Source organism: Sphingobacterium sp. UBA6645, from assembly GCF_002455685.1.
GTDB lineage: Bacteria > Bacteroidota > Bacteroidia > Sphingobacteriales > Sphingobacteriaceae > Sphingobacterium > Sphingobacterium hotanense.
The window spans coordinates 1-49,650 of sequence record NZ_DKLH01000050.1 but is presented as its reverse complement, the minus strand read 5'-3'; the positions used below and the strand labels follow the sequence as shown (position 1 = coordinate 49,650).

The following is a 49,650-nucleotide window of genomic DNA, read 5'->3' as shown; positions in this document are numbered from 1 at the left end:
CTTACACCCTAAAGTTATTGCCCATGCTGGGCACACAAAACAAAGAGGCGGTTTTTCAACCGCCTCTCCTGTAAATAAAGCCTAATTTACTTACAATCTCTTTACTCTAATATTTTTGAAGAATACCTCAGTACCGTGACCTAAGAAGCCGATGTGCCCTGATTTATTTTCCAATCCCGGATGGCTCTTCTTGTCGGCAGTGCCATTTTTTGTAGCCTCCTTAAGGTCGCCGTCAACAATCACTTTACCATTTACAGTAACCTTGATTTTGTTGCCTTGAACACGAATTTCCTCCGTATTCCATTCGCCAACAGGTTTCAATGAACCGCGTTTCGCAGCAATAATACCGTAAACAGAACCATGGTATTGGTATTCTTTCAAGTCTTTGTAAACCTCTGCGCCATCATCCAACACTTGGATTTCCATACCGGCATATGCAGCATCGCCATCGATCGGCGTGCGGATTCCAATACCGTTATTTGCTCCAGGCGTCAATTTGAACTCAAAGCGGTAAACAAAGTCACCATATTGATCTTTCGTATAGATGTTCTTTCCGAACTTAGCAACCGGATTCGAACGAATATATCCTTCTTTCGTAATCTCGTATGCTGCAGAGCTTGTCCACTTATCCATGTTCGTACCGTCGAACAACATTTCGAAACCTTCTTTCTTCTCCGCATCGCTCAATCTAGAAACTTCCAAACGTGGAATCTCTTTCACGTAGATATCACGATACCATACGCGCGAGCCATGCGCTTGAAGCTCAATTTGCTCCGTTGGGAAAATTGACTGATTGCGATCCCAGTAGTTTTCTAACGTAACATTATCAACAACCAGCTCGCCGTTCAACCAAACAGAAACCTTCTCTCCGACCATTTTGATCTTGAATGTATTCCATTCACCTAAAGCGTTATCCGCAACTTTCAACGGATCTTTCGGGTTTTTCGTATTGTTGTATAAACCTCCAGAACCTACTTGAGCACCTACGTTGGTACGCGAGATATCCCAAATCTGAACCTGTGGAGTTCCTCTCAAGTAAACACCTGCATCAGGCTCTTTACCCTGAGGATCTAATTTCCAGTCTACCAACATCTCAAAATCGCCGTATTGTTTTACTGTAGCGATGTTATCACCATGTCCGCTGAACACTAAATCACCATCGATGGCTTTCCAGTTCTCACGCATCTTCTGATCAGCAACAGCTTGCTTTTTCTCCAATTCCGCTTTAGACATCGCCGCACGCTTGATCGGGTTCTCTACCAAACCTTTCCATCCCGTTAGGTCTTTACCGTTAAAGATCGATACAAAACCTTGCTCTGCCGGCATTTCTGATAAATGGCGAACGATCGCTTCTCTTAGGTAAGAACTTTCGCTACCTGAAAGATTATCGGCTGCTTGCTGTAAGATACCGCGAACGTCAGAACCAACATATTCTTTGTTGTCCATCGCAATGTTCATCGCCACGTTTGAAGCCGTTCCTTTCAATTCCGGATCGTTCATATAGCGGCTAGCGAACATCATTGCTTGGTAAGTGTTCGTCGCTTGCATGCTGCTCAATGCAGATTGCTTTTGTTTTGCAGTTTGCGCTAATGCAAATGCATCGCGTAAAGTCAATGTCTTTTGTTCAGCTGATTGCTTGCTAGCATTTAATTGCTTGATTAAACCTGTAAAAATTGTATTGAACAAAGCAGGGTCTTTTTCCGTTCTCGCCAATTTGATCAAGGCCGGAAGAGCCTCCTCATTATTCCATTTAGACAATGCTTCAATCGACGAAGCTTTCAAGCCTGGGTTATTAACGTAGTTTTCTACTGCTTTTAAGGCATCAGCACCACCCACTCCCGCAAAAACCGGGAAGTATTTCGCTGCTGAAGGCGCCGAAGAACGAGAAATATTAGCCGCTAGGCGTTGAATCTTCGCGTCTTTATCTGCACTTGCTTGCAAAGCCAAGATAGCCGCTTGCTGTGCGCTCGCTAAGTCTGCTCCCTCTGCATCGTTTACCAAAGCAATAACAGATTCAAAATCCGAATTGTTAACCACATTAGGTAATGCATTGAATGCTGCAGTGCGAACTGCTGCATCGGTTGACTTCGTCAATGGCAATACCACAGCTGCCGAACTAGGGTTCATGCGTTGTGCCAAGACTTCCAATAAAAGCACCTGTGTCTTCGCGTCAGCATTCGGAAGCGCAGCATTCACTGAATCAATCGTGCCTGCATCTTTCGCCGTCAACAACATCGTTTTAATGGTCTTCACTTCATTATCAGACGCACCAGGGATTTGCTTTATTAAGAATGGAACGTTTGATCCTTTCGATAATACAGAAAGCGCATTATAAGCTGCGATTCTTGCTTCCTCATCTTTCAATTTTGGAAATCCTTTCTCGATCAATGCTACAGAACCTGCAGCATCTTTTGTCGCTAGGAAGTTCAACACACTTTCCTGTGCATCCCCATCTAGCTTGCGCATAGAGCTAGCTAATTTCAATAAGTCAGAAGCAGATGCATTGTCTGCTAGTAAACCTAAAGCTACATTGCGCAATACTTTATCATCGCTTGAAGCAAGCTTCAACAATTGTTTCTTCTGTTTTTGAGGGTTGATGTCGGTCAACACCTCTAATGCACCAACCTGAACAGCCGAGCCCTTCGCCTTACCTGCATTATTGAATAAGGTGGTCGCGAACTTGCTCGCCGCAGCTTCATCCGTTTTCGCCAATTGCTTTGCATAGTCAATCGCCAAACTCGAAGCATTTGTTTTATCGTATTGGTAATTTAACGCCTTTGCCTTATCTAAGAATAAAGCTGAAGATTGCGAACCACCAATTTTACTTAAAGCAGTTAGACCGTTCCATTGGAAATTCTCCGATGGATATTTACCGATCAATTCGATGATCTTTGCTTCCGCTTCGTTAGATTTTAAATCGCCCAAGGCAGCGATAATTGCTGTAGCCGTCTTCTCCGTAGCAGATGATGCCAATGCCGTATTCAAAGCAGCTACAGCCTCCTGCGTACGGATAGCATTTAGCACGCGCGCAGCTTTCTCTGCTAAATACTCGTCAGCAAGATAAGGTGCTACTTTAGCAATCGCATCGTTCTTTGCGCAGAACTTCAATAATTCCAAGACATAGCCCTTGTTATTGGCATCTTGTAGATTATCAAGTGCCGAAAGCAATCCCTGTACATATGTAGCGCGCTGATTTTCAAATCCTGGTTGCATCACATAGAATGCGTAAGAATTTGTCGCATATTCGATAGGTGCATTATTGCCACCCTGTGGTTTTAAGCCTAATAATAGTTTGGAAACATCATCTGCCGTGAATCCTTCAAGTTCTTTCATTGCTAAAATAAACTTAGACTGCTCCTCGGCAGGCTGTTGAGCTAAAACATCGGCAATCTTGGTTGCTGACGTTCTATTTGCAGGTTGTTGCGCATATGCAGCAACTTGTATAAATAGTAAAGCGGTTATCGTATTAAATACTTTCTTCATGATTTTTCTAGGGAATTAAAATGTCCAAGGACCTCTCATTGGTTGATTGATTAATCTGTTTGCTGCATCGTCGTTCACAAATTCTTGCTTATCCGAATCGAATTTCAAGTTTCTGTTCAAACGCAACGCCGCAAGACCTAAGTTCACTAGCGTACATGAGTAATAACCGTTTTGCTCGTTCAAAGCAAATTTCTGACGCGTACGAACTGCTTCAACAAAATCTGTAACCTGTGGAGCGGGCTCTGGGTATTGAGCTAATTTGCGCTCCAAATCTGGAATATCGGAAACGAATCCACGGTACAACTTACCGTTCGGTCCTTCGATATAAGCCTTACCCTCTTCCGTACCGGCACCATCTAAGATAATCTGGCAACCGTCAGCATAGGTATAGGTAATCTTACGCCAAGTACCTACAGCATCTGAATGCTGCTGAGGCGCATCTACCTCGATAGAAACAGGGCTCTCATTATCCTTGCCCAAGAAATATTGTACAGGATCCAGATAATGTTGTCCCATGTCTCCAAGACCGCCACCATCATAATCCCAATAACCTCTAAAGGTCAAGTGCGTACGGTGTGCGCTATATGGCTTATATGGTGCAGGACCTAACCACATCTCATAATCCAATTCTTTAGGAACCTGTTGAACTGGCAAGTTTTCCTTTCCAACCCAATAGAACTTCCAGTCAAAACCTGTATGTTTTGAAATCGTAACTTTCAATGGCCAGCCTAACATACCGGTATCTACTAATTTTTTGATCTTCTTCACCGGAACGTTCATCCCGTAGAAGTTCGCATCAAAACGGAACCAAGTATTTAGTCTAAAAATATTACCATGCTGAGCAACAGCTTCTTTTACTTTCTTACCTTCACCGATCGTTCTAGTCATCGGCTTCTCACACCAAATATCTTTTCCAGAGCGAGCAGCTTCAACTGCCATCAAACCGTGCCAGTGTGGTGGCGTAGCGATATGTACAATATCCACCTCCGGATTATTGATCAAATCTCTAAAATCATGATGCTCTTTCACACCGCCCCCAAGAGCCTTCTGTGCTAATGCTAAGTGGCGCGTGTCCACATCACAAATCGCAACGGTCTTTGTACCCGCATAGTTGAAGTGTCCACGACCCATTGATCCAACACCAATAACACCCTTTGTTAAATGGTCACTAGGGGCTAAATATCCCTTTCCAAGTACAAATCTAGGTACAATGGTAAAAGCAGCTGCCCCGATCAACGATTTCTTGATAAAATCGCGTCTAGAAGAATTATTGTTTTCTTTCATAATGTTTATGGTTCCATAGCTTAAATCGCTATTTCCCTAAAAAAGACAAGTGTATAGGTAGATTTATCATTTAGGTTAATAGCCATCCAATCATAAAAACTTTATAAATAGATTAAGTTACAAGATTATAAAATCTTTTCAGTTTTGACTTATTCAAACATGCCAAAACAATATTATTTTAAGACATGTAAAGGTGATTGATGACAAATTTAATAAAACAATCGGTTGCGTAAATAAAATATTACGAATAAACAAACCGATTTATTAAATATTTGATAACTGATGCAGCGTACCTTCGATATATATGTGGCTTTTTATTCCCATTCTACTCCCAAATCACTCCCCTTCTGAAGCGGGTCTGATTGGGTTATGAAAGGGCTTTGATTGGGTTATGAAAGGGTTATGAGTCAATTAATACCCTTCATTTTTAGGAAGCGCCAATGCAATTCATTTTGAAAATGCTTACATTTAGATAAAAATCAATCTCATGCAATTCGAAACTGCAAGAAAAAACCAACTTGAAAAGATAAAACAGACAACATTATGGGATCTCGTCATCATTGGCGGCGGAGCTACCGGACTTGGTACTGCAGTTGATGCAGCGAGCCGTGGATTCAAGGTCTTATTAATCGAGAAATACGACTTCGCGAAAGGAACCTCCAGCAAGAGCACGAAATTGGTGCATGGCGGTGTTAGGTATCTGGCAAATGGTGATATTAAGCTGGTCATTGGTGCGTTGAAAGAGCGAGGACTCATTTTTAAGAATGCGCCTCATGTTTCCTCTGCACAGTCTTTCGTTATTCCTCTCTACTCGACATTCGATAAACTAAAGTATCTGATCGGTCTAAAACTCTACGATTGGTTGGCCGGCAGCTTGCGGATTGGGAAATCTGTCTTGCTCTCGAAGAAAGAAGTGGTAGAAAAGCTACCTCATATAAAGCAGGAGGGCCTAACGGGAGGCATCCTGTACTACGACGGGCAATTTGACGATGCTCGCCTAGCGGTCAATTTAGCGCAGACTGCGATCAGCCATGGCGCAACGGTATTGAACTATATGGATGCCATTGGCATCGATAAAGATCAACATGGTAAGGTATGTGGAGTTACTTTCAGCGATACAGAAAATGGGACTACTTATAAAGCTATAGCTAAAACCGTTATCAATGCCACGGGGATATTCGTAGACGACATTTTAAAGCTGGATACCGCTACTCATAAGAACCTAGTACGTCCGAGTCAGGGCTCGCATATCGTGATCGACAAAAAATTCCTAGATGGATATGATGCATTAATGATTCCCGAAACGAGCGATGGCCGCGTACTCTTTGGCGTACCTTGGCATGATAAAGTCTTGTTAGGCACAACCGACATACCGATCAATACGCATCAGATTGAGCCTAGACCTATGGAAGACGAGATCGAGTTTATTTTGGCAACCGCCAAATCTTACTTGAATCCTTACCCTACGCGCAATGATATTTTAAGTATCTACGCGGGTTTACGGCCATTAGCTGCTCCCAAAGACAACGATACGGGCAGTACGAAAGAGATTTCTCGCGATCACAAACTCTTGGTTAGCGACTCCAATCTGATCACGATCACCGGCGGGAAATGGACAACCTACAGGAAGATGGCTCAAGATACCGTCGATGCGGCAATTAAAGCGGGAGATTTACCGCATGTTGCCTGCAGAACTATGAATCTTCCCATTCATGGTTCGACAGATCAAATTCAAGCTGGACACTGGACCTATTACGGAATCGACTATAATCAGATTCAAGCATTGATGCAAGAAGATGAAAGCTTGAAGGAACTCCTGCTCCCCGAATATGAATTTACAAAAGCAGAGGTCGTATGGTCCTGTCGCCATGAGATGATTCGACAGGTCGAAGATTTTCTTGCACGTCGTTGCAGGCTATTACTCTTGGATGCAAAGGCAGCGAAAAGAGCAGCTCCGGTAGTTGCTGATCTTATGGCCGGCGAACTAGGCAAATCGCAAGAATGGCGTGATAATCAAATTAAACTATTCAATGAATTAGCAAACAATTACCTTTTATAATACAACCACTTATAAACTTATCTGAATGAAAGAATACATTATAGCTTTAGACCAAGGTACCACGAGTTCTCGTGCAATACTTTTCAATAAAAAAGGTGAAATCGTTAATATATCACAGAAAGAATTCCAACAAATCTATCCAAAGTCAGGCTGGGTTGAGCACGATCCGCAAGAGATTTGGTCGAGCCAATTAGCCGTGTTAACAGAAGTACTCGCTAAATCAAAAACTAAATTAGATGCCATCAAAGGCATAGGCATCACCAATCAACGGGAGACCACGATTGTTTGGAATCGACGTACCGGTGCGCCTATCTACAACGCTATCGTATGGCAAGACCGTAGAACGGCTGAATATTGCGCACAATTGATCAAAGAGGGGCATTTGGATGAGGTGCAAGATAAAACAGGACTATTAATTGATTCCTACTTCTCGGCAACCAAAATCAAGTGGATTTTAGATCACGTAAAAGGAGCCCGCAAGCTCGCTGAGAAAGGCGAATTAGCTTTTGGAACAGTTGACTCCTGGTTGATCTGGAATCTGACCGATGGCAAAACACATGTGACTGACGTGACGAATGCGTCACGCAGCATGTTATACAACATCAATACTTTGTCCTGGGATCAGGATCTATTGAAGCTTTTTGACATCCCCGAGAGCATGCTTCCGGAAGTAAAGAGTTCATCAGAAATCTATGGCGAGACCTCCGGCGAATTGGGCAGTCGGAAGATTCCAATCGCAGGAATCGCAGGCGACCAGCAAGCCGCATTATTCGGACAGATGTGCTTGAAGAAAGGTATGGCCAAGAATACCTACGGAACAGGATGTTTCTTGCTGATGAATGTGGGCAATAAGCCGGTAAAGTCGAAAAATAAGTTGGTGACCACGATTGGTTGGAAGATCGGGAAAGAGGTCGTATATGCACTGGAAGGTTCTGTATTTATCGGTGGCGCTGTTGTTCAATGGCTACGCGATGAGTTGAAGATTATCAAGAAATCCAGCGATGTCGAAGCTTTAGCGACCAGCGTGGATAGTACCGACGGCGTGTATCTGGTTCCAGCTTTTGCCGGATTAGGGGCGCCACATTGGGATGCGAATGCCCGCGGAACGTTATTTGGTATCTCAAGAGGAACTTCAGATGCACATATCGCACGTGCTGCATTAGAAAGCATTGCGTATCAAACCTACGACATTTTAAAAGCTATGGAATCAGATGCGGGCGCTAAGATTAAGGAACTGCGTGTGGATGGTGGAGCAACACAAAACAACTTCCTGATGCAATTTCAAGCCGACATCTTAAAAACGAACGTCGTGCGTCCGGAAATCACGGAAACGACTGCTATGGGTGCAGCCTTTCTCGCAGGCCTTGCTGTTGGTTTTTGGAAAGACGTCAAGGAGATTGAAGCGTTATGGAAAGAAGACAAATTGATTGTTCCCACGAAATCGAACAAGCTTTCGAACAATTTGAAGGAGTGGAACCGCGCGGTTAAAGCCGTAAAATATTGGTCAGAAAACCCAGAATAAAAGAAAATCAAAACTAAACCTATTATATGAGTCCATTTGTAGCAGAATACTTAGGAACAGCAGTCATGATCCTCCTTGGGGGCGGCGTGGTTGCCAATGTGGTGCTGAAAGGCACAAAAGGTAATAACGGAGGTTGGATCGTGATAACGACCGCCTGGGCACTCGCTGTTTTTGTCGGCGTCACGATTGCGGGGCCTTATAGCGGTGCACATCTAAACTGTGCAGTGACTATCGCCAATTTAGCTTTGGGAAAATTAGATTTAGTAACGACCTTAAGTTATATCGGCGCACAATTTTTAGGCGCTATGACCGGCGCTTTTGTTGTTTGGTTGATGTATAAGGACCATTTCGATCAGACAGATGATGCCGGCGCTAAGCAGGCAGTATTTTGTACCGCTCCTGCCCTGCGCAACCCTCCAATCAACCTAGTATCTGAGGTGGTAGGAACGTTTGTGCTTATTTTTACGATTCTTCACTTTACAGATGCAAAGATGGCTGATGATTCCGTGATTGGCTTAGGATCTATCGGGGCTATTCCTGTTGCTTTTGTCGTATGGGTGATCGGATTGTCCTTAGGCGGTACAACAGGCTACGCTATTAATCCAGCCAGAGATCTAGGCCCGAGAATCATGCATGCCCTATTACCGATCAAAAATAAAGCAGGGTTTGATGCAGGTTATGCTTGGGTTCCGTTTTTAGGCCCAATTATTGGAGCCTTGTTGGCAGTAGCGCTCTATAGCTGCATATATTAGGAAGCGATGAAAAAAGGATTTTTTAAAATATTGAATAAAATAAACAAGGCGGTCTTACCTAGCTATACAAAGCTGGACCCCGCTAAACTAAGTAAGCTACAACAGGCCGTTGTAGCTTACCGATATTATGTCTTAAAAGAGTCGCTGGATTAAGCGACGGGAGTTTCATCCGCATTGGGTTGATCGCCAATAACCTTGACAATGTTTTGCGGGAAAACTACGTTCTTACCATCGAGTATATTCTTGACTTGCTCGCTAATTTCATTCTTGGTTGCCCAAAATACTTCACGCTTCGCCCAAGCACGCACAACTAACGTTATTCCTGTTTCTTTCAAATCACCTACTACGACTTCCGGCAGCGGCTTATCCAAAATACGCTCATCCGCTTTTAAAACTGACAGAACCGCTTCACGCGCTACTTTAATATTTGTATCGTAAGACACATTCAAGGTAAATTGCATACGACGGGAGGCGATCTTTGTAAAGTTCTTGATGACCGAATTGGCTAAAGGACCATTAGGCGTGAATACGCGGATACCGTCGTCGTCAATCATTGTTGTGTACAGCAAGTCGATACGTTCTACAGTTCCTGTTGCTCCTGCCGCGCTGGAAATATAGTCGCCAACATCAAACGGACGGAATAAGAGGATTAATACGCCCCCTGCGAAATTGGATAAACTACCCTGAAGCGCCATACCCACTGCCAAACCGAAGGCAGACAAAGCAGCGATAAAGGAAGTAGTTTGAATACCCATCGTACTGGCTACCGTAAGCAACAATAGACCATAAAGCGTAAATTTGATAATGCTTTTTAGAAAAGAACGAATCGAACGGTCGACATTTCTCTTCTCAAACCTGCTATCGATAAATTTAAGCGCAAATTTGATTACATAGCGTCCAACAATGAGTATAAAAAATCCAACTGCGATCTTAGGCAGCGCGACCACTACAGAGTCTACTAGTCGTTCTAAACTTCTTTCTACAGAAAACCAATTCATATATTAGTGTAATTTTTACAAAAGTAACAAAATACTGCTTCTAACCGATTAGAATGTATTATTTTAAATATCTTTAACACATGAGCTTTCTATATTTTGATAATAATGCAACCAGCCGAATGGATGATGAGGTTCTACAGGCTATGCTTCCTTATCTTCAAGAGACGTATGGGAATGCCTCCAGTGTGCAGCATAAACTCGGTCGGGCGGCAAATACAGCGATAGAACGGGCGCGAATAGATCTTGCAGACAGATTAGGCTGTACGCCAAAAGAAATCTACTTCACTTCCGGCGCGACAGAAAGCATCAGTACCGTATTAAAAGGGATTGCGCAAGCTTACAACCGAAAAGGAAAACATATTATCACCTGCAAAACGGAACACAAAGCTGTTTTGGCGACCTGTGAAAGTTTAGGCAAGCAGGGCTACGAGATAACTTATCTCGATGTTGATGCGCAGGGGAATATTGATTTGGAGGATTTAAGGAAAGCGATACGCGCGGACAGTATTTTAGTTTCTTTGATGTCTGCCAATAATGAAACTGGTGTATTACATCCGATTGAGAAAATTGCAAACATCTGCCAAGAAAAGGATGTCTTATTTTTCTGTGATGCGACACAGCATGTCGGAAAATTACCTATTGATTTACAAGAAGTAGCCATCGACATCTTATGCTTAAGTGCACATAAATTTCACGGTCCTAAGGGCATTGGTGCTTTGTTTATACGTAGAAAAAGCAAGCCGATTCAAATCCCTAGCCTCGTTACTGGAGGGAACCAGGAACATGGCTTGCGCGGTGGCACTTATGCCGTTCCGCAGATTGTGGGCATGGGCGAAGCAGTAAAACGGTTTGAATTCCATAGCCAGATTGAGACGATTAGAGATTACTTTGAGTCTGAGCTACAACAACACATAGAGGAAGCAACAGTACATGCGCGCAGTACACTGCGCATTCCAAACACAAGCAATGTATTAATCAAACACGTGCGCTCGACGGAATTGATGACTAAGGTTCCTGAAATGGCTCTATCATCCGGGTCTGCCTGTGTTTCGGGTTCACGAGATCCGTCACACGTACTTAAAGCGATGGGTATGGACGATGAAGACGTCTTTTGCAGCAGCCGCTTCAGCTTTAGTAAATATACTACAAACGACGATATTGATCTTGCGATACAACAGATCAAGCGTGCCGTAACGCAAATTCGGGAGGCGTCGCCTATTTGGCAAATGTACAAAGAGGGGCTAATTTGACAGAACTCAGATGATTTTTGAAAGATTTGGAACTTGTTTTGATTATCTTTGTACAATAAATGGAGGAAGAATAACATGGTGACCATTACAGATAAAGCAAAAGAACGTATCAGCACAATCATGCAACAAGAGAACTACGATAGCAATTATTTCGTACGTGTGGCTGTGGAAAGTGGTGGTTGTTCGGGGCTATCTTATAAGCTTAATTTTGACAACGAAGAGAAAAAAGGCGATCAGTTTTTTGAAGATAACGGTGTTAAAATCTGTTTAGATATAAAGTCTTACTTATATCTGGCAGGAACAGAATTAGACTATTCCGACGGATTGAATGGAAAGGGATTTGAATTCCACAATCCTAATGCGTCGAGAACCTGCGCCTGTGGCGAGAGCTTTTCGGTGTAAAATAATTAAAGCGGGCAAATTGCCCGCTTTTTTAATTTAATCTATTGTTTTCTGAAATAGCATTAGCGAATGCTTCCTCTCCCATTTTTCAAATTCATTTCATACGCGATAATCAATCTACTTACTAAGCCATAGCGCGCCATGCCTTCTCGTTGATTATTATGCTTTAGATATTGATCGTAAAATATTCCTGATAGATTCGTCAACCAGCCTGTATAACTCTCCCAGTATAATCGATCTTTCTTTAAATCGCTTTTAATGTCCTCTGAGAGCTTCGCTTTATATTTTTGAAACATAGGCTCATCAACAAGATAAAGTGATCTTAAAAGGTATTGTATGCTTTCGTAATAGGCTGCATACTGAAACCAGGGATCTTGATGATTCCGAAGCTTGACATAAGCGATGAAATTACATTCATCTTCCAATCCAATACCCATTTGATGTGCCAACTCATGAGTAACCGTAAAAGGATAGGAAGTTATAGGCATATCGACATTTGCATGCGCTTCATTACTGAACGGATTAAGATAACCTGATGTTCCAAAGGATGATATCATAACAGAACTTAATGGTTTCTTAATGTGGATCTGAGTTTTACTGAGCATAGAGAACTCTCGATCATCCCGCATCAGCACTTCTATTTGTGTGTTGACGGCGGTTCGCACTTTGCGGTCCAGATCTAGTTTTCCTCGCAAGCTATTCGCTAACTGTATCTGCTCTTCCAATACGCCTAGATGATCTTCCAGAAGAATAGTGTCGACCGATAGCTGAAGTTGCTTGCTGACCGGGAATCGATAATAATTGATCGCCCAAGCCAAGTGAAAGAATATATACAGGGACAGCGCCGTGCTAATTAATGTCAATACTCCTCGCCAAGCGGAATGAAACTGTTTTTTGAACAGGACAACTATGGTTCGAACGACGAGATAGAGCAGGAATAGGACAATAGCAAGATAAAGCAGATCTCCTAGGCTAACGGGCAGCAGTCCGAATATCAATTTCGGGAGGTATTGATAGAATGGGTAGAAAGCTCGACTGTAAACAGCCTCTACCCTTTCGGAATCTGTTACAAACCAATTCAACAGCAAGATAAGGGCTATACAAATCCCTAACCAGATATAAAGCGATTTCGTTGATTTGTTGGATTTCATTTCCTTAGTCGGATTCGTTTTCGAAATATAACTTATAATAATTCATTCCCTTATCCTCATCGTATCCTTTTTCCAAATATTCACGCTTTCCATGCACGTATATATGGAAATTCTTATCGAGCTTGATTACCGATTTATAACTGGACGCCATCTTTTTTACAGCATTGCCTGCGATATCAAAATTGGATTGGAATGGGGTATCGAATTCCTCCTCAAAAGCAGATTTATAATCCTTAAATAAGGAAACAGCGTCCGGATTTTCAATCACCTCCGTATTGAACTCTTCTTCATCAAATTCTTCTTTTGACTTAAAGTAGTTCATTGAGCGGTTCAATAGGTCGATTTTATCCGCTTTATCCATTTCAAAAACTTCATCTAGCTTTTCATTGACAAAGTTCTTGTAAACTTTCATGATGTTTCCTGTTTGTTGGAAATTATCATTGCGGACGCGCAGTTTTAAGAAATCATCTTTCCAATATACCGCTTCCGATCCGTTCGTCTGATCGAGGCATAACACCTTAAATCCTTCTTCGGATTCGGTATTGACAATAACCACACCCTTGTCCAATTTATTAATATTGATGGCTTGTTCTTCATAGTTTACTCCTAGACCATCAGCCTGAGGATAAACTTTAAGATAAGCTTCCTTATTTTCTGATTTAAAGATACCTATTGCCTTATGCTCCTCGCCTTCCAGCTGCACGTTGTCCAAGGCTACGACATATACCTCGCCAGATTTGATCTTCGGATGCTCCGACACTTCAAATAGATATTTCGTGATGGATTTGGAGAAATCGATGAAGTTTACCTGTCCTTCAAAAAAGCGCTTAGAATAACTATACACCTCATTGAATTCTAGATCATCATTGGGATGGTAGAATCTGTAGATTTCCGATTGCTTAGCAAAAGGTTTCATGAAATATTGCATCAGAAGTCCGGTCAGGACTTCATCTGAAGCGACATCCACTTCAACGTCCGACAAGGTCAAATACTCGTCCTGGCTTTTGTTGCCGACATGATGAATAATAAGGTTTTCGAAGTTTGCGTCTTGATGAAATAACATGCTTGTTTTTTATAAATCGTAAATATGTATTGCAGAACGGTAGGTATTGACATGAGCATTGACGATATCTTTGATATGTACGGAATATCCGCCACCCATGCTAACTTCCACGGGTATTTGTCTGCTCTTGCAAGCATTGAATACAAGGTCGTCCCTTTTTCTACACCCTTCCTGCGTTAGTTTAAATTTGCCAAGTTTGTCGCTAGCCAATATATCGACACCAGCCTGATAAAAGACAAAATCGGGCATCACCTGATTAAATACAGCCTCAAGTTCTGACGATAGGAGCGACAAGTAAGCCTCATCCTCGATGCCATCCGACAAACCGATATCAATATGCGATTTTTCCTTTTTAAATGGAAAGTTCTTCTCGCCATGTATGGAAAAAGTAATAATATCAGGATGATCTTCAAAAATATGAGCGGTTCCATTTCCCTGATGCACGTCAAGGTCGATAATCAAGATCTTTTTAGCGAGTTTTTGACTGTACAGATATGCGGCGGCAACGGCCTGATCGTTCAGTAAACAGAAGCCTTCGCCGAAATCTCTACCCGCATGGTGGGTTCCGCCTGCAGTGTTAAAGGAGACACCGGCATCCATCGCTGCAAAACATGCCTTAATTGTTCCATCAACGAGATAACGTTCGCGATCCACCAAAGCCTGTGTCATCGGGAAACCAATACGGCGAACCATCTTAGGGTCTAAGGTCAACCCCAGTAGATCATCTACGTAAGCCTTATCATGTGCTAAATAAACGATTTCGCGATCTACTAAATCGGGTTCAAAGAAGTTGTTACGATTAACCAAGCCTTCATAAATCAATTGCTCTGGAATAAGTTCGTACTTCATCATCGGGAAGCGATGTGTCGCGGGCAATGGATAAATGTAGGCGCTATGATGAGCTATTTTTAACAATTGTGCAAATTTGTCACGAATATAACCAATCAGCAATCAATAAAAAACCCTTGTGGAAAAAGCGGATATGCCTCCTTTTTCCGATAGGCCTGGTTTATAAGCAACGAGATTGTTATATCGTATATTTTTTAATCTCATTTTTTTTAAATAGATTTATTACAAATAGCATAGCGTAATCCACAATGCGCTGCTATATAACCATTTGTAAACAAATTGAAAGGAAGGAGACAATATGTTTAACAAGAAACATCAGGGATCTGGTTCAGCACATTCCGCTGGGCGAAATCATCCTTTTATAAAAAGTATCAAGAAGACAGGCTTATTGGATAAACCGAAGTTAGTTCTAAAGGAAATTGTAGAACATCTGAAGGCCAATCGCTTTGAATACAGCAAAAATTAATATTTAAAACGAAATTAAATATATGCTGTTATTAGCTATAGAGTACTAAATAAGAAGAGTATGACTATAGATATTGATTCATTGCTTGATGCGGAGATCATCAAAACCGAGGAGGATTCTAGGACACAGACTTTAGATGTAACGTTGCTATTGGATGCTGCAGAGCCTGCCAATACGCATCAGAAGAAGTTGCGATTTGAGCATGTGACCTTTTATTCCCGTTCTGAAATTCCGAAAGAGGGATATCCGGTGATTTTGGAAATCAGTGAGGTAGTGCCGGAGATTGAAAAGAGTTTCGATAATGATCAGTCGCGCAGAAGATTTAAGATAGACACTACGTCAGGCATAGTGATATTGGAATTCGCAACCTGCTATTTAGTTGATTAATTCCGTATCTTTCGATGAATTAAACAATCCCAACATTGCTGATAAATATACACGCCCATTCCATCAGTACCTCATCTGCTGATGAGTTCGTACTACCAAATTGCATTGTTTCCAAAGATTATCTTTATGAACAGTCTTGTTCAGCAGGTATCCACCCATGGTATGTCGATCTTAACGAGGAAGTGCAATGGGAGGCATTAGTAAAGTATGCTGAAAAACCTCAGGTAGTAGCGATTGGAGAATGCGGGTTAGATAAGCTGTGCAGTACAGAATGGAATCGGCAGGTTCAGATATTCGAAAAGCAGATTACACTCGCTAATGAGCTTAAAAAGCCTTTGATCATACATTGCGTTCGAGCATACCACGAGGTATTTACCTCCCTCTTGAGAAAGCAAGTGGCCGTCCCGGTCATTTTTCATGGTTATGAACGGAATTGGCCATTGGCGGAACAATTATTAAAGAACAAAAATTACTACCTCTCCTTCGGTGCTGCTATCTTAACGGGCAATCTAGATGATGTTATCAAACAGATTCCTATGCACAGGTTTTTCTTAGAAACTGACGATAAACCAACGAAAATCTCAGATATTTATGCTTATTTTTGCCGAGCCAGAAAATTGTCTACAAAACAAGTAGAGGATCAGATTATGGCAAATTTTAATAGCATTTTTAAATCAACTTAAAATCAATGAAGGATTTATCTTGGCTTTCTCGCACCGAGGCGTTGGTGGGACGAGAAGCACTAGAAAAGTTAGCTAATTCACATGTAATGGTATTGGGTCTCGGCGGTGTGGGCTCTTTTGCCGCCGAATTTATATGTCGGTCGGGCGTGGGAAAGATGACCATCATCGACGGTGATACCGTAGACCCTAGTAATAGGAATAGGCAGTTGCCAGCTTTGGCAACAAATCATGGCGAAGCGAAAGCGGAGATTATGCGCGAACGCTTGTTGGCTATCAATCCGGAATTAGAGCTTAATGTAATCCAAGATTTTATTCTTCCACAGAATATCCCTGGTCTTCTTGAATTAAAACCGGACTACTGCGTGGAAGCTATTGATAGCATCACACCGAAACTATTTTTTATCCGTTTGGCCTTGGAGGCGAAAGTACCTTTTGTAAGCTCGATGGGTGCGGGTGGTAAACTAGATCCTACGAAAATTAGGATTGCTGATATTGGAACGACTTATAATTGTAAACTAGCACAGCATATCCGCAAAAAATTAAAGAAGCATGGAATTCGTAAAGGCGTAAAGGTGGTGTTCTCCACCGAATTGCCGGATAAGGATTCCTTGTTGTATACTGACGGCAGCAACTTTAAGAAATCAGCCTACGGGACAATGTCTTATCTGCCGGCAGCATTTGGAGGAGCATTAGCCTCCGTTGCGATTCAAGATTTAATGAAAAATATATAGATGAAAAAAGGAGCTCAATGAGCTCCTTTCTTTTTGACTTGTATCCTATTAAGAAATAGGTTCCAAATATTGCGCATAGCAATATCCTTCTTCACCATCTTTCGTACGAACTAACCACCATTGGTCATTTGCGCGACTGATAAGGGTAATTACCTCATCTTTCGCCGCTTTACCAACGATTGGCTGATCTGTTCCTGGTCCTTTACGAATGTTCAAGTTGCTGCTTTCAGTAATTACGCGAACTTGCTGTCCGGTAACCGCTGTAGAAACATCTACATTCATCACGACATCGCCAGATAAGAAATTAGGGTCGATCTGGTTGTAGATATCCCATAATTTGTTTTTGACGTCAGCATTTGGTGCTGTACCACGGATTTGTAATACACCATCCATCTCAGCGACTTGTAATCCCTCGATACCCGAAGTATTCGCCGTATCGATCAATACTTTATATTTATTCTGTAAACTCATAATTTGCTATTTTACGATTAAACCTGACATATCAACTTTCTTAGGATTCAAAGCATCTAATCCCATTTTTAAAGCTTGTACGCGTGCTTGCTCCAACTCTCCAGTCACTGTAATAACACCATCAACTACCGCTGTTTTCACTGACGGGAAGTCTTTAGTAAAGTCAGTAACCTTAGCCTGAAGATCAGCATCATTGCTGTTTACTTCAATTGTTCCAGTAGGAATTGAATTAACAACAATGTTGTTAACAACTGATTTTACACCTTTTGCATCTGCGCCTTTCGCTGCAGATTCAATCTGTGCTTTTTCATCATCTGATGCTGCCGTACCATTCAAGGTTACTACACCATCTTTAACTTCTACCTGAACATTTGGATTCGATTGAATCGCAGTTTCTACTTTGGCTTTTAAATCGGCATCAGAAATTTTCGATTTACAAGCAATAGTTCCAGTTAACAATGTAACGGCAACTACCAATACAGATAAGATTTTTTTAAGATTCATAAATAAAATATTTACGTTAATTAATACTACCTAAATCTAAACAAAAAACATTTCGAAAATGTTTTAAAAAATAAATCTGATTTGAGATTAATTTTGAAAGGATTCAATCTACGGTATTGTAACAACAATTATTGAAAGGCAATAAAAATCGAAGGTTTTCGATTGAAAGACCAACAGTTATGAAAGTTCCTGATCGGCCTGATTAGAGGAACTTTCAGAGAAATAACAAAAAAGGTTTCGATTACTGAAACCCTTGGCACTCTTCTTAGCGTAATTCTTGAATCTTAAAGGCTTTACCGTTGAAATTGACCTCATCGTTATTCTTCTTTCCAAACAAAGCCTCTCCTATTGGCGATTGCTTTGAAACGACCATAACGGTCTCAGCACCTACTTTGAGCGGACCGATTGAGGTAGCTATTAAATAATTAAATTGATCGGTCATGACTAAACTTCCCATCCCGACAAGCGCATTGCTTGATTCTGGAAGATTAATTAATATATCTAGGTCTCTATTGGCTTGGTTGAGCTGGCTTTGTAGTCGCGACAACTCCTGTTGCGCCATTTCGCGCGAAGTCTCGTACTTGTCCCCCATACTACTCTTTGTATCATTGATTATCGCATCATTAGCAGCATCAATAGCAACCTGAATTTCATCGACCCGAGTTTGCGTCTTTTCCAAACAAAGTTCTACGATTTCCTTCTTATCAATCATATTTATTGGATCTCCATTTTATTTGAATAAAGAAAGCGCCAAATAAATTTGGCGCTTCAATTAAAAACCTAATAACCAATTAATTATAATTAATTAAATTAGTTTAGTTTTTCAAAGCTTCTTTTACGTTGTTAAGCTTTCTTTCTGCCTCTTTACCAGCTGCATCAACTTTATCTGCTGTTTTTTCAGCAGCATTATCGATTGCTTCGCCAGTTTTGTGAGCAGCGTCTTTAGTAGCATCTACAGCGTTGTTAACACCTGTTTCTACTGCTTGACCTGCTTCTTTAGCTGCAGCTTTAGTTTTTTCCCAAGCAGCGTTAGCATCGTCTAAAGCTTTTTGAGCAGCTTCTTGAGCTTTCTTGTCTCCGCTTTTTACAGCAGCGTCAAGGTCAGCTTGCGCTTGTTTTGCTTTAGCTTCAGCATCTGCTAATGCTTGATCAGCTTCTGCATGTAGATGACCAGCATGCTCGTCAGCAGTTTCTAATGAATGATCTAAGTGCTCTCCTACTGTAGTATCACCATCATGATTTTTATCTACTGATGAAGTATTGTTACATGCTGAGAAAGTAATCGCGCATGCAACCGCTGCTAATAATGCAATTTTTTTCATGTTTTAATTTTTGCTTTTGGTTAACATTTTACAATGATGCTAATCTACAATATTTGTACCAAAAAAATTACTTCGGATATACGGTTCCTTTTGCAGCTTCTAATGTGTTTTTCAACAGACCGATAATAGTCATTAAGCCTACTCCGCCCGGTACTGGAGTAATCCAGGATGCCTTAGGAGCAACCGCTTCAAAATCAACATCACCATATAGCTTGAAGCCGGATTTTGTTTCGGTTGAAGTCTCACGATTGATACCCACATCGATAACAATAGCACCTTCTTTTACCATATCTCCGGTTACAAAGTTTTTCTTACCGATTGCAGCAACAACGATATCACCTTGAAGAACTTCTTCTTGAAGATTCTTCGTGCGGCTATGCGTCAGTGTCACTGTACAGTTTCCAGGCTGGCTATTGCGCGCTAATAAAATACTCATCGGCGACCCAACGATATTGCTGCGTCCAACAACAACCGCTTTCTTACCAGCAGTATCTATACCATAATGATCTAGCATCAACATGATACCGTAAGGCGTAGCAGGAATAAAGCATGGAAGATTTCTTTGCATACGACCTAAATTGATCGGATGAAATCCATCAACATCTTTTTTATAATCAATAGCTTCTGTTACTTTCTCCGGATCGATATGCTTTGGTAATGGCAATTGAACAATTAAACCATCGATGTTTTCATCTTGATTAATCTCAGCAATCTTTGCAAGCAAAGCTTCTTCAGTAATATCATCTTCGTAATGAAGATTGGTAGAATCAAAGCCAACTTGCTCACAATTTCTCATCTTGCTAGCAACATAGGTTTCACTTCCGCCATCATTGCCCACTAAAATGGCAACCAAATGGGGCTTACGGCCCAGTGTTGCTGTCAATTCAGCGGCTTCTCTTTTGATATCTTCTTTCAGTTTTGCAGAAACTTCTTTTCCGTCAAGTAACTTCATGTTATAAATAGGTTGATGTAATAATTAATCTAACTTCAATACGGCCATAAATGCAGACTGTGGAATTTCCACATTACCTACCTGGCGCATACGTTTTTTACCTTTCTTTTGTTTCTCAAGGAGCTTACGCTTACGAGAAATATCACCACCGTAACATTTCGCTGTTACGTCTTTACGTAATGCAGAAATAGTTTCACGAGCAATAATCTTAGCACCAATAGAAGCTTGAATACGGATTTCGAACTGCTGACGTGGTAATAACTCTTTCAACTTCTCACAGATCTTTTTACCAAAATCATAAGCATTGCTACGGTGAATCAATGATGATAGGGCATCAACAGGCTCATCGTTCAAGCGAATATCCAACTTCACCAAATCAGAAGTACGGTAGCCAATTTGATGATAATCAAATGAAGCATAACCTTTAGAAATGGTTTTTAACTTATCATAGAAATCGAATACAATCTCACCCATCGGCATTTCAAACACCAACTCGACACGGTCAGAAGTCAAATAGGACTGGTTTACGATTGTACCGCGTTTTTGAATACAAAGCGACATTACTGGACCAACGAACTCAGCCTTGGTAATGATGTTTGCTTTAATATAAGGTTCTTCGATAGAGTCTAGCTTGCTTGGGTCTGGTAGATCCGAAGGGTTGTGGACAACCACTTCTTCATTTCCTTTGGTTAAATAAGCACGGTAGGATACGTTGGGAACAGTGGTAATTACCGTCATATCGAACTCGCGTTCTAAACGTTCCTGGATAATCTCCATGTGCAACATGCCCAGGAATCCACAACGGAAACCAAAGCCTAATGCAGCAGATGATTCCGGTTCGAATACAAGCGAGGCATCATTCAATTGCAAACGATGCATAGACTCCCTCAGTTCTTCGTAATCCTCCGTATCTACCGGATAAATACCGGCGAATACCATCGGCTTCACCTCTTCGAAACCTTGAATTGCCGATGCACAAGGACGATCGCGATGTGTGATGGTATCTCCAACCTTTACTTCACGAGCTTCCTTAATACCAGAGATAATATAGCCTACATCGCCAGTCTTGATCACCTCTTTCGGAACTTGATTTAACTTCAAAGTTCCAACCTCATCAGCAAAATATTCTTTTCCGGTCGCCACAAACTTTACGCGATCCCCTTTTCTGATTTCACCATTCTCTACTTTAAAATACGCCATGATACCACGGAATGAATTAAATACAGAGTCGAAAATCAATGCTTGTAAAGGAGCCGTAGGGTCTCCAACTGGAGCAGGAATACGGTCGATGATAGCATCTAAGATATTAGGGATACCTAGTCCTGTTTTTCCGGATGCTGGGATAATATCTTCACGTTTTCCGCCGATAAGTTCTACGATCTGATCTTTGACCTCCTCAGGCATAGCGCCTGGAAGATCCATCTTATTTAAGATAGGAATGATTTCTAAATCGTGTTCAAGCGCCAAATATAGATTGGAAATAGTCTGAGCTTGAATACCTTGAGAAGCATCTACAATCAATAATGCCCCTTCGCAGGCTGCGATAGAACGGGAAACCTCGTAAGAGAAATCCACGTGTCCGGGAGTATCGATCAAGTTTAACACATAGGTTTGTCCATCTCTCACATATTCCATTTGGATGGCGTGACTTTTTATGGTGATACCTCTTTCTCTCTCCAAATCCATGTTATCCAACAACTGAGCTTGCGCTTCGCGTTGAGAGATGGTTTTGGTAAACTCTAACAATCTGTCTGCCAAGGTACTTTTGCCATGGTCAATGTGCGCGATAATACAAAAATTGCGTATATGCTTCATATAGGTTATTATGCCTTCAAATTAATTCGCAAATATAATTTTTTTAAGCGAGGTTTTCTCTTAAAAGTTAGCCGATTATTCTATTTAGCGAGTTTATTGTTAGGCACTTCATTGAAACGCTGTGATATGAGCAACATTGTAAGACTCAATACGATGAGAATAGATGCCCATAATAGAGAAGTATGTGTGAAGGTGAAGTTCCAATGGTAGATACCGCCGATTCCTTGCAAAGCCAGCGCAATTTCATTAAACAATACACCAATCAACAAGAAAATGATAGTATAGTGAGTCAATTTCGAAACATTCAGCATGCCTTGGCTAAAGGCCAAGCCAATGAGAAACATTGATATATTGACGAGCAATACTAGATGCAAATAAGCGATAGCAATTGGTCTAAAACCATAAACCAAAACACTCATGGAAGGTATTATGGAGAAGCCTTGGAGGATCATCTTTGCAGAAACGCCAAGCGCCACTATAATCCACAATACGATCATACTGCTTGACTTCGAAATCTGTATCAGTCTCATTGCCTTCAGACTGCCACTTAGGAACCAAAGCCAGCACAGCCCTTGTAACAACACAGTCGCGAACACAACATAACCTACATAGGCTGGCATTCCTTTCCACCACAATATCGTCAGAAAGTAAGTCGGAATCAGCGTGAGTGAGAATAGATACTGGGCATACTTCGGAAAAAAGGAATGTCCTGTGTTTCGAATCAACCAATGATAAAATAGTGCTAAACATCCGAAAAAGAACCATCCATTGTATTGGAAATGCAGATAGAAATAAATCGATGCCTGCTGCTCAAAGGGGTTTTCCTGATGGCTTGCTTTGAGGTAAATAAGATAAAAAGTCCCTAATGCTGAAATCGCATTACTGATAATCGCGACATAATACCAATGCTTAATTGAGCTTGCGATTTCTGCTGATTTTAAGTCTTCCCAGAACTTCGCGATGAATGCGAAAGAGACAAATAGCGATAAGGTAGAGAAAATGATCGAGAACAAGGCATAGCCCTGAGCAGTAAATGCCACCAACATACAGACCGACGTGATCATGTTGAGATAAAGTAAAACAGCGTAAGGCTTCTCTACGCTATCAGTCGCCTTGTGTCCCTTCAGGAACATCGGCATAAACAGCATCAAAGCCATCGATACCCATGCCGTAAATGCGAAATGAGAATGCGCATGCAGTAAGTTCTTCTGCTCTAACCAAGCTAATGGGAATAGGAATTTATAGCGCATCAGCGCTCCATAAACGCCTACTATAAGGAAATTTATGAGTGCAACGTAGAACCATTGCTTGTAGGAAACTTTGAACAATTTCTCCATTATCTTTCATTGAATCCGAACGCGCAAAATTCCAGCCTGCTACGTTCTATAACAAAGATAAAGTCCGAATACTCATTAGGAGCTGATTGTTGTCAGCTAGAAAAGTGATATATCACCATAGAACCTATTGTTCAATGGGAAATAACACTTGGAACTCGGTTCCCATTCCAATCTTACTATCGACTTTGATTTGCAGATCCAGCTTATCTGCAATAGTCTTCACAATCGTAAGTCCTAAACCAGTTCCTTCGAAGTCGATGGCATTGTCGAGACGCTTGAACGTATCGAAGATAGATTTGAGATCTTCATCTGCAATACCAATTCCATTGTCGCGAATAAAATATCGGATGAATTCGCTTCCCTTTTCAGCGTAAATCTCAACGGCAGGATGCTCAGCACGCGCAGAATACTTGATCGCATTTCCGATTAGGTTCTGGAACAGTTGGTAAACCAATGTCTTATGACCATATACTGGTAACAACTCCCCTATCTTTACCTGCGTAGAATCCGCATCATATCGCATTTTACAGAAGGTCGTAATCTGATCAATAGAGCTGCTGACATCAACGAGCTCCGTTTGATAACTGAATGATTTAATTTTGGAAAACAAGTGTATAGCAACTAACAGTTCCCCGATAATATCGACCGCACTCTTCATGTTTTGAAGCATGCGATTTCTAAGATCTAACGGCATATCAGGGCGTTGAAGTAACATCTGCACCGATAGGTTAATTGCCGATAAAGGATTCTTTACGTCATGGCTTACTGTGTAAGCATAGGAATCTAACGCCCTATTCAAACTCACGACCTCTTCATTCAAACTACTCAGCTCTAATGACATCTGATTCATACTGGTCTTGATCAGCTTCCTGAGGCGAGCGAAGTAATACAGGTCGCGTTCTGTCCAGCGCTCTGACGTTCCTTCGATCGTATGGTGCCAAACATCAAAATGCTTGTGCGGCTCGGTCGTAAAAGTCTCATTAGGCTTTGGATTCATCAAGTGACGAGTCGGAGTATCCATATAAGTACGCTTGACGATCGACTCCTTTCTAAAAAAATATAAAGTAAACTGCCGATTTGACTCGATATCTACCTTTGCAATTCCAGCAAAACGGCTCATATCAATACCTAACTCCTCCCCGAACTTCCAGGTAAACTCCTCGTCCGTATAAACGTACTGATCCGTCTCACGGAGGATAAGTCCCTTCAGTTGCTTTAATTTCTCGCGGCCAATATTGATTTGGTGAGCATATATCTGATCTCCAGAAGCAATCAGCATAGCATCCGCATTGGCGAATTGACACAAAAGTTTACTTAGAGATCCTAAGACAGCAAGCATATCCTTTTTTAGAAGCAACTTCTCCTTCAGCAACAATTCGAAGTTTCGAATTCGTTCGTTGAACTCCCTCTCCTGCACAAACTGTTCATCTGCGAAACGAGTTGATGCCCACTGAATCATGTAGACAAAAGCTTCGCGCTTGATTAGATTGATCCTAGTTGGGCGAACGTTTTGGCAAAAAATCAATCCCCAGATCTGATCATCAATTAGAATTGAAAAGCTTAAGTTACAGCCTATCCCAACCTTCTTTAAGTGGTCGCTATGAACCTTTGCCAAGGTCCGGATGTTGGTACTCAATAAGTCAACGTGGCTACCATCTTTACTGATGATACGGATGGGCTCTTCGTAGATATCATGGGTCAATCGGCATAGGTTTTTGAGATGAACCTTTCTTGCCTGCGCCAAAACTGCAAAATCCGACTGATATAACCCGATGATGCTTTCTAAGTTGTCATTATTTCTCGTCTCCGCGATAATCTTCCCATACCCACCTTCGATAAATTGATATACTGTAATTCGATCATAGCCTAAGACCTTGCCCATATAATCGCTCAGGTGCTGCCAAATACCCTTGGTATTTTCCATTAATATCTGTGCAAAGGATTCGAACTTCGGGAAATACACCTGTAGATCGGCAACTTTAATTTCAAACTCAAAGTAAACGGAGTGCTCATTCCGATAAACGCTTAAATAACACCCTCTCTCCAGCAACCTGATCTCTAATAGATTACGATCATTCTCCTCCGCTATAATTTGTCTGACAGCTTCCTGAATATCAATCTGGTAATCTTGAAAATAATGATCGATCAAGAATGAAAATGGGCGATCAAAAAGTGTATTGACATCTCGTTTTAACCAATCAGAACAATTCTCACTACCTGCAGTGATATTTAAATCTAAATCTGTAACAATCAGATACCCAAAACTTTGGATACCATCATAAGACAGCTGCTTCTGCAGGTCGATAGAGGAAGAATTAAGCATGCGTATTGGTTAGTTAGTTTGTTAATCTTTACAGCGTAAAGATAAGGAGTTTCTTTGAACAACAGTAAAAAAAAGCGTCAGTTAAAATGGAAACTGACGCTTTTCTATCTTTTATGACTTAGCTAATCTTATCCGATACTCGGGATGTTTACTACTTCATTGGTATCTTTTTCGTAATCAATTTCATCGAAATTGAATCCAAATAATTGGAAGAAATCATTGCGGTATCCAGCAATATCAGAAATCTCTTCTAAGTTTTCTGTTGTTGCCTGTCCCCACAATACAGCAACCTCTTTTTGAACATCTTCGCGCATCTCCAAATCGTCTACACGAATTCTTCCTTTATCATCCAATTGCAAATCAGAACCATTGTACAAGCGCTCTGCGAATAAACGTTGCATTTGCTCAATCGTTCCCTCATGTATTCCTTTTGCTTTCATCACTTTGTATAATAGCGAAATATACAAAGGCACAACAGGAATAGCAGAACTTGACTGTGTAACCAATGCTTTATTTACAGAAACATAAGAAACACCATTTAAATCCTTCAATATTTCGTTTAACGCAGGAACCGTCGCTTCCAAGTTGTCTTTAGCACGTCCGATTGTACCGTTACGGTAAATTGGATAGGTAAGCTCAGGGCCAATGTAAGAGTAAGCTACAGTCTTCACGCCTTCAGCTAAAACGCCGGCAGCTTTCAGTTCTTCAATCCAGAACTTCCAATCTTCACCTCCCATTACCGCAACAGTATTTTCGATATCCTCTGGATTTTCAACCGGGTTGATCGTAATGTCAGAAACAACACCTGTGTGGAAGTCAACAGTCTTATCAGTAAATGGCTGATCGATCGGTTTCAACACGGATGCATGTGCCACACCTGTTTTAGGATGTGTACGGCGTGGTGAAGCCAATGAATATACAACAAGGTCAACTTGTCCTAAATCTTTCTTAATTAACTCAATAGTTTGCTGTTTGATCTCGTCAGAGAAAGCATCACCATTGATACTCTTTGCGTATAATCCGGCAGCCTGTGCTTCTTTTTCAAAAGCAGCGGAATTATACCAACCTGCAGTACCCAATTTACCTTCAGATGCTGGTTTTTCAAAAAACACACCAATGGTTGCAGCATCAGAGCCAAAGGCAGCAGATATACGAGAGGCAATACCAAATCCCGTAGAAGCACCGATTACTAATACCTTCTTAGGACCGTCAGCAATCTTGCCTTTAGATTTCACATACTCGATTTGATTTTTAATATGTTGTGCAGCACCTTCAGGATGCGCTGTCAAACAAATAAATCCTCTTGTTCTTGGTTGAATAATCATCTTTTTTTAATCTTTCAAAGTTGAATAATTAGTTACAAAAGTAGTTAAATTTTCAAGGAAACATCCTTCTACCTTATTTTTTATGGAAGTGTCTGTCTTTCAAAGGCCATTAAAAACTTTCAACGCTGTTGCTGTTTCAACGGCAATATGAAAGTTAATTTAAGGAGGTCTTTAATTGGACTCCCTCGCCTTCTTTAGCGGGAATTTCCCTCAAGTTTACTTATTTTTTCACGAATTCACTGTATAACAATCGGATAACGTCTTTAGACAACATAATATCGTCGTCGCTATCCTGCGTAGGGATGCAACCATTCGTTATAACAATGAACCCAAATTTCTTCTTAGGTTCAAAGAACATATTACTGTAAAGACCATATGCAGAACCCGTATGTCCGATCATATGTTCTCCAGGAATAAGTTTATCTGTCTCTAAAAGTGCTAATCCATAATGTTCTTTTGCAGATAAACCCTTTTGCATACGTTTCGCGCTTTTCTTGCTAATGATCTTTATTCCCCTAGATTGACCGTAATTCATATGCATCGTCATATACTTTGCAAGATCATTTGCAGAAATTTTCATCCCACCGGTCGGCGAAAATACAGGCGTAGAAACACCCATGGTATAATTCCGGATCTCCTCAGATCGCGGATTATAAGCCGATGGCTGTGCTTTAAAAGTTCCATCCTCTTTAACATAGAGCGTCGCAAATCTCGAACGATCCAATGAATCGACGCAATAGCCTGCGTTTAAACCCAAAGGACTTAATATCTGTTGCTTGATATAATTATCAAAGCGCACATTGCTCAGGCGCTCAAGTACCGCCCCTACCATATTGAAATTCAAGTTGCAATATTCGTAATCCGTTCCTGGCTTATAGTCATTGTAAGACTTCGCCCAATTCGGATTCTTTTCTGGATTGATGACATCTAATTCAAAATATCCATTGCTATCGTTAATACTCGAACGATGCGATAAAACCATTTCCAAGGTAATCTTCGTATCTGGATATTTTGGATTTCTAATTTTGAAGCCCACTAGATCACTAAAATCATCTGTCAGGGAGATCTTCCCCTGTTCAACCAGTTGCATAATCGCTGTTGCACTAAAAGACTTTGAAATGGAAGCAATGCGGAATAGGTTGTCTGTCGTCAATGGCTCTTTGTTCTCCAGATTCTTATAGCCTAGCGCTTGCTCGTATACCGGCTTGCCGTCTTTCACTACCACAACCGCTAAACCCACAGCCTCATATTTATTCGCTACGTCTTTTAATTTTTGTTCGAAGCCTGTGGATTGTGCGAATACTTGGCTACTGATAATCAATCCCACGCAGGCAAAGGCAGCTTTCTTTGTAATTTGATAGATGTTCTTCATGTATGATAATATTTATACGAGTGTGAGACCGTACTTCAGTCCGAATGCGACGAGCATCCCTAATCCGAAACTAAGTAAAGTACCGATCATCACGTATTCTGTAAACTTGGTGTCGCGTGCATTCGTAAGATCTCCAAAACGGAAGATCGATTTTGCCGCCAGTAAAAATCCAATACCTTCATTTAATCCTAACAGGACAAAACCCAAGATCATTAAGCGCTCCATTACTCCGATAACCGTGCCGGCATCAAATAAGGTCTCACTGCGCTTACTGTTAAAATCAGCTTCCTTTTGCCACTTGCTAAAGAAGACGCGGATAACGATAGGTATAGCAAACACGATAAGAATTATCGTGATCAGCAACAACAACAGTTTATTCCAATTGACCAGTTCCATTAGTTCCGTCCAAGCGCTGGGTGTCCAATAGAAATAAATAGCCACTATACTAGCAATATGCAGTAGCTGATCGATAATGAATAGACGAATTGGGTTTACTTTCCAACGATTCTCTACACCGATTTTGATGCTGTCTATTGCCAGATGAGAGGCCAATAAGAAGACGATGTTCTGCCAGTTATTCGCTAAGTCATTGATAAAGAATAGCAATAACAACGCGCCATGCATCCCAACATGATAGAATAAGTATTGTATTTGCGTATTTCGCTTCTGTACCCAGGACTTAGGTTGCAAAACAAAATCCCCGATCAGATGGGCAATAAACATCTTAAGCAGACTTGTCAACATAGCGTGCGAGTTGTTTGGTGCAATATTGTATTACTTGATCCAGTTTTGTATAATTCGCCTTATTGAGCTCACGGCTCACTTGGCTTTGATGAGTTCGCTTCAGCAGTTGCGTGATTTCCAACTGACTTTTGTCGGGATGATCCATCACCATCTGCACAGCTTCCGCCATGTTTGCAGTCCATTGATCCACCAAACGCGTACTCAGCGTTAAAATCAAGTTGATTTGTTCATCTAACTCCTCCCATGGGGATATAAAGGCTAGACTTTCTTTATTCAACGAGTCCAATGCTTTGCCCGAATTCACAAATGCCTCGCCGCTGGTTTTTTTGATACTGGAATCTCGGTAGCTAATCTCTCCTACACCGATCCCCATACGGACATCCATCCCCTCCTTTTGTCGAATTACAGACTTTAGGTAAAATATACTCGAAAATAAATTTGACAAGGGAAGTTCCGCCTGAAAGCTGTCGCCTCGAAAGACATCAAAATCCGTACTATATAGCTTTAAGGCCTGTTCCAATTGTGGAAGCCATTCGCTGCTATCGTATTTGCGAGAATGAATAATGTCGCCAGTAATTACTAAATGAAATGTCATAATTATTTCGTTTATCGCTGGTAGATGCTTTCAGGGCTTTTTGATTGCCTAAAGATAAGCAAATCCATCATATGACCAAATTTAATCAAATATCAAATTATGACTCATATAAGTCATAATCTCAAATATGATTAAAATAAGTCATAATTCCAAATATGATTAAAATAAGTCATAATTTAATATTTGACTAAAATGAGTCAAAAAGAAAACAAAATACCCCTAAGAATCGTTATCTCTACAAGCAAACAAAGCATAATATTTAGTAAATTGCTTAGATCAAACTATAAACTATGACGAACTATTCGAAGCTATTAACAGCAAAAAGCAATTTTAAAATAAAAGAACACCCCACAGATATTCGTGATGAAATCAATCCCGACGACGCAAAAGCGGAGCTGAAAAAGCTTCGCAAGAAAATAGCAGAGCTACAAGATAAAATGTATGCACACGATAAATACAGTGTATTGATCTGTCTGCAAGGAATGGATACCTCAGGGAAAGATTCGCTGATCAGGGAAGTTTTTAAAGACTTCAATGTTCGCGGTGTTGTTGTTGAAAGCTTCAAGACACCAAATTCCAAAGAACTAGAACACGACTATTTATGGCGCCACGAGATCAAGCTTCCGGAAAAGGGAAAATTCGCTGTCTTCAATAGAACGCATTATGAAAATGTGTTAGTAACAAGAGTACATCCAGAATATCTATTAAACGAACGAATCCCCCATATCAACAATCCGAAAGATCTTCCAAAAGACTTTTGGAAAATGCGTTTCGAACAAATCAACAATTTCGAACAACGCGTTGTCGAAAATGGAACTATCGTATTTAAGTTCTTCCTCAACCTAAGCAAGGAGGAACAGAAAGACCGACTTTTGAGCCGACTAGAAGAAGAAGAAAAGAACTGGAAGTTTTCTCCCGGCGACTTAGAAGAAAGAAAACTATGGGACAAATACATGGAATGCTATGAAGATGCGATCAAAAATACCAGCAAAAAGAATGCGCCTTGGTATATCATCCCTTCAGACAGCAAACCTGTAAGCCGATATCTAGTCGCACAAATTATCTACGAAGTCTTATCGACCTACCAGGATATACAGTATCCGGAAATGGAACCGGAGGTCGAAGAACATAAAAGAAAATATAAAGAACAATTGGAAGCCGAATAAGCTTCCAATTGTGTTTTAGAATATTAAGTTAGAAATACCTCCATCTAAGGGTATTGAAGCACCTGTAAGGAAAGACGCATAGGGCGACGCTAGGAATGCTACTAAATAGCCGTACTCCTCCGGTTTACCCAGTCGCTTCACAGGAATACTATCCCTTCTACGCTTCTCGATAACCGCGATATCAAGCCCCTCCTGCTCGGCCTGTTTTTCCATCAAGCTGTAAAGTCTATCAGTAGCGAAATAACCCGTCAATACCGAGTTCACTGTAATCCCATCCCTTCCTACCGCATTCGCTAAAGATTTGCTCCAACTCACTAAAGCCGTACGCATCGTATTGGACAGCACCAAGCTATCCTGTGGCTCTTTAACCGTCATCGAAGAAACATTGATAATTCTACCATAGCCCTGTTGCTTCATATGCGATAAAGCAAGATTGCTGGTATAAACCGCTGTTTGAAACAACAGTTCAAAAGCAGCCTGATAATCTTCCTCCTCTTTCGACAGCACAGTCCCTGCCGCCGGACCATTCGTATTATTGACGAGAATATCGATCTGATGTGATTTAAAAAAGCCAGCAATTATTGTCTTATGCTTCTCAAAATCCATAAAATCAGAAACGACATAGCCATGCTCTTGGCCCGCATTTTTATCTAACTCAGCAACTACTTTCTTCAGCTTTTCTTCATTCCGCGCCATAATAAAAACAGTAGCTCCGCATTTCGCAAGTTCCTGCGCAATGGCTTTTCCAATTCCAGCTGAAGCACCGCCAACTAAAGCCGTTTTACCTTTTAAATCTATCTGCATCGTCATTAATGTTCTTTGCAATAAATATAGGTTTTAAAAGGGCAACCCCGAAAAAAACAAATGTGAAAATTAGATTATTCCTTATCGTTCTTCGGATATCCTTCGGCGTCTAGATCATCCCGATAATCCTCTTCATCTTTTGCCAATTCCTCATCCTTTTTCGACACTCGCAGATTCGACGCATCGGTAATCCGCATATTATTATCTTCCAGATTATCCTCCCGCAACTCGTCTAAATCTGCATACTCATCTCCTACATAAGGATTTGAGGAATCATAGGTAGAGTCGTCGTTTTCCGCGCCCTCACTGAGCGTATCGTAATTTGCAGGGTGATCCCAATCCGGATCTTTGTCGTTTACATCCAATTCATAGCTCGCATCTTCTTCGTTATACGCCAAGTCTCTAGGTTCGAAATTCGCGTCCTCTCCTTCTACATTCTTTTTATTCTTTTTCTCTTCCATGATGTTTTCTTTTTCATTGAATACTAAGAATAGAACCCCCAAATACAACAGATTGTTTTATATTATTTGGTAAGAAATACAACCCTTAAAGGTTGGAAATTAACAGAATATTAATTAGATTTACCTTAACAATTTATAAACTTTAAACCATGCAAACGAAAACAGAATACCTAATTTGGGACAAAATTGTCTCAAGTGCAAAAAGTCGTTTCGACGCGGAGCTCTATGCAAATAAGTTTAAAAATATGCAGCCCGAACTCTTCGACAAACTGGTTCTACACATTATTGTAGGGTTTGCATCGGGTGAAGATCATGAGTCTATCTCCACCAACTTACACAACGAATTAGACCACCTAGGGATTGATGTACGCGAAGGAATTATAGATACTATTATTTCCGACAAACATATTGTCTTTAGTCCCGAGATATACGCAGCCTACCTAACTTTCTCTATGCTTGAAGACGGGGCATCGGAAGCGGAGGTTCTAGGTTATGTTTGTGATCTCCTGGAAAACCCACACATCTACTAATCAGTACGCTAAATCGACAGTGAAAAACTGAATATAAAAGTTAATCTACCTGCTATTTCTGCGATAACGCCTAAGAAAAACTAGCTTTTTTTTGCGTAACTTTGCACCCATATGGAAACTGTTGTTAGTGGTATTAGAAGTACCGGAAAATTACACTTAGGAAATTACTATGGAGCGCTGAGCAATTTTGTGAAGATGCAGGATGAATATAACTGTTTCTTTTTTATTGCTGATTTACACTCCTTAACGACTCACCCGACGCCGCAAGACCTGAATAGCATGGTCCGCAACGTGGTGGTTGAATATTTAGCTGCAGGATTAGATCCTGAAAAATCTACCATCTATGTACAATCAGACGTACCTGAAGTAGCAGAGCTTTATTTATACATGAATATGAACGCTTACCTTGGTGAATTAGAAAGAGCAACTTCTTTCAAAGACAAGGTTCGCGCAAACCCAAATAACGTAAATGCTGGTCTATTGACCTATCCAGTGTTAATGGCTTGTGATATCTTAATCCATCATGGCGTTAAAGTCCCTGTTGGAAAAGACCAGGAGCAGCACTTAGAAATGACGAGAACTTTCGGTAATCGTTTCAACAGACTATACAATGTTGATTATTTCCAAGAGGCATTTGCTTTTGCTTATACAGACAAGTTGGTCAAAGTACCAGGCTTATCCGGACAAGGGAAAATGGGTAAATCAAATGGCGATGCAGACTGTATCTATTTATCCGATACGGAACAAGCAATCCGTAAAAAGATTATGCGCGCAGTGACGGACAATGGACCTACCGAGTTGAACCAAACAAAGCCCGAAGCCGTTCAAAATCTTTTTGATCTAATGAAGGTCGTATCTACAACTGATACGGTAGAGCATTTTGATGAACTATACAACAAATGTGAAATCCGTTATGGCGACTTCAAAAAGCAATTAGCCGAAGACATGGTCTTAGCGACAGCAGATGTACGTTCAAGAATCGAAAGCATCGGTCAAGACGATGAGTACATCAAAAAAGTGGTCAAAATGGGTGCTGAAAAAGCAGCAGCAAGCGCGCAGAAAACCATCAAAGAAGTTCGTGAAATCATAGGTCTTAAAAAACTGTTTTAATAGAAATTATGCATATAGCAATTGTTGGAAATATTGGTGCCGGTAAAACTACTTTAACAGAAAAACTTGCCAAACACTTAAACTTCGAACCTCAATACGAGGCCGTAGAAAACAATCCTTATCTAGAAGATTTTTATAGCGACATGAAACGCTGGGCGTTCAACCTACAGATCTTCTTCCTTAATAGCAGATTCCGTCATATCGTAGATCTTCAAAATCGTCAGATCAATATGATCCAGGACAGAACCATCTATGAAGATGCTTACATCTTTGCAGAGAACTTATATGATATGGGATTGATGAGCGCTAGAGACTTTGAAAACTACAGCGACATTTTTCAATCGATCATCCACTACATCAAACCGCCGGATTTATTGGTGTACCTGAAAGCCTCTGTTCCTACCCTAGTGAATAATATCCAAAAACGTGGTAGAGACTATGAATCAGGTATCCGTCTAGACTATCTTTCTAAACTAAATGATAAGTACGAAAAATGGATCGGGAACTACAAAGAAGGAAAACTTCTAGTCTTAGATAAAGACAACTTAGACTTCGCGAACAACCAAGAAGATCTAGGAAAAATAATCCAAAAAATCGAAGCTGAATTGTTTGGACTTTTCTAAAGAAAAACTTACAACAGCATAAAATAAGCATATCATATAAGCCAGAACTACGTTCTGGCTTTTTTTGAATGTGCATCATTTAAATTTCCGCGATGAACGTTGCTTCTCTCAGCGTTGCTGTCAAAAGACATAATTTGTATGACAAAAAAATATAGAGTTCCCTCTCCCATTCTAACTCATTTGTAGAAAATTGGCTAAAGAAAACGGAGCAGATTTTAAAAATGCGGTATCTAATATCTATTTTTGGGTATGAAAGTTATTGGAATAATACCAGCGCGCTACGATTCCACGCGATTCCCGGGTAAACCCTTGGTCGATATTGGCGGAATGACCATGATTCAACGTGTTTATAATCAGGTTAATCATGCGAGCAGTCTAAGTGAAGTGGTGGTCGCAACAGATGATCAGCGAATTTATGACCATGTAAAAAGCTTCGCCGGAAATGTCGTCATGACGAGTAGAGACCATCAGTCGGGTACCGACCGATGTGCAGAGGTGATACAGAACATCTCTGGTTTCGACACTGTGATTAACATTCAGGGCGACGAGCCTTTCATCGACCCACAGCAAATTGACCTGTTGGTTTCATGCTTTTCCGATCAAGATGTGCAGATTGCCACATTAATAAGAAAAATAACAGAGTTTGCCGATTTAGAAAACGTCAATAAACCAAAGGTTGTATTGAACGCGAAAAATGAGGCTATTTACTTCTCCAGACAACCTATTCCATATTTCCGGGGAAAAGAGATGAAGAGTTGGTTAAACGACGCAGAATACTTCAACCATATCGGTATCTATGGATACCGCGCAAACGTGTTGAAAGAACTTACGAAACTTCTCCTTTCCAATCTGGAGCGCATTGAATCGTTGGAACAATTACGATGGATTGACAACGGGTATAAAATCAAGACGGCAATATCCAGTCATGTTAATGACGCAATTGACACGCCAGAAGATCTAGACGCTATAAAAAGAAAGTACTTTAATGTGTAATATTATTGCCTATGGTCTGTATATCGGATAGTAGGCAATAAGTTTAAAAGACGCTCATAGTCGGAAAGACTAAGTTTGCCCATAGCGGATATAGCTTCTTTCAAGTCTGCGAACTGCGATTCGGTACGAATTCCCACTACGACACTTTTCACTGCATCATGTAGCAAGGGATATTTGAGCGCAACAGCAAGTGCCGGCACTTCCAAATCCTTAGCTATTGCATTTACCGCCTCTTGGGCAGCTTTAACCTCTTCCTCCGTAAACTCCAAGTATTTTTTTGCGGGTTTATCAATTAACAGCCCCTGCGCTAAGGCACCACGTACAAAAACCGCTACCTTAGCTTCATTTAGAAGATTTAGGTACTCCTCAGGCCGACGATCCAGCAAAGAATATTGCATTAGATTACTGGAAATATTGGTTTCTTCAGCATACTTTAAAAATACATTGGGCCGTATAGAGGAAATACCGTAGGCTTTAATTTTACCCTGCTCTTTCAGCAACTCGAAAGCCTCTATAATTTCATCGAAGGGATCGTCGATAGTACCGCCATGCAATTGGTAGTTATCAATATAGTCTGTTTGGAGATTGCGAAGGCTCACCTCAACAGCTCCGATAATATAGGATTTCGATGGAGCCCAGTCCCAACCAGATCCGTCTGCGCGCCATTTGTTACCGACCTTGGAAGCAATCGTCCAAGCAGCACGATTCTTCTTTGTGATTTCACCAATCAACTTCTCATTCTCGCCCTTGTCATACATATCCGCCGTATCGATATAATTGATGCCCAAGTCAAGTGCCTGATCCAATATATTACTGGCCAATTTCACGTCTTTGAAATCCAAAGACATGGCACCTAAAGATAATTCTGAAATTTGTATGTCGGTATGAGAAAGATTAGATTGATTCATGAGGTTCCTTGCTAATAATTTTTAATAATTCAACTTCGAATATTAAAGTGCTGTAAGCAGGAATTGGTCCACTGCTGCGTTCGCCGTAACCCAAGTCATAAGGAATAACAAAACGAGTCTTCCCTCCTACTTTCATCGTTGGAATGCCGATAATCCAGCCTGGTATCGTCCTACCAATTTCAATATCCAGGGGCTCATTGCGTTCATAGCTATTATCAAAAACAGTCCCGTCTGCAAGCGTCCCCTTATAATGAACAACTACCATATCATTTGGTTTGGGATGTAAGCCCGTTCCTTCTTGAAGTACCTGATATTGCAGACCTTCCTTAGTCGTAATGACGCCGGGTTTCTTTTTATTCTGATCTAAATAAGCCTGGGAGGCAGCTTCGGATTTTGCAATCTTTTCCTCGCCTAGTCGGTTTAGACCAGACCGTATGATCTCATTCGTCTGAGATTCCGTAAATCGTTGATCTTTCTTTTCTAGCGCTTGTTTGATTGCCTTTGCGAGTACATCTTGATTCACCTGGAAATCCAGTTGTTTTAAATTCCTACCCACATCCAACCCCAAAGCATAGCTTAAAGAATCATTTGCAGTTTTTAAAGATTGTGCGGACGTGTTTAGTGCGAAACAGATGGATAATAATCCAAGTATTAATCTCATTCTTAGCTGTGTTTTTTTATGATCTTCTCCACAATATCAGCAGTACAGTCCGGGTAATCGACGGTAACTCGAGACTTGGCATTCAGCCATGCCTCCATATCATATTCGTATTTCTTTTTTAGCGATTTAACGACCGGAACACCGATTTCCTCTAGGGAAGCGGCATTCAAATGCTGCTCATATTGGTTCTTCATAGGTATAACCAATAATTTCTTTCCCAAATATAAGGCTTCAGCGGGGGTTTCAAAGCCTGCACCACATAAAATACCCGAAGCACTTGCCATACTTTGAACAAAAGCATCGCTATTGATGGGATTTATGGAAACATTTTTTTGCTTGAATGGTCTCTTGTTATGCTTGGAATAGACTTCCCACTTAATATCGGGAAACCGCGTCAATTGTTTAATGAGGTGCGCATCATCGTATGAAGGCAGATAGACGGTGTAATGACCATTATCTACCCTGTCTAATTGACGAACAGATTGTCGGATTACAGGCGTAAAGATATGGCTAGCATACGACTTGAAATGGAACCCATAGGAATTGGTGGAAGGCGCATAGTTTTTCATAATGAACTTGCCTAACATATCGGCTTCTTCAGGCTTCGGACTTGCGGGATCGAATGCGCCGATTTGATGGCTTAGTCCAATGCAAGGCTTTTCCTTGAAATAACAGCCCCATGCGGAGATAGGTTCAAAATCGTTGATCACCAAATCATAGTCCTCAACCGGCACCGAGTTCACTTCCTTGACGAATTTGCGAACCGTAGAGGCCATAAAGGTTTTCCATAAATCTACACCGCCGGATTTACCAAAGATAAAGCTTAAACCATGGTATCGATATTTGACTTCGAAAGGTAGTTGAATATCCGCTTGGATACCACTTACTAAGACGTCCACTTGACCGTGGGCTTGCAGGCAGGGAATAACGTCAATTGCCCTTGTTAAATGTCCATTTCCTGTACCCTGTACAGCATACAAAATTTTCATCTACAGCTTGATTGAGCCTCAAAGTAACGAAAAACGATTAATAACTTATCATTAAATTCATTATTCTTTTATTAAACATAGCTATATTTCGATAAACCGATGTTCGAACAATGAAAACGCTATTCGCAGCTGTTCTATTGATTCTTTTTGCCGCTTCCTTACAATCCTGGGGCTTTTTTGCGCATCGTACTATAAATAAGCACGCTACATACTCCCTACCGTCAGATTTAGCACCGTTCTTTAAAAAGCATCTGTATGCTATTACCGAAAAAGCGATCAACGCCGATAAACGAGTTTATATAGACAGCGCAGAGTCCACCCGGCATTTTATCGATCTGGATCGTTACGAGCACTTGTCCGATTCATTGGTAGTACCTTGGTTCAAGCTCAATAAAAGGCTACAGCAGCATGATTTATTGAAGCGAGGTATTGTTCCCTGGCAGATAGATCTAACCTATAGGAAGCTTCTAAAGGCATTCCATCAGAAAAATACGAAGGCTATCATTCGACATGCTGCCGATCTGGGGCATTATGCTTCAGATGCGCATGTCCCTTTGCATACTACTAGTAATTATAATGGGCAACTGAGCGGGCAAGTCGGAATTCATGCGCTCTGGGAAACGCGCTCGCCCGAGCGCTTTATGCATTCCTATGATCTATATGTGGGAAAGCCTGTTTACATAGATAATGTAGTCGAATTTGCGTGGAATGCCGTACATGAAAGTCATGCACTATTAGACTCTGTTTTTGAGTTAGAAAAAAAGGTAAGCGCTAGCATGTCTCATCGGATGAAGAAAAGCTATGTCCTACGAAATAATTTATTAATGTTGAACTATAGCGACGAGTTTTGCGAGCGATATCATGAGGCCATGAATGGCATGGTCGAGCGGAGAATCCGCAAGGCAATACATGCTACGGCATCACTTTGGTATTCGGCGTGGATCGATGCCGGACAACCCGATCTAAGCAAACTTGCCCCATTCGAAATAAAAAAGGATAGCATTCCATATCAGCGTCTTAGTCCGAAAGGCCGCGAAGAATGGCATTAAGGCTTGGCGATTTCTAGTTTTTATTTACCTTTGAGAAATTTTTTTCTATGTTATCGAAGAAACTTTTACTAATATTTAGTATTACACCAAGCTTCTTATTAGCCCAACAGAACGACACAACCCAATTAAAAGAAGTCATTATTCAAGAGAACAGATTGCTGATTCCTTTTGATCAACGTAATAGAAACATTCAAATTATCAGTCAAGAAGAAATACAGGCTTTGCCTAGCACAAGCATCAACGAAGTATTGCGCTATGCAGCGGGCGTTGACATCCGTCAGCGTGGCCCATTCGGCACACAAGCCGATATCGGAATCGATGGTGGTAGCTTCGATCAAACCCTGATCCTGATCAATGGTGTTAAATTGTCTGATCCACAGACAGGACATCATATGCTTAACTTGCCAGTGCCGCTATCGGAGATTCAGCGCATTGAAATATTGAGAGGACCTGTATCTCGCATCTATGGAATCAATGGGTTAACAGGCGCCGTTAATATCGTGACGAAACAGGCTGAATCTAACAGTGTATTTGTGCAAGTCAATGGCGGTAGTTCTTTTAAGAAAGTCGAAGAGGAAGCTGGGAAGGACGGCATTTACTACGCGAATGGTCTGCAGTTAGGTGGCTCTTTTGTTAGAAAGACACATCAGCATCAGCTTTATTTTGGAAAAGAACACAGCAACGGGCAGCGCTATAACAGCGGTGCCGACAATAAAAAACTGTACTACCAAAATCAGATAAGCCTAGCACCGGACCACCGCATCCAAATGATGGCCGGATACATCAATAATGAATTCGGTGCAAATGGATATTATGCTGCTCCAGGCGACAAAGAGTCGGAGGAATTAGTAGAAACCGTGATCTCGAGTATTTCATCGCACCATCAATTAAATAAGTGGTACTTAAGTCCTCGTATCAGCCATCGCTACAACGAAGACGACTATCGTTATTTTCGCCACGATCTAAGCAAAGGACGTAGCAAGCATTACACCCAGACGTTAAGCACCGAATTGCATGCTCGCTATCAAACGGCCTTAGGCGATTTAGGAATCGGTGCGGAAGCCCGGTTTGAAGATATCAGCAGTTCCAACATCGGGAAACACAGCCGGGAGAATTATGGATTCTTTACGGAATTTAGAACTACTAAATTCGATAGGTTTGATATCAATGTGGGGGCTTATGTCAACTACAATAGCGATTATGATTGGGAAGTATTCCCAGGTATCGACATCGGTTTTCAAGCAACGGACAACCTGCGTCTTTCCGTAAACAGTGGAACAAGCCAACGCATTCCTACATTTACGGACCTTTACCTTAATCAACGTCCTGGTAATATTGGAAATCCTGATCTAAAGAGTGAATCCGCATGGCAGAATGAAATCGGCCTGCAGTACACGAGAAACAAATTTAGCTTCCAAGCAGGATACTTCTATCGCGATATAAACCGATCTATAGATTGGCTTAGAGCGAGTACCGATGTTCCATACCAAGCTCAGAACTTAGGCAATAATAAAACCCATGGTGTTTATTCCAATCTAGGTTATAAGACCGCATTTCGAACTGATCAGCATATGATGGTAAACTTAGCGTATACCTATTTAAATCCTTCGATTATAAACGACTATAAGAATACGATAATCAAATATGGTATTGAGAGTTTAAGACACCAGGGACAGGCAACGGTGAGCTATTCATTCAAAACATGGTCGATTACTTCTGCCAATCGGTGGTTGGAACGCAGCTCCTCCAACTCCTATTTTGTATCAGATTTACGCTTAGCATACTCCAAAAAGAGTATTTCAATTTTTGCGGATATACAGAATATCTTTGATGAAAAGTATATTGAAGTTGGTGCTGTGCCAATGCCTACTCGATGGGCAAATTTGGGATTACGATATCAATGGGTTCAGCGATAAGAACAGAATTAACAAAAGATAAAAAAAGGGGATCTCGTTAAAAGATCCCCTTTTTTATGCTTAGAAGCAATTATAAGGACTATAATTGTTTGTCTAATTTCTCTGCTAGAACTGATTTTGGTACTGCACCGATTTGTTTGTCAACAATCTCACCGTTCTTGAAGAACAATAATGCAGGAATATTACGGATACCGTAACGAACGGAGATATCCGGGTTGTTATCCACATTCACCTTACCAACTACTGCTTTTCCTTCGTATTCAGTAGCAATTTCGTCCACTAATGGACCAACCATACGACATGGACCACACCATTCAGCCCAAAAATCGATAAGCACTGGTTTATCTGATTTTAACACAACCTCTTCGAAGTTGCTGTCTGTAATTTCTAATGCCATATTTATTTAATTAATTTATGATTTATAGTTCTAAATATAAACAAAGATAATGAATACCCTTGTATTGCTATTTGTTCTGTGTTAACATTTTTTCTATTGGCTATCAATTTAATCTATAATTCACGCCTTCCAGAGCCTCTAAGCCATCTAAAAACTCGTTTGTGATAAAGATTTTACGCTTTTTAACCGGCATTTCGATGGATAGCTTATCCTGCTCGTCCATGATTTTGAACTTTAACTGACAATTTGCCTCCTGTCCTTCCACCTGCGTACAAGAAATCAACTGATTTAGAGTACTCATAAACTCCGTGTCGAGCACATGCAGCGGAAATTGAATAGTGAAACTCTTCGCCATCTTCTCGCGCAGATCCGACAAAAGTTGAATATTCTTCAACTCAAAGCCCCAGTTGCCAACCTGCTTGAAGCGTTCCTGAACAAGACCACGGATCTGTACAAAATACCCTTCCTGAAGATATCCTTTAAACTTGACGTAATCTTCACCGAATACCATGATCTCGTATGAGTCCCAATAATCCTCAATGATAAATGACCCGAATGGCTTTCCGGATTTCGCTACGCGATGATTCGCCAGCGCGATAATTCCGCCCAATACGACCTCTTTATTCTTGATGCGATTGAAATCTAACAGAACCTCCTGATCAACTTCAGAAGCTTTCGCCTTATTGATTAACTGTAAGTCGGTTACATTGTTTGGACAAAAATGTCTCAATTCAAACTTATAGTTATCTAAAGGATGGCTGGTTAGGTAAATCCCGATTACATCCTTTTCATATTTCAATTTTTCAATTAAGCCCCATTGCGGACATGGAGTTAAGCTCGGTTCGGGTAATTCCACCGCTCCGCCTGCCCCAAATAGACTTACCTGTGCAGAGTTTTCATTCTCCCTGAATTTATGTGCGAACTTCAACGCTTTTTCTATACCGCTAGGATTGTCCGAATCGGAGTAAAAGTACTGTGCACGATGGGTATCAGAAAACGAGTCAAAGCCGCCTCCATACGCAAGGCTTTCGAAAGCCTTCTTATTGATCATTCGTAAATCAACGCGCTTCGCCAAGTCAAAGATCGACTTATAAGGTTCGCCTTCTCGGCTCTGAACAATAGTTTCTACCGCCCCGGCACCAACACCTTTCACTGCTCCCATACCGAAGCGAATCGCTCCTTCCTCGTTTACTGTAAATTTATAATGCGACTCATTGACATCTGGTCCTAAAACCGTTAAGCCCATTCTTCTACACTCTTCCATAAAGAAAGTTACCTGCTTAATATCGTTCATGTTGTTCGATAAAACCGCAGCCATATATTCCGCAGGGTAATGCGCTTTTAAGAATGCCGTTTGGTATGCAATCCATGCATAACAGGTTGAGTGCGACTTGTTGAAGGCATACGATGCAAAGGCTTCCCAGTCGGTCCAAATTTTCTCTAATACTTTAGGATTATGTCCCTTTTCTGCGGCCTGATCGATAAACTTAGGCTTCATCTTATCCAAGACTGCCTTTTGCTTCTTACCCATCGCCTTACGCAAAACGTCGGCATCACCTTTCGAGAATCCGGCTAATTTTTGCGATAAAAGCATTACCTGCTCCTGATAAACTGTAATACCGTAGGTTTCGGCCAAGTATTCTTCGCAGGCATCGACGTCATACGTGATCGGTTCTATCCCATGCTTACGCTTAATAAAGGAAGGAATGTATTCCATCGGCCCCGGGCGATATAATGCGTTCATGGCAATTAAATCGGCAAAGACCGTAGGCTTCAGTTCCTTCATGTATTTCTGCATCCCGGGCGACTCATATTGGAAGATACCAATCGTTTCACCGCGTTGGAAAAGCTCATAGGTCAGCGTGTCTTCAATATCAAAAGCTTCCGGATCCAGATCGACACCATGGCGCAACTTGACGTTCTGCACGGTATCTTTAATCAAGGTTAAGGTCTTTAAACCCAAGAAGTCCATCTTTAACAGACCCGCACTTTCGACGACCGAGTTATCATACTGGGTAACGTAGAGGTCGGAGTCTTTCGCCAAAGAAACCGGTACGAAATTGGTAATATCGTCTGGCGTAATAATAACACCACAGGCGTGAATACCGGTATTGCGCATGGAGCCTTCCAATACCCTAGCCTGCTTAATTGTCTCTGCCTCTAATCCAGCGCCATCGGCTAAACCTTTCAATCGGTTAACCGCCTCTAGTTCTTCGCTGCGAAGCACCTCTTTCAGCGCCTTATCTTCCATATTGAAGATCTTGCTCAGCTTCAAATTGGGAATCAACTTAGCAATCTCGTTGGCATCCGCCAATGGAAGATCCAGCACACGCGCCGTATCTTTGATAGAGGACTTTGCAGCCATCGTTCCGTAAGTAATGATTTGAGCTACCTGAGACGAACCATACTTATCGATTACATATTGCATAACACGTCCACGGCCCTCGTCATCAAAGTCGATATCAATATCGGGCATGGATACACGGTCAGGATTTAAGAAACGCTCAAATAGCAAATCATATTTGATTGGGTCGATATTTGTAATTCCTAAACAATAGGCAACGGCTGATCCTGCTGCCGAACCACGTCCCGGACCTACCGATACTCCCATATTTCTTGCTTCTGCAATAAAGTCTTGTACAATCAAGAAATAACCCGGATAACCGGTTTTTTCAATCGTAGCGAGCTCAAAGTCTAAGCGTTCGCGGATATCGTCAGTAATCTCCGCATATCGCCTTGCGGCCCCTTTGTATGTTAAATCTTTTAAATAGGCGTTCTCTCCTCGCTTGCCTCCATCAACTTCGTCTTCCGCGTGTTGGAACTCTTCCGGAATCTCAAACTTTGGAAGTAATACTTCACGAGCTAAAACATAGGTTTCCACCTTATTTAAGATCTCATCGATATTGATAATGGCTTCCGGTAGATCTTCAAAAACCTTCTTCATCTCTTCAGACGATTTGAAGTAGTATTCCTGATTCGGCAATCCAAAGCGGAACCCCCTTCCTCTACCTTTCGGCGTAGAAAGCTTCTCTCCGTCTTTTACACATAGAAGGATATCGTGCGCATGCGCATCTGCCTTATTGACGTAATAGGTGTTGTTCGTTGCAATAATTTTCACCGCATGTTTGCGCGCCAACTGAATTATTGCTTCGTTCACACGATTTTCATCTTCCTGACCATGGCGCATGACTTCGATATAGAAGTCTTCGCCAAAGCGTTCTTTCCACCATAACAGCGCTTCTTCAGCCTGCACCTCACCAATATTCAGCAATTTACTTGGCACCTCACCCTGCAGGTTTCCAGAAAGAACGATTAAATCTTCTTTATACTTTTCGACTATCTCTCTATCGATACGAGGTACATAATAGAATCCCTCTGTATAAGCGGCAGAAGCCATCTTAGCGAGGTTATGATAACCGTTTTTATTCTTAGCCAGAAAAACAACTTGGTAGCCGTTGTCTTTTCTAGATTTATCTTTTCTATTCTCACAGATGAAGAATTCGCACCCGACAATGGGCTTGATCGGAACGCCATCGAAGGCTTCACCTTTTTCTTCGGCTTCCTTTTGCTTTGCTTCAAGATCTTTGTTATAGCCTAATACTTTATTCACGAAGTGAAATGCCCCCATCATGTTTCCATGATCGGTCATCGCCACAGCCGGCATCTTTTGTTTTGCAGCGGCCTGTACGAGGCTATCAATAGAAATCGTTGACTGTAATACAGAAAACTGTGTATGATTATGTAAATGCGCAAAATTAGCATTCGCCAATGCCTCCAGCGTGTCGGCATCGATTTTTACAACCCTCGGCGCTGGTTCTGTTTTCTCACGAATTGCGTCTGAAGCCGCTTTTAAGTTGACATGTTTTAAACCGACAGACTCGACGACCTCAGGGTGCTGCTGCTTAAATTCTACAAAATAGCCCGTATCAACCTGTAGTTCTTCAGCTTTAAAGACATTACGTCTTACCAGCTCAAAGAAACAGCGAGTGGTTGCTTCAACGTCGGCAGTCGCATTGTGTGCCTCCGCAAAAGGAACCCCGAATAAATAGCTATGTAATTCGGTCAGGTTTGGTAATTTGAATCGACCTCCGCGACCCCCAGGAAGTTTTAATAGTTCTGCAGTAACCTCCGTACAGGTATCCAAGATCGGCATGGACGCCATCGGACTATCGACCGAATAGCGATGGAACTCACAGCCCATCACATTGATATCAAAACCAATATTCTGTCCAACGACAAATTTAGCCTTCGCTAATGCCTCATTGAATTTTACTAGAACATCGGTCAATGGAATACCTTCCTCTTCGGCTAAGGCTGTTGAAATACCGTGTATCTTTTCGGAATCATAAGGAATATTAAAGCCATCAGGTTTGATCAAGTAATCCTGATGTTCGATCATCCTTCCCATCTCATCGTGGAGCTGCCAAGCAATTTGAATACACCTAGGCCAATTATCCGTGTCTGTTATCGGCGCATCCCATCTTTTCGGCAATCCCGTCGTTTCTGTATCGAAAATTATATACATAGTTTATCCCCTCTTGAACTAACAAAAATACTCAATAAAATCAATAATATTCCATAGGCGAAAGTAACATCAATATCATTATTGTTAACGCAATAAATACTAAGGAATTATGAACCAAAGACAAGTCATCAAGCAGTTAATGACTTTTGTTACCTCTTTCAGAGCCCTATCAAACCCAATCCGAAAGGGTTCTGAAAGGGTTATACATTGGGTTTGAAAGGGGTTTGAATAGTAGTTAGTAGATAGTAGTTAGTATTAAGACGTTATTTAGATATTAGATATGAGATGTGAGATATTAGAGTATGGCTATTATTTAGATATTAGATATGAGATGTGAGATATTAGAGTATGGCTTCCGAAGTAAGTAAGGAAGGAAGGATTGTTTTAAATGTTTGGTTTAGGAAGGGAATGTTGTTTTGAACGTTTGGTTTAGGAAGGAACGTTTGTCTTGAATCAGGAAAGAAAGGATTTGAGGATGGGCAGGATCGGGTGGAAAGATAAAAGGAATGTTGTCTTTGAACCAGGAAAGGAAGGATTTGAGGATGGGCAGGATCGGGTGGAAAGATAAAAGGAATGTTGTCTTTGAACCAGGAAAGGAAGGATTTAAGGATGGACAGGATCGGGTGGAAAGATAAAAGGAATGTTGTCTTTGAACCAGGAAAGGAAGGATATGAGGATGGACAGGATCCTGATTATACTTACATCCTTTCTTTCCTGGTTCAAAACAATACTCTAATGTCTAAAATCTAATATCTTATTTAAGAATAACCACCTCTACTCGTCTATTTTTTTGGCGGCCTTCCGGCGTTTTGTTGTCTGCTATCGGTTTTGATTGACCTAATCCTTTTGTTGAGATTCTAGCGTCTGCGATTCCGGCGTCTACTAAGAATTTCTTTACTGATGCTGCGCGTTTATCGGATAGCCATTGGTTATATTCTGCGGTTCCGGTTGCATCGGTATGTCCATCTACGCGTACTTTCGCTTTTTGATCTTTTAATACTTTCACTAATTTGCTTATCTCTTGTTTTGCGTTGTCTGACAGGTAAGAAGAGTTTGTTGGGAACAATAAGTCTGAGGAAATGGATACTAAGATCCCCTCGTCAGTTTGTTGTACATCCTTGAACTCACGTTTTACATTTTTCAGACCATCGTCGGTGCCGTCCTTGCTAACAACTGCGCCAGGATTCACAACCATAGATTGCTGCTTACAAGAAAAAAATGTTATGCTCGAAATTAAAATTAGTGCTAATAAATTGATGCGTTTCATGTGTATGGATTCTTTGTTGTTGCTGTAAATATAATATTTTATCCCTAATTATCTTACTTCTTAAAAAGCCTTTGTTCAACCGCTTGAATCTCAGGAATCTGCTGGTATAGTTTCCAGATAAATCCGGTCTTCGCGTTCTCTAATAACAAGGCGACGTTCGCTTGGTTACTAGCGACATACTCGTCGGACACATCATTGCTACGTAAGTCGACCCACGAGCGGAACCCGTATTCGGAGAAAAGGAAGGCTCCGAATTCGTGATACAGTGCATTCAATGATTTGATAGAGCGTTGGTTGTCTAAGAAAATACTGGCTACAGAAATTGCAGGGTTTATTCGGAATGTTCCTATGCTGTCGTTACGTTGTTGAAATCCCCAGATGTCGGAATTGCTGGTCCCCACTCCCATTTCATTGTCTCTACGTTTGACGACACGGGCATAACTGCCTACAACTTCCGCGAGATTATAGTCTTTCAATTTCGCCAACTTCGGGTTGATCGTTACGAAGGGTCTGTACATTTCCAATAAATTACCATCCGGTGCTCCAAAAGGCAATTCTACTCCATACATAATCGTATCTTGAAAGGCTGAAACACGGTATAAGGAATCCTGGTTGCCATGATCTATACCGTCAGGAAACAATGAATTTTGTCTAACAGAATCGCTCACTGTCGAATCGGCAAATAGGCTTGAGGTTACTTCAGCCCTGGAAACATACTTGCTTTCTATAGCATTTGAGAAGGACGCGATGGGAATGTTCGAGCGCGTCGAGGCCATGGCTAACATGTAGGCATTAAGCCCCAAGTTAACTCCTACAATAGGCTCGGAAACGAAATACTCATCCAGCATATCTACGTTGGAACGTAGTGTCTGCGGATCATATGGCATCGTAACTGCTTTCCAGTCCATCCGCTCCCAAATATCGCTGATGCCTCTTCTAATCTCTTTCTCTGCTTCATCGTCACCTTTTAGGTATTGCCTAACAACGAGCAATGCCTCCATGATGGCCGCGGATGATTCTACATCGTACTGAGGTCGACGGTCGAAGTATTCAGGGATACCCTTACGGCCGTCGTAATAAGATGGGAAGAAGCCATGTTTATTCTGCGCAGTAGCTAAGAACTTCACGATTCGTTTAACGCGGCTAATAAATAATGGACGAGAGATGAAATTCTTTTCTACGCCTACCATTAAACTAAGGATTGCCCCTCCTGTTTCCTTTACCGATACAATCGCTTTTTCTTTCATTCTAAAGGGCATATGCATGCCCGTGTTGATATCATAGTTCTCTACGAAGTAGTTGATATGCGCAATCTGAATCAGTGAGAAAAGCTCATCATCAGATATCTTTTTTGGCTGTACTTCCTGCACCGCAGATAGAGGTGATTCCTTGTAATTATAATCAAGCCAAGCGATCTTGTAGTAATACGTTTTATCCAATACCGGCACGTAGTCCAAACAGCGTTGCATGTAGGTAGGGCGTATAGAAATCGGTACGAAATCTTTGTTATCCTCGGACCTGTAGATCTTCACATAACGGATGCTCTGCGTCAAGGGTACTTGCCATTGCAAATCGACATGATTGCCATAGGCTGTAGCTTTGGCTAATACTGCAGCTGATGTTAAAGGAACTTTTGAATAGTTTGCCGGAAGGAACTCGATTTGATCCAGAAAGAGCTGATGCGTGCTTTTAGAATCGTTGAGCTGTCGTAGGATAATTCCAGAGATATGTTCTTCGACATTTAATCCTGCGAATTCTTTGACAGGAATACGAACATCCAGCCAGGCATCTTTTTTGAATCCTTGCACGTAATTTCCTATCGCTAAACTTACCGATTGGTTATCGCGCTGCTTGATGGAAATCGATGGCAAATGTTCGGATTTGGTATTCCCCGAGCCTACATAGAGTTTGAAGCTCAGGACATCATCATTCGAAAGTCGATAATGGAATTTCTGGCGACTATAGCGAATCGTCACATTCCAATCTCCTTGGGGATGGGAAAGATAGCGCAAGGATAGCGCGTTACCAGGCGTAAAGAATAGCGTATCCGATACGAGAAGATGTTTATTTACATTCTCTACCCAGCTCTTCCCACTATAATCTACCAAGCTCCGGGCATACGTGCCCTTTACCAGGCTGTTATCAAACACCACCTCCGGATATGTTTCTGCATTTGCGGTCGATCCAAACAAACAGAACAAAAGAATAGGAATTAGTTTAAGTCGCATAAGGCAATAATAATGGACAAAAATAGCGAATTTTCCCTCTAGAAACGAGTTTTAACATTGAATTCAAGGTTCGTGATAAAATTATTACGCACATTTTAAGCCTGTTGCGATAAAAGGGTAAGAAATATTTTTGCAGTTTCTGTTTTCTCTCTATATTTGCAGCACGTCAAGCGAAAGTAGCTC

Annotated in this window: 42 protein-coding genes; 15 read left to right on the top strand and 27 right to left on the bottom strand. The window is 41.2% G+C overall.

The window, feature by feature from the left end; all coding sequences use genetic code 11:
* Positions 1–90 precede the first annotated feature (90 nt).
* Entirely contained in the window at positions 91–3,483 is a 3,393-nt protein-coding gene (locus tag B2400_RS09700; protein WP_293932988.1) for a DUF1080 domain-containing protein, read from the bottom strand.
* A gap of 15 nt (positions 3,484–3,498) precedes the next feature.
* Positions 3,499–4,767, bottom strand: coding sequence for a Gfo/Idh/MocA family oxidoreductase (locus B2400_RS09695; protein WP_260044829.1), 1,269 nt, complete (start codon positions 4,765–4,767; stop codon positions 3,499–3,501).
* Between the two features lie 487 nt (positions 4,768–5,254).
* On the opposite strand from B2400_RS09695, the gene B2400_RS09690 reads away from it, so the two are divergent.
* From B2400_RS09690 to B2400_RS09680, 3 genes are read left to right on the top strand one after another with little or no spacing between them, the layout of a single operon-like run.
* Complete coding sequence (locus tag B2400_RS09690; protein ID WP_293932985.1) at positions 5,255–6,826, top strand: glycerol-3-phosphate dehydrogenase/oxidase; 1,572 nt, start codon at positions 5,255–5,257, stop codon at positions 6,824–6,826.
* Positions 6,827–6,851: 25 nt separating this feature from the next.
* The gene (gene glpK, locus B2400_RS09685; RefSeq protein ID WP_293932983.1) at positions 6,852–8,348 is read left to right on the top strand and encodes a glycerol kinase GlpK; all 1,497 of its coding nucleotides are present in this window, start codon (positions 6,852–6,854) and stop codon (positions 8,346–8,348) included.
* 26 nt (positions 8,349–8,374) lie between these two features.
* Positions 8,375–9,100 (top strand): MIP/aquaporin family protein, encoded by a 726-nt coding sequence (locus B2400_RS09680; RefSeq protein ID WP_149526211.1) that lies wholly within the window; start codon positions 8,375–8,377, stop codon positions 9,098–9,100.
* 149 nt (positions 9,101–9,249) lie between these two features.
* Here B2400_RS09680 and B2400_RS09675 read toward each other — a convergent pair whose 3' ends face one another.
* Positions 9,250–10,098 (bottom strand): mechanosensitive ion channel family protein, encoded by an 849-nt coding sequence (locus B2400_RS09675; protein WP_293932980.1) that lies wholly within the window; start codon positions 10,096–10,098, stop codon positions 9,250–9,252.
* Positions 10,099–10,178: 80 nt separating this feature from the next.
* On the opposite strand from B2400_RS09675, the gene B2400_RS09670 reads away from it, so the two are divergent.
* Positions 10,179–11,348, top strand: a complete 1,170-nt coding sequence (locus B2400_RS09670) for a cysteine desulfurase family protein (RefSeq protein WP_293932978.1) — start codon at positions 10,179–10,181, stop codon at positions 11,346–11,348.
* Between the two features lie 75 nt (positions 11,349–11,423).
* Positions 11,424–11,750 (top strand): HesB/IscA family protein, encoded by a 327-nt coding sequence (locus tag B2400_RS09665; RefSeq protein ID WP_149526214.1) that lies wholly within the window; start codon positions 11,424–11,426, stop codon positions 11,748–11,750.
* A 62-nt stretch (positions 11,751–11,812) separates the two neighbouring features.
* Here the strand turns inward: B2400_RS09665 and B2400_RS09660 are convergent, their stop codons facing one another.
* Genes B2400_RS09660 through B2400_RS09650 form a run of 3 tightly spaced genes read right to left on the bottom strand, consistent with a single transcriptional unit; the run spans position 11,813 to position 14,816 of the window.
* Positions 11,813–12,901 carry a DUF3810 domain-containing protein gene (locus tag B2400_RS09660; protein WP_293932975.1) on the bottom strand — a complete coding sequence of 363 codons (1,089 nt, stop codon included), beginning with the start codon at positions 12,899–12,901 and terminating at the stop codon, positions 11,813–11,815.
* 4 nt (positions 12,902–12,905) lie between these two features.
* Positions 12,906–13,964, bottom strand: a complete 1,059-nt coding sequence (locus tag B2400_RS09655; RefSeq protein ID WP_293932973.1) for a nucleoid-associated protein — start codon at positions 13,962–13,964, stop codon at positions 12,906–12,908.
* A gap of 9 nt (positions 13,965–13,973) precedes the next feature.
* Complete coding sequence (locus B2400_RS09650; RefSeq protein ID WP_293932971.1) at positions 13,974–14,816, bottom strand: histone deacetylase family protein; 843 nt, start codon at positions 14,814–14,816, stop codon at positions 13,974–13,976.
* 523 nt (positions 14,817–15,339) lie between these two features.
* Here B2400_RS09650 and B2400_RS09645 point away from each other — a divergent pair.
* Genes B2400_RS09645 through B2400_RS09635 form a run of 3 tightly spaced genes read left to right on the top strand, consistent with a single transcriptional unit; the run spans position 15,340 to position 17,080 of the window.
* Positions 15,340–15,666 carry a hypothetical protein gene (locus B2400_RS09645; protein WP_260044809.1) on the top strand — a complete coding sequence of 109 codons (327 nt, stop codon included), beginning with the start codon at positions 15,340–15,342 and terminating at the stop codon, positions 15,664–15,666.
* 35 nt (positions 15,667–15,701) lie between these two features.
* The gene (locus tag B2400_RS09640; RefSeq protein WP_293932968.1) at positions 15,702–16,349 is read left to right on the top strand and encodes a TatD family hydrolase; all 648 of its coding nucleotides are present in this window, start codon (positions 15,702–15,704) and stop codon (positions 16,347–16,349) included.
* A gap of 5 nt (positions 16,350–16,354) precedes the next feature.
* Positions 16,355–17,080, top strand: a complete 726-nt coding sequence (locus B2400_RS09635) for a tRNA threonylcarbamoyladenosine dehydratase (protein ID WP_286652372.1) — start codon at positions 16,355–16,357, stop codon at positions 17,078–17,080.
* A gap of 48 nt (positions 17,081–17,128) precedes the next feature.
* Here the strand turns inward: B2400_RS09635 and B2400_RS09630 are convergent, their stop codons facing one another.
* From B2400_RS09630 to B2400_RS09575, 12 genes are all read right to left on the bottom strand, one after another.
* Positions 17,129–17,551: an SH3 domain-containing protein gene (locus B2400_RS09630; protein ID WP_149526220.1), complete on the bottom strand. Its 423-nt coding sequence runs from the start codon at positions 17,549–17,551 to the stop codon at positions 17,129–17,131.
* Between the two features lie 6 nt (positions 17,552–17,557).
* Positions 17,558–18,055 carry a BON domain-containing protein gene (locus B2400_RS09625; RefSeq protein WP_149526221.1) on the bottom strand — a complete coding sequence of 166 codons (498 nt, stop codon included), beginning with the start codon at positions 18,053–18,055 and terminating at the stop codon, positions 17,558–17,560.
* Positions 18,056–18,320: 265 nt separating this feature from the next.
* A complete protein-coding gene (locus tag B2400_RS09620; RefSeq protein WP_286651464.1) occupies positions 18,321–18,767 on the bottom strand; it encodes a hypothetical protein in 447 nt (148 codons plus the stop codon).
* A 103-nt stretch (positions 18,768–18,870) separates the two neighbouring features.
* Positions 18,871–19,377, bottom strand: coding sequence for a hypothetical protein (locus B2400_RS09615; RefSeq protein WP_149526223.1), 507 nt, complete (start codon positions 19,375–19,377; stop codon positions 18,871–18,873).
* 67 nt (positions 19,378–19,444) lie between these two features.
* Positions 19,445–20,329, bottom strand: coding sequence for a bifunctional 5,10-methylenetetrahydrofolate dehydrogenase/5,10-methenyltetrahydrofolate cyclohydrolase (locus B2400_RS09610; protein ID WP_293932962.1), 885 nt, complete (start codon positions 20,327–20,329; stop codon positions 19,445–19,447).
* A gap of 24 nt (positions 20,330–20,353) precedes the next feature.
* Positions 20,354–22,144 (bottom strand): translation elongation factor 4, encoded by a 1,791-nt coding sequence (gene lepA, locus B2400_RS09605; protein ID WP_149526225.1) that lies wholly within the window; start codon positions 22,142–22,144, stop codon positions 20,354–20,356.
* 80 nt (positions 22,145–22,224) lie between these two features.
* Entirely contained in the window at positions 22,225–23,481 is a 1,257-nt protein-coding gene (locus B2400_RS09600; protein WP_293932959.1) for a hypothetical protein, read from the bottom strand.
* A gap of 124 nt (positions 23,482–23,605) precedes the next feature.
* Positions 23,606–25,804, bottom strand: a complete 2,199-nt coding sequence (locus B2400_RS09595) for a sensor histidine kinase (protein ID WP_293932958.1) — start codon at positions 25,802–25,804, stop codon at positions 23,606–23,608.
* A 128-nt stretch (positions 25,805–25,932) separates the two neighbouring features.
* Positions 25,933–27,129: an enoyl-ACP reductase FabV gene (gene fabV / locus B2400_RS09590; protein WP_293932956.1), complete on the bottom strand. Its 1,197-nt coding sequence runs from the start codon at positions 27,127–27,129 to the stop codon at positions 25,933–25,935.
* 220 nt (positions 27,130–27,349) lie between these two features.
* Positions 27,350–28,501 (bottom strand): serine hydrolase domain-containing protein, encoded by a 1,152-nt coding sequence (locus tag B2400_RS09585; RefSeq protein WP_293932954.1) that lies wholly within the window; start codon positions 28,499–28,501, stop codon positions 27,350–27,352.
* Between the two features lie 12 nt (positions 28,502–28,513).
* Positions 28,514–29,245 carry a DUF3307 domain-containing protein gene (locus tag B2400_RS09580; protein ID WP_293932952.1) on the bottom strand — a complete coding sequence of 244 codons (732 nt, stop codon included), beginning with the start codon at positions 29,243–29,245 and terminating at the stop codon, positions 28,514–28,516.
* Positions 29,226–29,840, bottom strand: coding sequence for a SatD family protein (locus B2400_RS09575; protein ID WP_293932950.1), 615 nt, complete (start codon positions 29,838–29,840; stop codon positions 29,226–29,228). The genes B2400_RS09580 and B2400_RS09575 overlap by 20 nt, the downstream gene beginning before the upstream one ends.
* Before the next feature lie 290 nt (positions 29,841–30,130).
* On the opposite strand from B2400_RS09575, the gene B2400_RS09570 reads away from it, so the two are divergent.
* Positions 30,131–31,006 (top strand): PPK2 family polyphosphate kinase, encoded by an 876-nt coding sequence (locus B2400_RS09570; RefSeq protein WP_293932948.1) that lies wholly within the window; start codon positions 30,131–30,133, stop codon positions 31,004–31,006.
* Positions 31,007–31,021: 15 nt separating this feature from the next.
* Here B2400_RS09570 and B2400_RS09565 read toward each other — a convergent pair whose 3' ends face one another.
* Both B2400_RS09565 and B2400_RS09560 read right to left on the bottom strand, forming a co-directional pair.
* Positions 31,022–31,831, bottom strand: a complete 810-nt coding sequence (locus B2400_RS09565; RefSeq protein WP_293932946.1) for an SDR family oxidoreductase — start codon at positions 31,829–31,831, stop codon at positions 31,022–31,024.
* A gap of 53 nt (positions 31,832–31,884) precedes the next feature.
* Entirely contained in the window at positions 31,885–32,271 is a 387-nt protein-coding gene (locus tag B2400_RS09560; protein ID WP_293932944.1) for a hypothetical protein, read from the bottom strand.
* A 149-nt stretch (positions 32,272–32,420) separates the two neighbouring features.
* Here B2400_RS09560 and B2400_RS09555 point away from each other — a divergent pair, with 149 nt between their 5' ends.
* From B2400_RS09555 to kdsB, 4 genes are all read left to right on the top strand, one after another.
* On the top strand, positions 32,421–32,801 hold the full coding sequence (locus B2400_RS09555) for a hypothetical protein (RefSeq protein ID WP_149526235.1): 381 nt from the start codon (positions 32,421–32,423) through the stop codon (positions 32,799–32,801).
* 111 nt (positions 32,802–32,912) lie between these two features.
* The gene (gene trpS / locus B2400_RS09550) at positions 32,913–33,911 is read left to right on the top strand and encodes a tryptophan--tRNA ligase (RefSeq protein ID WP_293932941.1); all 999 of its coding nucleotides are present in this window, start codon (positions 32,913–32,915) and stop codon (positions 33,909–33,911) included.
* Between the two features lie 8 nt (positions 33,912–33,919).
* Positions 33,920–34,534 carry a deoxynucleoside kinase gene (locus tag B2400_RS09545; RefSeq protein ID WP_149526237.1) on the top strand — a complete coding sequence of 205 codons (615 nt, stop codon included), beginning with the start codon at positions 33,920–33,922 and terminating at the stop codon, positions 34,532–34,534.
* Positions 34,535–34,783: 249 nt separating this feature from the next.
* Positions 34,784–35,527, top strand: a complete 744-nt coding sequence (gene kdsB / locus B2400_RS09540; protein ID WP_293932938.1) for a 3-deoxy-manno-octulosonate cytidylyltransferase — start codon at positions 34,784–34,786, stop codon at positions 35,525–35,527.
* Between the two features lie 2 nt (positions 35,528–35,529).
* On the opposite strand, the gene B2400_RS09535 is transcribed toward kdsB, so the two are convergent.
* The 3 genes from B2400_RS09535 to B2400_RS09525 are packed head-to-tail and all read right to left on the bottom strand — an operon-like array spanning position 35,530 to position 38,085.
* The gene (locus tag B2400_RS09535) at positions 35,530–36,435 is read right to left on the bottom strand and encodes an aldo/keto reductase (protein WP_293932936.1); all 906 of its coding nucleotides are present in this window, start codon (positions 36,433–36,435) and stop codon (positions 35,530–35,532) included.
* Complete coding sequence (locus B2400_RS09530; protein ID WP_293932934.1) at positions 36,422–37,096, bottom strand: FKBP-type peptidyl-prolyl cis-trans isomerase; 675 nt, start codon at positions 37,094–37,096, stop codon at positions 36,422–36,424. The genes B2400_RS09535 and B2400_RS09530 overlap by 14 nt, the downstream gene beginning before the upstream one ends.
* 2 nt (positions 37,097–37,098) lie before the next feature.
* On the bottom strand, positions 37,099–38,085 hold the full coding sequence (locus B2400_RS09525) for a glycosyltransferase family protein (RefSeq protein ID WP_293932932.1): 987 nt from the start codon (positions 38,083–38,085) through the stop codon (positions 37,099–37,101).
* A gap of 110 nt (positions 38,086–38,195) precedes the next feature.
* Between B2400_RS09525 and B2400_RS09520 the strand changes: the two genes are divergently transcribed.
* Both B2400_RS09520 and B2400_RS09515 read left to right on the top strand, forming a co-directional pair.
* Positions 38,196–39,134, top strand: a complete 939-nt coding sequence (locus tag B2400_RS09520; RefSeq protein ID WP_293932930.1) for a zinc dependent phospholipase C family protein — start codon at positions 38,196–38,198, stop codon at positions 39,132–39,134.
* Positions 39,135–39,181: 47 nt separating this feature from the next.
* Positions 39,182–41,050 carry a TonB-dependent receptor plug domain-containing protein gene (locus tag B2400_RS09515; RefSeq protein WP_293932928.1) on the top strand — a complete coding sequence of 623 codons (1,869 nt, stop codon included), beginning with the start codon at positions 39,182–39,184 and terminating at the stop codon, positions 41,048–41,050.
* Positions 41,051–41,129: 79 nt separating this feature from the next.
* Here the strand turns inward: B2400_RS09515 and trxA are convergent, their stop codons facing one another.
* The 4 genes from trxA to B2400_RS09495 all read right to left on the bottom strand — a co-directional run bounded on the left by trxA (position 41,130) and on the right by B2400_RS09495 (position 49,467).
* The gene (trxA, locus tag B2400_RS09510) at positions 41,130–41,447 is read right to left on the bottom strand and encodes a thioredoxin (RefSeq protein WP_149526244.1); all 318 of its coding nucleotides are present in this window, start codon (positions 41,445–41,447) and stop codon (positions 41,130–41,132) included.
* Positions 41,448–41,550: 103 nt separating this feature from the next.
* On the bottom strand, positions 41,551–45,972 hold the full coding sequence (gene dnaE, locus B2400_RS09505) for a DNA polymerase III subunit alpha (protein ID WP_286651447.1): 4,422 nt from the start codon (positions 45,970–45,972) through the stop codon (positions 41,551–41,553).
* A 754-nt stretch (positions 45,973–46,726) separates the two neighbouring features.
* A complete protein-coding gene (locus B2400_RS09500; RefSeq protein ID WP_293932925.1) occupies positions 46,727–47,239 on the bottom strand; it encodes an OmpA family protein in 513 nt (170 codons plus the stop codon).
* A gap of 53 nt (positions 47,240–47,292) precedes the next feature.
* Entirely contained in the window at positions 47,293–49,467 is a 2,175-nt protein-coding gene (locus tag B2400_RS09495; protein ID WP_293932923.1) for a glucoamylase family protein, read from the bottom strand.
* Positions 49,468–49,650: the final 183 nt, after the last annotated feature.

Bases quoted from the DNA above. Each gene is read 5' to 3' on its own strand.
- B2400_RS09700 (WP_293932988.1), bottom strand. From the start codon at position 3,483: ATGAAGAAAGTATTTAATACGATAACCGCTTTACTATTTATACAAGTT.
- B2400_RS09695 (WP_260044829.1), bottom strand. From the start codon at position 4,767: ATGAAAGAAAACAATAATTCTTCTAGACGCGATTTTATCAAGAAATCG.
- B2400_RS09690 (WP_293932985.1), top strand. From the start codon at position 5,255: ATGCAATTCGAAACTGCAAGAAAAAACCAACTTGAAAAGATAAAACAG.
- glpK (WP_293932983.1), top strand. From the start codon at position 6,852: ATGAAAGAATACATTATAGCTTTAGACCAAGGTACCACGAGTTCTCGT.
- B2400_RS09680 (WP_149526211.1), top strand. From the start codon at position 8,375: ATGAGTCCATTTGTAGCAGAATACTTAGGAACAGCAGTCATGATCCTC.
- B2400_RS09675 (WP_293932980.1), bottom strand. From the start codon at position 10,098: ATGAATTGGTTTTCTGTAGAAAGAAGTTTAGAACGACTAGTAGACTCT.
- B2400_RS09670 (WP_293932978.1), top strand. From the start codon at position 10,179: ATGAGCTTTCTATATTTTGATAATAATGCAACCAGCCGAATGGATGAT.
- B2400_RS09665 (WP_149526214.1), top strand. From the start codon at position 11,424: ATGGTGACCATTACAGATAAAGCAAAAGAACGTATCAGCACAATCATG.
- B2400_RS09660 (WP_293932975.1), bottom strand. From the start codon at position 12,901: ATGAAATCCAACAAATCAACGAAATCGCTTTATATCTGGTTAGGGATT.
- B2400_RS09655 (WP_293932973.1), bottom strand. From the start codon at position 13,964: ATGTTATTTCATCAAGACGCAAACTTCGAAAACCTTATTATTCATCAT.
- B2400_RS09650 (WP_293932971.1), bottom strand. From the start codon at position 14,816: ATGATGAAGTACGAACTTATTCCAGAGCAATTGATTTATGAAGGCTTG.
- B2400_RS09645 (WP_260044809.1), top strand. From the start codon at position 15,340: ATGACTATAGATATTGATTCATTGCTTGATGCGGAGATCATCAAAACC.
- B2400_RS09635 (WP_286652372.1), top strand. From the start codon at position 16,355: ATGAAGGATTTATCTTGGCTTTCTCGCACCGAGGCGTTGGTGGGACGA.
- B2400_RS09630 (WP_149526220.1), bottom strand. From the start codon at position 17,551: ATGAGTTTACAGAATAAATATAAAGTATTGATCGATACGGCGAATACT.
- B2400_RS09625 (WP_149526221.1), bottom strand. From the start codon at position 18,055: ATGAATCTTAAAAAAATCTTATCTGTATTGGTAGTTGCCGTTACATTG.
- B2400_RS09620 (WP_286651464.1), bottom strand. From the start codon at position 18,767: ATGATTGATAAGAAGGAAATCGTAGAACTTTGTTTGGAAAAGACGCAA.
- B2400_RS09615 (WP_149526223.1), bottom strand. From the start codon at position 19,377: ATGAAAAAAATTGCATTATTAGCAGCGGTTGCATGCGCGATTACTTTC.
- B2400_RS09610 (WP_293932962.1), bottom strand. From the start codon at position 20,329: ATGAAGTTACTTGACGGAAAAGAAGTTTCTGCAAAACTGAAAGAAGAT.
- lepA (WP_149526225.1), bottom strand. From the start codon at position 22,144: ATGAAGCATATACGCAATTTTTGTATTATCGCGCACATTGACCATGGC.
- B2400_RS09600 (WP_293932959.1), bottom strand. From the start codon at position 23,481: ATGGAGAAATTGTTCAAAGTTTCCTACAAGCAATGGTTCTACGTTGCA.
- B2400_RS09595 (WP_293932958.1), bottom strand. From the start codon at position 25,804: ATGCTTAATTCTTCCTCTATCGACCTGCAGAAGCAGCTGTCTTATGAT.
- fabV (WP_293932956.1), bottom strand. From the start codon at position 27,129: ATGATTATTCAACCAAGAACAAGAGGATTTATTTGTTTGACAGCGCAT.
- B2400_RS09585 (WP_293932954.1), bottom strand. From the start codon at position 28,501: ATGAAGAACATCTATCAAATTACAAAGAAAGCTGCCTTTGCCTGCGTG.
- B2400_RS09580 (WP_293932952.1), bottom strand. From the start codon at position 29,245: ATGTTGACAAGTCTGCTTAAGATGTTTATTGCCCATCTGATCGGGGAT.
- B2400_RS09575 (WP_293932950.1), bottom strand. From the start codon at position 29,840: ATGACATTTCATTTAGTAATTACTGGCGACATTATTCATTCTCGCAAA.
- B2400_RS09570 (WP_293932948.1), top strand. From the start codon at position 30,131: ATGACGAACTATTCGAAGCTATTAACAGCAAAAAGCAATTTTAAAATA.
- B2400_RS09560 (WP_293932944.1), bottom strand. From the start codon at position 32,271: ATGGAAGAGAAAAAGAATAAAAAGAATGTAGAAGGAGAGGACGCGAAT.
- B2400_RS09555 (WP_149526235.1), top strand. From the start codon at position 32,421: ATGCAAACGAAAACAGAATACCTAATTTGGGACAAAATTGTCTCAAGT.
- trpS (WP_293932941.1), top strand. From the start codon at position 32,913: ATGGAAACTGTTGTTAGTGGTATTAGAAGTACCGGAAAATTACACTTA.
- B2400_RS09545 (WP_149526237.1), top strand. From the start codon at position 33,920: ATGCATATAGCAATTGTTGGAAATATTGGTGCCGGTAAAACTACTTTA.
- kdsB (WP_293932938.1), top strand. From the start codon at position 34,784: ATGAAAGTTATTGGAATAATACCAGCGCGCTACGATTCCACGCGATTC.
- B2400_RS09535 (WP_293932936.1), bottom strand. From the start codon at position 36,435: ATGAATCAATCTAATCTTTCTCATACCGACATACAAATTTCAGAATTA.
- B2400_RS09530 (WP_293932934.1), bottom strand. From the start codon at position 37,096: ATGAGATTAATACTTGGATTATTATCCATCTGTTTCGCACTAAACACG.
- B2400_RS09525 (WP_293932932.1), bottom strand. From the start codon at position 38,085: ATGAAAATTTTGTATGCTGTACAGGGTACAGGAAATGGACATTTAACA.
- B2400_RS09520 (WP_293932930.1), top strand. From the start codon at position 38,196: ATGAAAACGCTATTCGCAGCTGTTCTATTGATTCTTTTTGCCGCTTCC.
- B2400_RS09515 (WP_293932928.1), top strand. From the start codon at position 39,182: ATGTTATCGAAGAAACTTTTACTAATATTTAGTATTACACCAAGCTTC.
- trxA (WP_149526244.1), bottom strand. From the start codon at position 41,447: ATGGCATTAGAAATTACAGACAGCAACTTCGAAGAGGTTGTGTTAAAA.
- dnaE (WP_286651447.1), bottom strand. From the start codon at position 45,972: ATGTATATAATTTTCGATACAGAAACGACGGGATTGCCGAAAAGATGG.
- B2400_RS09500 (WP_293932925.1), bottom strand. From the start codon at position 47,239: ATGAAACGCATCAATTTATTAGCACTAATTTTAATTTCGAGCATAACA.
- B2400_RS09495 (WP_293932923.1), bottom strand. From the start codon at position 49,467: ATGCGACTTAAACTAATTCCTATTCTTTTGTTCTGTTTGTTTGGATCG.